Origin of the sequence: Adhaeribacter soli, from assembly GCF_008727925.1 — a bacterium.
Classification (GTDB): Bacteria; Bacteroidota; Bacteroidia; order Cytophagales; family Hymenobacteraceae; genus Adhaeribacter_A; species Adhaeribacter_A soli.
In genome coordinates, this window is sequence record NZ_VTWT01000001.1 from 115344 (window position 1) to 173014 (window position 57671).

The 57671-nt window shown below is 47.2% G+C and carries 49 protein-coding genes (2 of these 49 cut by a window edge); 28 read left to right on the forward strand and 21 right to left on the reverse strand.

What is annotated here, in order from left to right; translation table 11 throughout:
- Positions 1-522, reverse strand: partial view of a cysteine synthase A gene (gene cysK / locus F0P94_RS00430; protein WP_150901731.1) — the 5' portion only. 390 nt of this gene lie to the left of the window's left edge; the window shows 522 of its 912 coding nt (coding positions 1-522); it begins with the start codon at positions 520-522; its stop codon lies off the left edge, out of view.
- A gap of 12 nt (positions 523-534) precedes the next feature.
- On the reverse strand, positions 535-1368 hold the full coding sequence (locus tag F0P94_RS00435) for a serine O-acetyltransferase (RefSeq protein WP_150901732.1): 834 nt from the start codon (positions 1366-1368) through the stop codon (positions 535-537).
- A gap of 361 nt (positions 1369-1729) precedes the next feature.
- On the opposite strand from F0P94_RS00435, the gene F0P94_RS00440 reads away from it, so the two are divergent.
- From F0P94_RS00440 to F0P94_RS00455, 4 genes are all read left to right on the forward strand, one after another.
- A complete protein-coding gene (locus F0P94_RS00440) occupies positions 1730-3157 on the forward strand; it encodes a T9SS type A sorting domain-containing protein (RefSeq protein WP_150901733.1) in 1428 nt (475 codons plus the stop codon).
- A 296-nt stretch (positions 3158-3453) separates the two neighbouring features.
- Positions 3454-4866, forward strand: coding sequence for a T9SS type A sorting domain-containing protein (locus F0P94_RS00445; protein ID WP_150901734.1), 1413 nt, complete (start codon positions 3454-3456; stop codon positions 4864-4866).
- A 679-nt stretch (positions 4867-5545) separates the two neighbouring features.
- Positions 5546-6958, forward strand: a complete 1413-nt coding sequence (locus F0P94_RS00450; protein ID WP_150901735.1) for a T9SS type A sorting domain-containing protein — start codon at positions 5546-5548, stop codon at positions 6956-6958.
- A gap of 467 nt (positions 6959-7425) precedes the next feature.
- Entirely contained in the window at positions 7426-8637 is a 1212-nt protein-coding gene (locus tag F0P94_RS00455) for an NAD(P)/FAD-dependent oxidoreductase (RefSeq protein WP_150901736.1), read from the forward strand.
- A gap of 47 nt (positions 8638-8684) precedes the next feature.
- Here F0P94_RS00455 and F0P94_RS00460 read toward each other — a convergent pair whose 3' ends face one another.
- Positions 8685-9038 carry a hypothetical protein gene (locus F0P94_RS00460; RefSeq protein ID WP_150901737.1) on the reverse strand — a complete coding sequence of 118 codons (354 nt, stop codon included), beginning with the start codon at positions 9036-9038 and terminating at the stop codon, positions 8685-8687.
- A gap of 484 nt (positions 9039-9522) precedes the next feature.
- Here F0P94_RS00460 and F0P94_RS00465 point away from each other — a divergent pair, with 484 nt between their 5' ends.
- Positions 9523-9759: a hypothetical protein gene (locus F0P94_RS00465; protein ID WP_150901738.1), complete on the forward strand. Its 237-nt coding sequence runs from the start codon at positions 9523-9525 to the stop codon at positions 9757-9759.
- 230 nt (positions 9760-9989) lie between these two features.
- Here the strand turns inward: F0P94_RS00465 and F0P94_RS00470 are convergent, their stop codons facing one another.
- A complete protein-coding gene (locus F0P94_RS00470) occupies positions 9990-10421 on the reverse strand; it encodes a hypothetical protein (RefSeq protein WP_150901739.1) in 432 nt (143 codons plus the stop codon).
- A 255-nt stretch (positions 10422-10676) separates the two neighbouring features.
- On the opposite strand from F0P94_RS00470, the gene F0P94_RS00475 reads away from it, so the two are divergent.
- Positions 10677-11063: a methylglyoxal synthase gene (locus tag F0P94_RS00475; RefSeq protein ID WP_150901740.1), complete on the forward strand. Its 387-nt coding sequence runs from the start codon at positions 10677-10679 to the stop codon at positions 11061-11063.
- Between the two features lie 292 nt (positions 11064-11355).
- Here the strand turns inward: F0P94_RS00475 and F0P94_RS00480 are convergent, their stop codons facing one another.
- Complete coding sequence (locus tag F0P94_RS00480) at positions 11356-12909, reverse strand: DUF3943 domain-containing protein (protein WP_150901741.1); 1554 nt, start codon at positions 12907-12909, stop codon at positions 11356-11358.
- Between the two features lie 778 nt (positions 12910-13687).
- On the opposite strand from F0P94_RS00480, the gene F0P94_RS00485 reads away from it, so the two are divergent.
- From F0P94_RS00485 to F0P94_RS00495, 3 genes are all read left to right on the forward strand, one after another.
- Positions 13688-14485, forward strand: coding sequence for a HipA family kinase (locus tag F0P94_RS00485; RefSeq protein ID WP_150901742.1), 798 nt, complete (start codon positions 13688-13690; stop codon positions 14483-14485).
- On the forward strand, positions 14463-14846 hold the full coding sequence (locus tag F0P94_RS00490) for a DUF3037 domain-containing protein (RefSeq protein WP_150901743.1): 384 nt from the start codon (positions 14463-14465) through the stop codon (positions 14844-14846). Before F0P94_RS00485 ends, F0P94_RS00490 begins: the two co-directional genes overlap by 23 nt.
- A gap of 567 nt (positions 14847-15413) precedes the next feature.
- Positions 15414-16106, forward strand: a complete 693-nt coding sequence (locus tag F0P94_RS00495) for an alpha/beta hydrolase (protein ID WP_150901744.1) — start codon at positions 15414-15416, stop codon at positions 16104-16106.
- 184 nt (positions 16107-16290) lie between these two features.
- On the opposite strand, the gene F0P94_RS00500 is transcribed toward F0P94_RS00495, so the two are convergent.
- Positions 16291-16764, reverse strand: a complete 474-nt coding sequence (locus F0P94_RS00500) for a GyrI-like domain-containing protein (RefSeq protein ID WP_150901745.1) — start codon at positions 16762-16764, stop codon at positions 16291-16293.
- 541 nt (positions 16765-17305) lie between these two features.
- On the opposite strand from F0P94_RS00500, the gene F0P94_RS00505 reads away from it, so the two are divergent.
- The 3 genes from F0P94_RS00505 (at position 17306) to F0P94_RS00515 (ending at position 19828) form a co-directional block, all read left to right on the forward strand.
- Positions 17306-18463 carry a zinc-dependent alcohol dehydrogenase gene (locus F0P94_RS00505; protein WP_150901746.1) on the forward strand — a complete coding sequence of 386 codons (1158 nt, stop codon included), beginning with the start codon at positions 17306-17308 and terminating at the stop codon, positions 18461-18463.
- Positions 18464-18476: 13 nt separating this feature from the next.
- Positions 18477-19001 carry a hypothetical protein gene (locus F0P94_RS00510; RefSeq protein ID WP_150901747.1) on the forward strand — a complete coding sequence of 175 codons (525 nt, stop codon included), beginning with the start codon at positions 18477-18479 and terminating at the stop codon, positions 18999-19001.
- Between the two features lie 269 nt (positions 19002-19270).
- Entirely contained in the window at positions 19271-19828 is a 558-nt protein-coding gene (locus F0P94_RS00515) for a DUF4142 domain-containing protein (protein ID WP_191906870.1), read from the forward strand.
- 336 nt (positions 19829-20164) lie between these two features.
- Here F0P94_RS00515 and F0P94_RS00520 read toward each other — a convergent pair whose 3' ends face one another.
- Positions 20165-20557: a response regulator gene (locus F0P94_RS00520; RefSeq protein ID WP_150901749.1), complete on the reverse strand. Its 393-nt coding sequence runs from the start codon at positions 20555-20557 to the stop codon at positions 20165-20167.
- Positions 20558-20565: 8 nt separating this feature from the next.
- Complete coding sequence (locus F0P94_RS00525) at positions 20566-23112, reverse strand: PAS domain-containing sensor histidine kinase (protein WP_150901750.1); 2547 nt, start codon at positions 23110-23112, stop codon at positions 20566-20568.
- Between the two features lie 763 nt (positions 23113-23875).
- On the opposite strand from F0P94_RS00525, the gene F0P94_RS00530 reads away from it, so the two are divergent.
- On the forward strand, positions 23876-24211 hold the full coding sequence (locus tag F0P94_RS00530; protein WP_150901751.1) for a hypothetical protein: 336 nt from the start codon (positions 23876-23878) through the stop codon (positions 24209-24211).
- Between the two features lie 581 nt (positions 24212-24792).
- On the opposite strand, the gene murA is transcribed toward F0P94_RS00530, so the two are convergent.
- Both murA and F0P94_RS00540 read right to left on the reverse strand, forming a co-directional pair.
- The gene (gene murA, locus F0P94_RS00535) at positions 24793-26100 is read right to left on the reverse strand and encodes a UDP-N-acetylglucosamine 1-carboxyvinyltransferase (protein ID WP_150901752.1); all 1308 of its coding nucleotides are present in this window, start codon (positions 26098-26100) and stop codon (positions 24793-24795) included.
- Positions 26101-26736 (reverse strand): DUF4290 domain-containing protein, encoded by a 636-nt coding sequence (locus F0P94_RS00540; RefSeq protein WP_191906871.1) that lies wholly within the window; start codon positions 26734-26736, stop codon positions 26101-26103. It lies immediately after the preceding gene.
- A 362-nt stretch (positions 26737-27098) separates the two neighbouring features.
- Here F0P94_RS00540 and F0P94_RS00545 point away from each other — a divergent pair, with 362 nt between their 5' ends.
- Complete coding sequence (locus tag F0P94_RS00545) at positions 27099-27815, forward strand: endonuclease III domain-containing protein (RefSeq protein WP_150901754.1); 717 nt, start codon at positions 27099-27101, stop codon at positions 27813-27815.
- 489 nt (positions 27816-28304) lie between these two features.
- Here F0P94_RS00545 and F0P94_RS00550 read toward each other — a convergent pair whose 3' ends face one another.
- Complete coding sequence (locus F0P94_RS00550; protein ID WP_150901755.1) at positions 28305-30536, reverse strand: ATP-dependent helicase; 2232 nt, start codon at positions 30534-30536, stop codon at positions 28305-28307.
- 301 nt (positions 30537-30837) lie between these two features.
- Between F0P94_RS00550 and F0P94_RS00555 the strand changes: the two genes are divergently transcribed.
- Both F0P94_RS00555 and F0P94_RS00560 read left to right on the forward strand, forming a co-directional pair.
- The gene (locus F0P94_RS00555; RefSeq protein WP_150901756.1) at positions 30838-31500 is read left to right on the forward strand and encodes a carboxypeptidase-like regulatory domain-containing protein; all 663 of its coding nucleotides are present in this window, start codon (positions 30838-30840) and stop codon (positions 31498-31500) included.
- A 77-nt stretch (positions 31501-31577) separates the two neighbouring features.
- Complete coding sequence (locus F0P94_RS00560; RefSeq protein WP_150901757.1) at positions 31578-32159, forward strand: DUF3109 family protein; 582 nt, start codon at positions 31578-31580, stop codon at positions 32157-32159.
- A gap of 123 nt (positions 32160-32282) precedes the next feature.
- Here F0P94_RS00560 and accC read toward each other — a convergent pair whose 3' ends face one another.
- The 9 genes from accC to F0P94_RS00605 form a co-directional block, all read right to left on the reverse strand.
- The gene (gene accC / locus F0P94_RS00565) at positions 32283-33632 is read right to left on the reverse strand and encodes an acetyl-CoA carboxylase biotin carboxylase subunit (RefSeq protein ID WP_150901758.1); all 1350 of its coding nucleotides are present in this window, start codon (positions 33630-33632) and stop codon (positions 32283-32285) included.
- 100 nt (positions 33633-33732) lie between these two features.
- A complete protein-coding gene (gene accB, locus F0P94_RS00570; protein WP_150902366.1) occupies positions 33733-34221 on the reverse strand; it encodes an acetyl-CoA carboxylase biotin carboxyl carrier protein in 489 nt (162 codons plus the stop codon).
- Between the two features lie 16 nt (positions 34222-34237).
- A complete protein-coding gene (efp, locus tag F0P94_RS00575; RefSeq protein WP_150901759.1) occupies positions 34238-34801 on the reverse strand; it encodes an elongation factor P in 564 nt (187 codons plus the stop codon).
- Between the two features lie 149 nt (positions 34802-34950).
- Positions 34951-35949, reverse strand: a complete 999-nt coding sequence (locus tag F0P94_RS00580; protein ID WP_150901760.1) for a beta-ketoacyl-ACP synthase III — start codon at positions 35947-35949, stop codon at positions 34951-34953.
- 34 nt (positions 35950-35983) lie between these two features.
- Positions 35984-36925 (reverse strand): phosphate acyltransferase PlsX, encoded by a 942-nt coding sequence (gene plsX / locus F0P94_RS00585; RefSeq protein WP_150901761.1) that lies wholly within the window; start codon positions 36923-36925, stop codon positions 35984-35986.
- A 67-nt stretch (positions 36926-36992) separates the two neighbouring features.
- Positions 36993-37187: a 50S ribosomal protein L32 gene (gene rpmF, locus F0P94_RS00590; protein ID WP_150901762.1), complete on the reverse strand. Its 195-nt coding sequence runs from the start codon at positions 37185-37187 to the stop codon at positions 36993-36995.
- Positions 37188-37224: 37 nt separating this feature from the next.
- Positions 37225-37782 (reverse strand): YceD family protein, encoded by a 558-nt coding sequence (locus tag F0P94_RS00595; RefSeq protein ID WP_225307071.1) that lies wholly within the window; start codon positions 37780-37782, stop codon positions 37225-37227.
- A gap of 70 nt (positions 37783-37852) precedes the next feature.
- On the reverse strand, positions 37853-38875 hold the full coding sequence (pdxA, locus tag F0P94_RS00600; protein ID WP_150901764.1) for a 4-hydroxythreonine-4-phosphate dehydrogenase PdxA: 1023 nt from the start codon (positions 38873-38875) through the stop codon (positions 37853-37855).
- A gap of 84 nt (positions 38876-38959) precedes the next feature.
- Positions 38960-40414 (reverse strand): leucyl aminopeptidase family protein, encoded by a 1455-nt coding sequence (locus tag F0P94_RS00605; protein WP_150901765.1) that lies wholly within the window; start codon positions 40412-40414, stop codon positions 38960-38962.
- A 665-nt stretch (positions 40415-41079) separates the two neighbouring features.
- Here F0P94_RS00605 and rsmA point away from each other — a divergent pair.
- The 7 genes from rsmA (at position 41080) to F0P94_RS00640 (ending at position 53227) form a co-directional block, all read left to right on the forward strand.
- Complete coding sequence (gene rsmA, locus F0P94_RS00610; protein ID WP_150901766.1) at positions 41080-41865, forward strand: 16S rRNA (adenine(1518)-N(6)/adenine(1519)-N(6))-dimethyltransferase RsmA; 786 nt, start codon at positions 41080-41082, stop codon at positions 41863-41865.
- A gap of 160 nt (positions 41866-42025) precedes the next feature.
- The gene (locus tag F0P94_RS00615; protein ID WP_150901767.1) at positions 42026-42979 is read left to right on the forward strand and encodes an NAD(P)-dependent oxidoreductase; all 954 of its coding nucleotides are present in this window, start codon (positions 42026-42028) and stop codon (positions 42977-42979) included.
- Between the two features lie 107 nt (positions 42980-43086).
- The gene (locus F0P94_RS00620) at positions 43087-46815 is read left to right on the forward strand and encodes a TonB-dependent receptor (RefSeq protein ID WP_150901768.1); all 3729 of its coding nucleotides are present in this window, start codon (positions 43087-43089) and stop codon (positions 46813-46815) included.
- A 33-nt stretch (positions 46816-46848) separates the two neighbouring features.
- A complete protein-coding gene (locus F0P94_RS00625; protein ID WP_150901769.1) occupies positions 46849-51177 on the forward strand; it encodes a T9SS type A sorting domain-containing protein in 4329 nt (1442 codons plus the stop codon).
- A 23-nt stretch (positions 51178-51200) separates the two neighbouring features.
- Positions 51201-52259 (forward strand): PorV/PorQ family protein, encoded by a 1059-nt coding sequence (locus F0P94_RS00630; RefSeq protein ID WP_150901770.1) that lies wholly within the window; start codon positions 51201-51203, stop codon positions 52257-52259.
- Between the two features lie 95 nt (positions 52260-52354).
- Positions 52355-52828 (forward strand): transcription elongation factor GreA, encoded by a 474-nt coding sequence (gene greA, locus F0P94_RS00635; RefSeq protein WP_150901771.1) that lies wholly within the window; start codon positions 52355-52357, stop codon positions 52826-52828.
- A gap of 6 nt (positions 52829-52834) precedes the next feature.
- Positions 52835-53227 carry an HIT family protein gene (locus tag F0P94_RS00640; protein WP_150901772.1) on the forward strand — a complete coding sequence of 131 codons (393 nt, stop codon included), beginning with the start codon at positions 52835-52837 and terminating at the stop codon, positions 53225-53227.
- Here F0P94_RS00640 and ruvC read toward each other — a convergent pair whose 3' ends face one another.
- Complete coding sequence (gene ruvC / locus F0P94_RS00645) at positions 53228-53803, reverse strand: crossover junction endodeoxyribonuclease RuvC (protein WP_150901773.1); 576 nt, start codon at positions 53801-53803, stop codon at positions 53228-53230. It abuts the gene before it with no gap.
- 27 nt (positions 53804-53830) lie between these two features.
- On the opposite strand from ruvC, the gene F0P94_RS00650 reads away from it, so the two are divergent.
- The 5 genes in view from F0P94_RS00650 to F0P94_RS00670 are tightly spaced (each overlapping or abutting the next) and all read left to right on the forward strand, a layout consistent with a single transcriptional unit that may run on beyond the window.
- A complete protein-coding gene (locus F0P94_RS00650) occupies positions 53831-54799 on the forward strand; it encodes a lysylphosphatidylglycerol synthase transmembrane domain-containing protein (RefSeq protein ID WP_191906872.1) in 969 nt (322 codons plus the stop codon).
- Positions 54796-55929 (forward strand): glycosyltransferase, encoded by a 1134-nt coding sequence (locus tag F0P94_RS00655; protein ID WP_150901775.1) that lies wholly within the window; start codon positions 54796-54798, stop codon positions 55927-55929. The genes F0P94_RS00650 and F0P94_RS00655 overlap by 4 nt, the downstream gene beginning before the upstream one ends.
- Positions 55922-56179, forward strand: coding sequence for a hypothetical protein (locus tag F0P94_RS00660; protein ID WP_150901776.1), 258 nt, complete (start codon positions 55922-55924; stop codon positions 56177-56179). The genes F0P94_RS00655 and F0P94_RS00660 overlap by 8 nt, the downstream gene beginning before the upstream one ends.
- On the forward strand, positions 56179-57354 hold the full coding sequence (locus F0P94_RS00665; protein ID WP_150901777.1) for an ABC transporter permease: 1176 nt from the start codon (positions 56179-56181) through the stop codon (positions 57352-57354). The genes F0P94_RS00660 and F0P94_RS00665 overlap by 1 nt, the downstream gene beginning before the upstream one ends.
- A protein-coding gene (locus F0P94_RS00670; RefSeq protein ID WP_150901778.1) for a PP2C family protein-serine/threonine phosphatase crosses the window boundary here: on the forward strand, positions 57347-57671 show its 5' portion. Its footprint extends 899 nt past the window's final position; 325 of the gene's 1224 nt are visible here — the first part of the coding sequence; its start codon is at positions 57347-57349; its stop codon lies off the right edge, out of view. Before F0P94_RS00665 ends, F0P94_RS00670 begins: the two co-directional genes overlap by 8 nt.

A 57671-nucleotide genomic window follows, 5' to 3' on the forward strand; every position in this document is an offset into this window, starting at 1 on the left:
GCCCGTAATAATGTAGTCGAGCCCTTCCGGAAAATCGTGCAGCACTTCCCGGGCGGTGGTTCTTTTGTGGATCTCCAGGTTGGCCATGTTTTCGAACTGCTGGGCGATCCAGGAATTCGGGGTTTGGGCTGCCAGTTCCTTTGCTTTTTCGATGGCACCTTTCATGCCTTTTTCGCGCGGCGTAAGCACAAATTCCGCTCCGTAAACTGACATTAGTTTGCGGCGTTCCACGCTCATGGATTCGGGCATTACCAAGATGAGTTTGTATTTTTTTACTGCGGCCACCATCGCCATGCCAATGCCGGTATTCCCCGAAGTTGGTTCGATGATCACGCTGTTCTCGTTCAGGAGGCCGCTTCGTTCGGCGTCTTCGATCATGGCCAGGGCAATGCGGTCTTTGATGCTGTTTCCGGGGTTGGCTTTTTCCAGCTTTATCCAGACTTCGTGGCTGCTGCCGAAAAGGTTGTTTATGCGGACGTGGGGCGTATTGCCGATGGTTTCTAATATATTTTGTGCTTTCATGTTGCAGTTATTTTATATGCTGAAATTGATAGGTTCGGGAAAGGGGTTTTTATCGCGGATCTTCACTTCGCTTAACTGGTAAACCACCGAATGCGCCGGTACGCTGTAGGTAAGCCACACGTTCCCCCCGATAATGCTGTTGCTGCCCACTACCGTATCGCCACCCAGGATGGTAGCGCCGGAATAGATAACCACGTGGTCCTGAATGGTGGGGTGCCTTTTTTTGTTTGCATTGCTTTTGGCCACGTTCAAAGCGCCAAGCGTTACGCCCTGGTAAATTTTCACGGAATTTCCGATCACGGTGGTTTCCCCGATCACAATGCCGGTGCCGTGGTCGATGGCAAAGGCTTCGCCGATCTCGGCGCCGGGGTGAATATCGATGCCGGTTTGGCGGTGCGCAAATTCGGTGAAAAGGCGGGGCAATACCGGTACGTTCAGCTCCCAAAGCCAGTGGGCAATGCGGTAAACGGCGGTGGCAAAAAAACCGGGGTAGGTGATCAGGATCTCTTCCAGGGAAAAAGCAGCCGGGTCGAATTGTAAAATGGCTTCGGCATCTTTCAGGCAATGGTGGTAGAGTTCGGGAAGTTTATGGAAGAAGCGGAGCCTTAACTGGTCTCGTTCCTCGTCCGAGGCAATGGTGGCTTCCAGCAGGTGAATGAACTCTATTTCGAGTTTCTCGAAGGCAATTTCTACTTCGTTTTCGTTGGCATAGCAGCCGTGGTAAGGGGTGAAAAGTAAGTGGAACAAACCGTTTATAAATTCTTCGGCCTGCCGCTTGTTCGGAAAACCCGCAAAGCTTTCCCGGTTTTTATCAAAAAGCTGTTTTATCAATACTTTTCTGTCCATTCCGGCTACTGTTTTATGAACTTCCGATAGTATTACCAGATTAAGCAGGATAAGTTTTAGGCTTCCCGGGAAAGATCTAAAATTAACTAGTTTCTATGTTTTGCTTGGTTTTGGACAATATTTAAACAGAATAGTTTAAAATGAAAGTCTTAGGCTTACGGGAGATAAAAACTGACCATAATTACCCGGTTTCGCAAAGGTTTTAGTGCAACTTAATGTATATTAAAACATATAACCAGTAATAGCTTCCGGTAATTGCTTCTCTTTCCAAAAGCAGCAGCTGCTGCAAAATATCCAATCTACAACCGTCCGGGTTTTTCAAGCGAATCAGATACCATTTTTATTAAAAAAAAATATCGTTATGAAGAATTTTACCATTCTTTTGGTATGTTTCGGGCTGTTTTCTTTCCGGGCTCTGGCCCAGTTCAGCTCCGTTACCAGCCTCAATTCCCTTTCCGTAAACGAAAATACCGCTGCTAAACCGCAATCGAAAGTCTGGAAGCACGACGGGAAATTCTGGGCGGTTTTATCGAACAGCAATGGCACCTACATCTGGGTGCTGGACGGCAAAAGCTGGAAAAATAAGCTGAAACTGACCTCCGATAAAGGCCGCGCCGATTGCAAAGTGGTGGGAAAGGTGGTGCACATTTTGCTATTCCAGGGAAGTTCTTCGGAATTGTATTCGGCTGAGTACGATAACGTGGATGAAACCTACAAGCCCTGGTCCAAACGAAAATCGCGGTCCAAAGTATCGCTCGATTCCGGCGTGGAAACCGCTACCATCGATATCGATACCAACGGCAGAATGTGGCTCGCTTCCGATTCCAAAAACAAGATAAATGTGCGCTGGAGCGATTCGCCTTACGAAAAATGGAGTTCTCCGATCACACTGGCAGACAATATTACCGACGATGATATCTCTTCCGTGATTGCTTTCCCTAATTCCGGGCAGATCGGGGTGTTTTGGTCTAATCAGAAAACGGAAGATTTCGGCTTTAAAATGCATACCGATGGGGCCAGCCCTTCTTCCTGGTCGTCGGACGAAAAACCGGGCTCCAAATATGCTAAAAATGTTGGCGACGGGTTTGCCGATGACCACATGAACCTGAAGTTAGGAAGTAACGGTACCTTGTATGTGGCCATGAAAACCAGCTACGATAAATCCGGTTATCCGCGGCTGGGTTTGCTGGTGCGCCGGCCTACCGGCTCCTGGGACAAGCTTTACGAAGTTTCGGAAAAAGGTACGCGGGCTATTCTGGTGCTGAACGAAGCGGCCGATAAAATGCGGGTTATTTACACCGAAGTAGAGGACGGCGGCGACATTCTGTACCGGGAATCCAGGATCTCAAGCATTGATTTTGGTAAATCCCGAACCCTGATAAAAGGAACCTATAATGACGCAACCAGCAGCAAAGATTCTTATGCGGGCAGTACCATTATTATCGCTTCCAGTAATTCCAAAGCCGTAAGCATTTTAGGAACCGATCAGCTGGCAGCGCCGGAACCTGAAATGGTAGCCCCGGTTTTGCAGCCGGAACTGGCTGCTTTCCCGAACCCGTTCTTCGACAATGCCACCCTGAAATTTACCATGCCGGAAACCGGGGAATACACCATTGCTTTATACGATGCGCAGGGAAACCAGAGCCGGATCCTGAAGCATGGTACAGCAGAAGCCGGGGAAGCCGGAATAGTAGAAGTTGACGCGCATGATTTGCCAAGAGGCCTGTACGTGGTCCGGTTACAGACTGCTCATGACGCTGCCACGCTCCGGGTAATGCACGAAAAATAAAACGGAAATCATGAAGTATTTAACCCGGCTTCCGGAAAGGGGCCGGGTTATAGTGCAAATTCCAGGCACCATGCGTTTCAAAAATAGGACATTTTTAAGCCTCCAACATCTGCCCGAACTTTTAGTTTCCGGCCGAAGATCTGATCCATTAAATTACCTTGAAGAAATAATCTCACCCGTTTTCTTACCCATCTACTATTTTTCTGACCGGTACTTTCAGGAGTAACTTATCTATCACTTCCCGCCACTTTTTTATCCGGACCGGATACCATTTTGTACTTAAATTAATTCATCTTATGAAAAAGATTGCCCTGCTTTTAGTTTGCCTGGAGCTGTTTGCTTTCCGGGTTTTTGCGCAATTCAGTACGGTAACGCCTCTGGACCCGGTTGCCGTTACTTCCGACACCAAAGACAAACCGCAATCGAAGGTTTGGATGCACGACGGCCGGTTCTGGACGGTGCTGATTACCGGTAGCGGTACGTTCCTTTACCGGCTCGACGGCGCCGCCTGGAAAAGCATGCTGAAAATTTCAGCCTTTACTTATGGCCGCGCCGATTGCAAAATGAACGGCAACGTTAACCATATTCTGCTGTACCGGGGCGCGGCTTCGCAACTCATTTCGGTGGAATATGAACCGGTTTCCTTCACTTATAAACTCTGGAGCAAAAGAACGGCGCCCGCCAATATTACGCTCGATACCGGGGTAGAAACCGCCACCATCGACCTCGACACCAAAGGCCGGATGTGGCTGGCTTCGGATGGCACTACCAACGTAAACGTGCGTTGGAGCGATGCGCCTTATACTACCTGGAGTGCTCCTGTAAATCTGGCTACGGTTATGGATGACGACATTTGCGCAGTAATTGCTTTGCCTGTGGCCGGAAAGATCGGGGTAATGTGGTCGGACCAGGGTACCAAACGGTTCGGGTTTAAAACCCATACTGATGGTGCGGTTCCGGGAACCTGGTCGGCAGATGAAGTGCCGGCTTCGCAATCGGCCCTTAACGTGGGTTTTGGCATGGCCGACGACCACATAAATATGAAAGCTGCTGCCGATGGTACCTTGTATTGCGCCGTGAAAACCGGTTATAATCATACCAGTTATCCGCGCATTGCTTTGCTCGTCCGTCGCCCGACCGGTGCCTGGGATAATCTCTACGAAGTAGAACGGCAGCTCGGTACCCGGCCCATTGTGCTTTTAAACGAAGATCAGAATAAAATAAAAGTAGTCTATACCGCATCCGAAACCGGAGGGAATATTCTTTACCGGGAATCGGCTATTTCACCTATCGCATTCGGCAATCAGTTTACGCTTATAAACGGCACGTATAACTTTGCCACCAGCTGCAAGCAAACCTATACCGCCAGCACGGTTATTCTTGCTTCTACCAGCACCTGGGCCGTAGGCGTAACCGGAACCGACCAGAAGCCGGTAACGCCCAACCTGAAGCTCGAACTGGATGCTAACCCGAACCCATTTTCTTCCCTGGCCACCATAAATTACCAGTTACCGGAAGCGGGGCAATACAGCGTTTCGCTTTATGACCACCGGGGAAAAAAGACCACTGTGCTGAAACAAGGAAACAACCTGGCCGGAGAAAAAGGCAAAGTTACCATTGATGGTTCCGGCATGAAAAGAGGCATGTACCTGGTACGCTTGCAAACAAACAAAGAAGCCAGATCGCTGAAATTGTTGCACCAGAAGTAAGCTCTGAAGAAAGAAATAAAAAGCTAAGTAAAAATTGATGATTTGTGTTTTTGTCCCCTTTGCAGTGGATTATTTCTGCTAGTGAACCGCTTCATCAGAGGCTAACCTAGTAAGGTAAAAACCCAAGGTAACCAATCCCCCTCACTGGAGCAGGGTTGATTCATTCTAAACTAAAGCAGCTTTTTCGGATATTTTTATCCGAAAACTTCCTGGTGGGGATCTACTGATCCCCGTATTGTGGCCTGAAAATGGTCCACGCGGGTTAATAATCCCGCAACAGGATGCTTCCGGATCGGTAGATCCGAAAGAGCAAACGAGGAGAATCCGCTAGAATGAAACAGTCCTGCTCCGAGGAGGGGAATTATCAGATAGGCTTTTTTTCCTCCTAAGTTAGTTTGCAAAAAGGCGGGTACACCAGCTGATGCTTTTCAGAAAACGTTTAAACACCCCTATGATCCCCTCAAGGGGATAGTCATTAGCCAGCATAAAACCATCCGAAAGGAAAATACATTCCTTGTTGTGAAAGGCCGCTTATAACTTTCATATAGCACTCAATCTTCCAAGATTCCGCCAACAGAAACGCACGCTTGCCGCTGAACTTTTAAGAGCAAACCCTTCTTTAAAGCAGTTTTTATAGTTCTCCAACTACCATTTTTATCACGTTTTTAAATAGCTTTTCATGAAAAAGTTTACAGTTTTACTGGCTTGTTTCGGGTTGCTTTTTCTGCAGGCAAGCGCCCAGTTCAATGCGGTTACGATGCTGAACCCTGTGCCAGTTACCACCGATGTCCGGGATAAGCCACAAGCCAAAGGCTGGACTTATGACGGCAAGCAATGGTCGGTGCTGACCAACAGCAGCGGTACATTTTTATGGCGTTTGAACGGCACTTCCTGGACCAGTGTTTTGAAACTTTCGCCGAACAGCTATGGGCACGCCGATTGCAAACCCGTTGGAAATGTTACCCATATTTTTCTGGAAAGAGGCGTTTCCTCACATCTGGTTTCGGTAGAGTACGTGCCGGCCTCGGGTACCTATAAACTCTGGTCGCAAAGAACTTCCCGGGTAACGGTAACGCTCGATGACAGGGTAGAAACCGCAACCATCGATATCGACAGCAAAGGCAGGATGTGGGTGGCTTCGGATGGCACAAGTAAAATAAATGTCCGGTGGAGCGATCCGCCCTATGCCGTCTGGAGCGCCCCCATAACCCTTGCTGACCAGGTAAACGACGATGATATTGGGGCAGTAATTGCCATTCCGGGAACCGGAAAGATCGGGGTAATGTGGTCGGACCAGAATGCGCGGCGTTTCGGTTTTAAAACCCATAAAGATAGCGATGCGCCCGAAAACTGGTCTGCTGACGAAGTGCCGGCCTCGCAATCGGCGCTCAACGTTGGGGGAGGCATGGCCGACGATCATATCAACATAAAAGCAGCCGGCGATGGTACCTTATATTGTGCCGTAAAAACCAGTTATGATAAAACGAATTATCCTCGCCTGGCATTGCTGATCCGTCGCCCTTCCGGATCTTGGGATAATCTGTACGAAGTATCGCGCACGGGAACCCGGCCTATTGTGCTGCTGAACGAAACGTTGGGAAAACTCCGGATCGTGTACGCTTCCGCCGAAAACGGGGGCGACATTCTTTATCGGGAAACTCCGCTGGCAGGCATTGCTTTCGGACCTCAGCTTACGCTTATACCAGGTACCTATAATTATCCTTCCAGCTATAAAATGCCTTATGCAGAGCGAACCGTGGTGATGGCCTCCAACGGCATCGATGCGGTAAGCATTATGGCTTCGGACCAGGTTTTAAATGGCAGTCCAGGACATGCAAGCCTCACGGTTTTTCCGAACCCATCCTTCAACCATTCCACCATCAGTTTTATGCTGCCGGAAGATGACGACTATGCTGTTGCGCTTTACGATTTTAAAGGAACCTGGATCTCTACCCTAAAACAAGGCAGAGCCCTGGCCGGTAAAGTGAATACGTTTGAGGCGGATGCAACCAGTTTACCAAGCGGGCTTTACGTAGTGAGGATGCAGACTTCCAAAGAAGTAAAATCGGTGCGTCTGATGCATGAGCGGTAAGGAAAGTGTAATGAGCCGTAAGATTGTTACATAATACCGGGATTTCAGCAGCGGAACGACCCTATTCCTTGCCGTCTGCTTTAGCTGACGGTTTTCGGAAGTTAAATTTAAGGTTTTAGCCTAACCATTTCCTGCAAAGCAATAGTGTGGCTAAAGCCTTATAAGAAAATTCCTATTATCCGTCAGCTAAAGCAGACGGCAATGAATACAGGAAGAATATTTGCGATAAGCTTTTTTCCGACCCGAAGCCTGGCGTGGACAAGTTGAAATTCAGCAAATAAAGCAACGGATTATTAGCTCTTAAGATCCTGAATCGAACGAATATTTAACCGGACTTCAACTTCTTTGTAGATTTTACTTTAACGTTGCCGGCTCTGATTTTCCTGTCTTTTACTTACTTCCAATAACTCCCCAATAGGCAAGCCGTTCATTTTAACAGGAGGAATGTGCAATAAAACAGGAATAGGATGGATATTAAACCAGGCTTCCCGTTTTGGTTGGTTAAAAATGGAATATTAGCGGATTTTCCAAAACTCACCCGGAATTTAGAGCAGGAAGAAGTCGTAATTATTGGTTCGGGAATTTCGGGGGCCCTGGCGGCCCATGAGCTTTGTTCAGCCGGTTTCAAATGCACCATCCTCGACAAACGTATGCTTACCAGCGGCACCACCTGGGCCAGTACCGGACAAATGAGTTACGAAATAGACCCAACCATGCTGCAGTTATCGCAACAATACAACGAAGCCTTTGCTGTGGGGGTGTACGATGCCAGCCTGCAGGCGCTCTACGATCTGAAAAGGGCCTTTCAGCAGGCTGCCATTAATCCGGGCGTGGAGTCAAAATCGAGCTTATACCTGGCCAGCGATAAAAAAGGGTTAAAGGAAATTGATGCCGAATACAAACTCCGGACAAAACACGGTTTCCCGGTAAGTTACCTGGATGGCAGGAAACTTGAATCGGAATACGGTCTGCAGCGACGGGCCGCCCTGCACCACGGGCATGCCGCCCAGATGGATACCTACCGCGCCGCCGTGGGGCTGATCCTGCACCACGTGATCCGGCAGAACCTGACGGTTTATACCCGCACGGCGGTAACCAGCATGGAGGTTTCTGCCAATAAAGTAGTGCTGGTTACGGAAGAAGGTTTCCGGATTAAGGCCCGGTACGTGGTATGCGCGCCTGGCAACGAAGCCGGTATGTTTTTGCCGAAAAAAGTGATGTCGCTTTATTCTACGTTCGCCCTGGTTACGCAACCGGTTCCGGCCGACCTGCTCTGGAAAGACCAATGCCTGATCTGGGAAACCTGCCGGCCGTATTTCTACATCCGGGTGGCTCAGGATAACCGGTTAATGATGGGCGGGGAGGATATGAAATTCCGGAAAAGTAAAGGCATGAAAGATACGCTGGTAGCAAGAAAAGCGAAGTCAATCTTAAGTCAGTGCCGGAAATTATTTCCCCGGATCCCGGTAAAGCCGGAGTTTTCCTGGTTCGGGGTTATCGGCGAAACGAAAGACGGTTTGCCGTACATCGGCCAGTTCCCGGGAATGAAGAACGTTTATTTTGCCCTGGGGCACGGCGGAAACGGTACCACTTTCAGCATGATCGCCGCGCAACTAATCCGAAACCAGATTTGCGGGAAAATGGATTACCGCAAAAAGCTTTTCGCTTTCAATCGTTAAAGGCTGCTAACATTTACGCGGTTTTTTTGTACCTGAAGGTACCGTTTTCATGATTTCCTGAACAATTCGGCATGCTCGAAATACGAGTTCAGATGCTCATTCAGGCGGCCGCCTTCTTTTAAAAGTTCTAGGTCCTGGCACAGGTTATGGTGAATGTGCTGCAGGATAAAAGAGTCTTTGGTGCGTTCGGCCAGCAGGCTGCAGATCGTGGAAATGTGATTTACGTAAGGCGAAGGATGGTTAAAATCGAATTTAATGGCAGCAATGGCGGTTTGGACCTTGTCGAAGCCCGCAACCTGATCTTTAAAGCTATCGATGGTGTGGTGCAGCCGGGTTAAAATGGCCCGGTACTTTTTAACGTCTTTCTTCTTAATTCGGGTCTTCCTGTTTTTGCATGCCATAACTAACGTATGTTTTGAATATGATGATTTTCGTTTTCAAAATATACTTATTAATTGGATTTTAGTTATTTTACATATAAATAAAATAAGTGAAAGGTGCGCAATCATTCTTCCGGACGACTTACAAAGGAAGCGATTATAGACAAGGTAGTATGCTTGTTTTGTCTAAACACGATTTCAAAGATTGAAAGGATAGAAAGGATTTTATTTTGGAATTAAATTATTCAGGATTCAGAAGAAAATCGAGCGTGTTTACATCCTTTCATCCTAAGAGTCCTGATTCAGACCAAGGTTCAGGTACGGCGAGCTGACGCTGTCCAAAGGCTAAAATTAGGGGCCGGAAAATTCGCTTACTTAGCTTTATCCAAGATTCAGGAAGTATTCTGGCGCTAAATCCGAAAATGTTTCTATTTACAAGAACCGGTTCCGGGCCGTTGCAGTATAAACTTATTCAACAGATGTAGAACTTAAAAATTATTCAGTTATGGAAGCTACTTGCAATCACTGTAATCACTGGAATCAGGATCAGGCAAAGGTGCCGGTTCAGAGCAATGCGTTTGGCGTTTGCGACGAATTAACCGGCCAGCATGCCATGAATCCGGAATATGTGCTGCCCCTGGTGCACGATAGTAAAGTCGATTCAACGCCGAAGCAATTCGAAATGATAACCGGCGCAAGTTTCGGCTGTAACCACTTCAGCGAGCGAAAAGGCTGGATCTAAGTAAAGACATTGGTATCTGGATATTAGTATCAGGACTTAAAATGCGTAATGGTCTTTAATTCTGTGATATACAAGATGGTGTTATCTTGCATGTTATTCGGTTATTTTAGTCTTGCTACTTAATTCCAGATATAAATAGAAATACAAGGCCCTGATAAAGCAGCAAACTTTATCAGGGCCTTGTATTTTCCGGTAGTTCAGGAACGTTTACCGGCTATACAATCGGATCATTACTTTCTCCCGGATTTCCGGTTTTTGAACGACCTTTCTTTTTCCTTTTCTTTTTTAAGTTCCTCAAAATCTTTAGGCGGCAGGGTAACGGAATAATAAACCGAAGTGAGGATGGTCAGGTCTTCGTCGAAATCGTAAGCGATGGACAAAGAAAGAAATTTATCCGGGTTCAGTACGTATTCCTCGCCTTCCTTGTCGTACACGTTAAATTCGTATTCGTCTTCTTCGGCCGGTTTTCCGGGTTTCAGTGCCAGGCAATCGCCGGTAATTACGAGCGGCGTTTCCAGCGTTTCTTCAAAATCGAACGCCTGAAAATAGCGGCCGTCTTTTTTACTTGTGAGGTATTCGATCTTGTCCACCTCAATTTCAATATCCTGGTTGCGGTCGTCCCGTTTATTTTTGATCCGTTTAATATCGCCTGTTAATTTCATCCTGTTTAATTTCTTAGCAGCTGCAAACTACGCCCTTTATTGTGATTACCGGGCTTCCGTACTTTTAAATTCCGGTACGAAGTTAGGGGTTTCTGTTTTTAGGGCGAAATGGTACCGTTTTTAATTCAGGTTGAAATGAAAAACCTGAAAACGAACTACTACCATTAGCGCCCGTAAGCAAGCTTTTGCCGGCAGTTTTATTTTGCCGGAATTATTTAAGCTGAAGTAAAGCATTACAAAAATCGCCTTTTAACCATGGGAACCAACACGAAGGAAACATTGGCTTTGGTAGCGCACGATCAGAAAAAGAACGAATTGCTGGAATGGGCCAAAGATAACCTCAAACGCCTGAAGCAGTTTCATTTAATTGGAACAGGCAGCACCGCCGAATTGCTGAACAACATCCTGGAGTTGCCGGTGGAGCCTTTCGGCCACGGTCCGCAAGGCGGCGATATTCTACTGGCTGCCCGTATCCTGGAAGACAAGGTGCACCGGGTAATATTTTTCATGGATCCGCACACGCCCCACAGTCACGAGCACGACATTCAAACCCTTATCCGGACGGCAGTGAGCAACAACATTCCCCTGGCCTTAAACAAAGCTACCGCCGATTACCTGTTGCGGGATGAACCGAAAGAATAAAGCAGAATTGTCTGAACACGATTTTAAGAATTGAAAGGATAGACAGGATTTAATTTTATAAAGATTTATCCGGATTCAGGTAAAAGGCGAGGGTGTTCAAAAAAAGATTTTTCATTTGAAAGCCCGTTGAAGGCGCTGAAAACAGTGTTGCGCTTTCAGCTGCCTTTTAAAATGCTTTTAAATAAAAAATTTTCTGCCTTTGCTTCAGGCTGCATTCGTAGTAATACTTTCAGCGGAAAATCCTGTCCATCCTTTCAATTCTTAAAATCGTTTTCAGACAATCCCGCTTCCCTTAATTATACCGGCCGCGGCGTTGCGGGTCTTCCAGGAAAAGCTGCAGGAAAATTTTCTGTTCGGTAATGGAAGAACGCTGGTCCGGAAAATCGCGCAGGTTCCGTTTGGTGGCGTAGCCGAAATGTTCGTAACCCAAACTCAGGTTTTTGAACAGCCTTACCGTTACCCGCGGCCTTAAAATGCCAATGGAATTGCTGCCTTTCAGGCCTTCGAAGGTATGGAGCCAGTAATGGTAATACACGAAAGCGGCCGTGGCATATTTGCCCAAACTTAAGGTAGTTTCCAGTTTTCCCTGAAAGCCGTTGGTGAACACATAATCGCGGAAACCTAGCGAATCGGGGGCGGAGCGGGTGCTGTTGCCGGCCAATGGTACCACGCCCAGGTGCAGGTTGGTGTACAGGTTTATCTGTTTGCTGACAGGCACTTTCGAGAAAATACCCCCGCCGTAGCTTAACGAACCCAGCACAAAGTTCCGGGTATTCCAATAGTCGTAATACTGGAAAATACCGGTAAGCAAACTTACTTTTCCAACCTGGGAATTTTTGCCAAATAAAATGCCGTATCCCGTAATGTTGTTGATCGCCCCGCCAATGGTATCTGCCGAACCGATGCTGAAATCTGCCCGCAACCGGAAAAGGTCGAAGGGTTTGCGTTTACGGGTTTCGAAGGGGTTGCCGTAATCGAGCTGGGCGCTCAGCATGGCATTGTTTCCTCCCGGTCCGAACACATCGTTCTGAAGGTCGTTCAGGCGGTGTACGCCGGCAAATACGGTTATATTCAGCGGTTCTTTTTCATACACTTCCTTGTTGGTTACCTGGCGGGTTTTGCCTTGCAGGAGCCGGTTCACGCCGCGTACCGGGTTCAGGATACCCGCGGCAATTTCCCGGATCGTCCGTTCCGTGCCCCTCGTGCGGTCGTCGAGGATGTTGGAGCTAAGGCGGTAGAGAATTTCCCCCAGGGCCACGCCGTTCAGAGGCGTATAAATCATGTCGTTGTAAGAGGGCAGGGTGTTTTCGCCGAAGTACTCCCAGGTAAGGCTTCCGGCCACTGCAAACGGCAGGCTCTGCCAGTAATTATACCCTTGCGACCGGGCGGCATTAAAATACAGCGTTCCCTGGTAGGGGTGACCAATGAAATTGATCCCGAATTCATCGGTGTCCCATTCCGGGCCTTCCTTTAAATTGCGTTTCCAGGAACTGAAGCTTACGTAGCCGTAATCGGCTTTGGCAATGTAGCGGTTATAGCCCATAAACAGGGCATTTATGCCAATTACCTGGGCGGCCGGTTTCCAAAGGGGCTGCCTTGGGTTGTACTCCGGGTCATCGTTAAGAAGGTCGCCGTACTTATTGAAACGGGTGGTGTCGAGCAATACCGCATTGGCCGGTTCGGGGCCCAGGGAATCGGAAAATAATTTCTCTTTCCGGGCTTTAATGCGTTCGAGTTGTTGTTCGCGATTGCCTTTTCCGGGCTTGATGGAATCGGGGGCGGTAATTACCTGGGCTTGTAACTGAGCTGCTGCTAAAAAGAAGAAAATTGTATAAATAAACTTCATAAGGTGTTCGTTTCACCGGCAGGAAGCGGAAAAAATGCCGGTGGCTGCTGCTTTATTGCTTTCCGCTTTTTTCAGCCTCTTACGGAAAATATTAAAAATGGTATATTTTTAAGGCGATAAACTGCCGGTTAATTATGAAAGGCGTGCTATTGCTTGTTTTTCAGGATCTTACCGAAAACGGTAAGAATGGTAGGAGGAATGACATAAAAACTGAAGGGGGATACTGAATGGTAACTAATAAGTTCTCTCCTTCATGGTCTGATTCTATCCCATAGGATTTCCTGATAGAAAAATTCATTGCCGTCTGCTTTAGCTGACGGATAAGAAGCGATATTTTTAATGGCTTCAGCCTAAACTTTACTTCATTTGATGGTTTATCAACAGGAAAAATTTGGCTAAAGCCGGAAATTAGAACGCCTCTAAACCGTTCCGGTTCCAAACACCGGAACGGCAATGAAATTTTTTTAGTGTTTATCCTATTTAGCTCTGGTTATTGGATAGGATTTGCCTTCAGGGTAGGGGCGTTTCTTGATAGGGGATTCTCCCATTGAGCAAGGAGGAGTGTTTACACTTGCTGATATTTATCCAATAACATGTTTACAACCCGATGTATGCTCAAGGGTATGGTCATTAGCCAGGATAATACACCCTGAAAGTGAAAAGCTCCAAATCGGAAATATAGCTGCAAAGCCGAATTCTCAGAAAAATGGGCTAACTTTCCTGCCGGTTTTCACCCGGACGTTCCGGGAAGAAAGCAGCAAAATTCTAAACGGTTAACATGAAGGTAAACCCGCCCGAAATCAGGTCCGTGGAAGTGATCCGGTACGTTACGCCCTTGCGGGAAGGCGGGTCATTGCCGGCCATTGTGGAAGCAGACGATGAGTTTTTCTACGTGCTCAAATTCCGCGGTGCCGGGCAAGGCGTGAAAGCGCTTATTGCCGAACTGATTGCCGGTGAACTGGCCCGGTTGTTGGGTTTCCACATTCCGGAGATCGTATTTGCCAGCCTCGATGAAGCCTTCGGCCGCGCCGAACCCGACGAGGAAATCCAGGACCTGCTCCGGGCCAGCGAAGGCCTGAACCTGGGCGTGCATTACCTTTCCGGGGCCATTACCTTCGATGCCCTGATCACGAAAGTGGAGCCTTTGCTCGCTTCCCAGCTCGTGTGGTTCGATTGCCTGATCACGAACGTAGACCGCACCGCCCGCAATACCAACATGCTGATGTGGCACAAGGAATTATGGCTGATCGACCACGGGGCGGCGTTTTATTTTCACCACAATTGGCAGAACTGGGAAGAACAGGCCAAACGGCCCTTTATCCAGGTACGGGACCACGTGCTGCTGCCCCAAGCTTCCGAACTCGATGCTGTAGATTCAGCTTTCCGGGAGATCTTAACGCCGGAAGTTATTCACGCCATAGTAAGTTTAATTCCAGACGCATGGCTTACCGGCGATTTCCCATTTGAGACACCGGAAGAAAACCGGAAGGTTTACGAACAATTTTTAAATACCCGGCTGGCGAATGCAGCAGTTTTTGTAAAAGGAGCGAAGGATGCAAGAGAAGCACTTATTTGAGTACGCCGTTATTCGGGTGGTGCCCTGTGTGGAAAGAGAAGAATTTCTGAATGTGGGCGTAATTCTGTACTGTGCGGCACAAGGCTTTTTACAAACCCGGTACACGCTGAACGAAAACCGCTTATGCGCCTTTTCCGGAAAAGTAGATGTGCAGGAATTGCAGGAACGGCTGCAGGCGTTCGAACGGATCTGTGCCGGCCGCAAAGAAGGCGGAACGATCGGACAATTGCCGGTTGCTTCCCGGTTCCGGTGGCTTACAGCAGCCCGGAGCACGGTAGTGCAAACCTCTGCCGTACACCCCGGCCTGTGCACCAACGCCGAGGTAACGCTTGACCGTCTTTTTGAGCAACTGGTGCAGTAGGGATTACTTTTTTAGCTGATTCTGATACAGTTTCGGCTGCTTTTAGGTGGTCAGAAATATTTTATGCAGTAGTCTTACCAGTTTTTAAACAATAGTTTCAACTGCATCGCACATATAATAACCTCGATAATACGGAGATTTCTTTCCAGCTTTAGCTGGCGCAAGTGTTAAGTGTCACTTAGGCTTGAAAGACAAAAGTCAGTCTCCAGACTAACTTATACTGAAATCAATATCCCATCTTCATAAAAAGCCCTCCCCTAATTCAGGGGAGGGTTGGGTGGGGTCACGGAAGTCTGAAGACTTCCCCTTGTTCTTAGGTCCAAGTGACGCTTACGCTTAACACTTGCGCCCGAAAAATACACTGCCTTTTTCGGGCTTGTTGACTATTATATTGCCACTCCGGAGACTTTCTGAAGTTTTTAGTTACTTGCAGCAGGCACAGATCGACTGCCGGCATGCCTATTCTTCGAAAATCTGTAAACCGCGCCAATTCATTCCATTTTCCGTAAAACAACTTATGGATCCTTCCGGAACCGGAGGGAAGAATTAAGCGGAAAGGGTAGGCAAATGGAGGCAAAAAGTAATGTTTATAAGATCGGTCGTTTAACGGCCAGACCCGCAAAAAAGCCGGAAACGACGGAAGTAAAAAAAGGGCTGCAAAAGTTGACACTGCAGACGGATAATAAAGTGCTGCTCTACATTCCGGAAACTTATGATGCCAACCATCCTGCCGCCCTGGCCCTAATGCTCCACGGCTCGGGTGCGCCGGCGGAACAGGGTTTGTCGCTGCTCCGCAACTATGCCGATTCTCGAAACATTATTTTACTTGCTCCGGTAGCCCGGGAATACACCTGGGATATTATTGCCGGCCATGCCTTCGGTCCGGACGTGCTGACGATCGATCAGGCGCTTGAGCAGGTATTTTTCCAATATACCATAGATCCAGCCCATATTGCCGTAGGCGGTTTCTCCGACGGCGCTTCCTACGCCCTGAGCTTAGGCCTTACCAACGGCGATCTGTTTACCCACATTCTTGCTTTTTCCCCCGGCTTTGCCTACACCCTTTCTACGAACGGAAAGCCCGCGGTATTTATTTCGCACGGTATAGACGATCCGGTTTTGCCCATAGACCCATGCGGCCGGCGAATTGTACCGCAACTGGAAGATAAAGGCCTGAAAGTAGACTATCACGAATTTAAAGGCATGCACGAAATACCGGCAAATATCTCCGAAAACGCCGCAAAATGGTTTCTGAAATGATCATTACGGGCACTGATGCAACATGTAAGAAGATACAATTCTGCCTTTAATCTGAAGCGAAATGCCTTCAGAGATCAGTAATAATAAGGTGTTTTTATTCCGGAAACGCTGCCATTTTAGCACAAAAAGTAGCCAGCCTACATTTTACACCACCGCCTGAATTTTCTGCAAGATCCAGCGGGTTTTAGTTTTTTTCGGCTGGAAGCCTACGGACAATATCGGTTTGCCAATGGGCAGGATCAGGCTTTATGGCTGGATCGGTAGGGTAAAATTCGATGCATGGATTCAGTAGTTGTATATTGTTTTGCCGGGCCCAGGTTCCCAGCGCCATGTGAGCTTCCGGAATCTGCGTGTAATTGCCCATGTGGGTGTAAACGGCATAGCGGCCGGCGGGAAATGTTCCGGCAGAAACCCGTGCATCGCCTGCATGCAAAACCTCAACCGGTACCCCGACTTCTGCCGTCATTATGCCGTTATCCATATCCAGGTAATTAAAGAAAACAGGGCCGGCAGGCTGAATTTTATGAGTTTCCAGCCATTCATAAATTTCCGGGATCAGCGGGGGCAGTTTAGTGGGAATCTCAGCCATTTGCACCTTTGTGCGGATAGCCAGATAAGGCTGTTCGGGCCGGTTTTCGATTTTAGGTTCCATATTCATTTACAGAAATTTTGGTAGTTATCTTTTACAAAGGACGTTGCAGGTACACCTTCAAAATTAAGGAACATCGTGTAACTCCGGAAATTAAGGAGGCAGTTTGAAATAATAAATTTGAATTGTTTGAAATGGAAAGAGAGTTAATATGCCTTAAAGTATAAATGCTGAAAAACTGTCAAAGTTCGTACTTAAAGCCACCTTGTCCGGTTTCTGGAAGGGAGACGGCCTAAAAGTGTTGCGGCAAGTATTATTTTCAAAACCAGTTGAGGATTTGTGAATTGGTTTTCAGAATAATTTTATTTCTAATGTTTTATCAAAAGGTAACCTGTTTTCTGCAATTGGGTTTCACCTCTACCCAAATTACCCCTTTATTTTTTTGATCCTTCCCTATCATTTTTCCGTAGTTCGGGCCGGTAATGAAACTTTAAAACCCAAGGTAAGTATTTATACCCTCGGAATTAAATGGCTGGATGCTAATTACCAGGCTTCAGTTCTTTAAGGGTTTTGTTCGAGTACATGTCTCACTTTAACTAAAAGAAGATTTATGTTAGCAACCAATTACAGGGGAATCCGCCGCATTCGCGTCAGTGAGAAACCCATGCCGGAGATCAAGCATCCGGAAGATGCCATTGTACGGATAGTGCGTTCCTGCATTTGCGGGTCCGACCTGCATTTATATAATGGCAATGTGCCCGATACCCGGGTAGGCATGACCTTCGGCCACGAATTTGTCGGCGAAGTAGTGGAGATCGGCTCCGAAGTTACCAAGCTGAAGGTAGGCGATATGGTAATGGTGCCTTTCAATATAGCCTGCGGCCGCTGCCATTACTGCAAGCAGGGTTTGTTCGGTAACTGCCATGAAGCAAACTCGGAAGCTACGGCGGTGGGAGGGTTTTTCGGCTATGCGCATGTAGGTGGCGGTTACGACGGCGGCCAGGCAGAGTATGCAAGGGTCCCTTACGCTAACGTAAGTCCGACTGTAATTCCGCCGGGCATGCATGTGGAAGATGCGGTGTTGCTAACCGACGTCGTGCCGACTGGTTACCAGGCTGCCGAAATGGGTGGTATTCAGAAAGGCGATACCGTGGTTGTTTTCGGGGCTGGCCCGGTAGGTATTATGGCTGCCAGATGCTCCTGGCTGTTTGGAGCGGGCCGGGTTATTGTGCTCGACGATATCGACTACCGCCTGGAATTTGTGAAGAACTATGCCAAGTGCGAAGCCTACAACTTTAAGAAAGATATGGATGATCCGGTGGTTTTCCTGAAAAAACAAACGGATTGGATGGGGGCCGATGTGGTGATTGATGCCGTAGGCGCTGAAGCAACAGGCAGTGCCCTGCAAACCATTACCGGCCGGAAAATGCTGCTTCAGGCAGGTTCAGCAACTGCCTTGCATTGGGCTATCAACTCAGTTAAAAAAGGCGGTATCGTATCTATTGTGGGGGTTTACGGGCCTACAGATAACCTCGTGCCGATCGGTAATGCCATGAACAAAGGCCTTACCATCAGGGGCAATCAGACTGCCGTAAAACGCCACCTGCCTCGCCTCATTGAGCACGTGCAAAATGGTATTCTGGAACCAAGAAAAATTATTACCCACCGCGTGCCATTGGAAGAAGCCGCCGACGCTTACCGGATCTTCTCCGATAAACTGGATAATTGTATAAAACCGGTACTTATTCCACCATCAGCCAGAGTGTAAAAATACCTTAACCATGGAAAAAACAATGAAAGATTATTCGCATATTAAAGGGTGGGGCATCGATTACGACCCGGAGAACGACCCGACTTACCCAATGAAACCGCACCGGACAGATGCAGAACAAACAGGTTACAGTTGGGAAAGGCCAACCCAGCAAGTACAAGATATGGAAATTCTGAAATCTATTGAACGTCCGAACATAACTGCCGTTTTTGGCACCTCGACCCCGCCCAAGTATTTGAGTGGCATGATCCGGCGTTACGCCTACAAATACAGTGAATCGAGCTGGGCCCATTGGTTTCCATTAGTACTGGCAGACAGGGTAAGCATGGTAGAAGGCATTGTGGAGGATCTTGCTCACGGCCATGTTCCTAATATATTAGGTGAAAAAGGTTACAAAGGCAAATTCAAGCACGACAAAGTAGGCACTATTTCCCGCTTAGCAGTAGGTACCCTTTTGATCGGCGGGGCCATTATGCTGCTGAACGGAAACGGTAAAAAGAAGAAGAAAGACAAGCTCAAACGCTATTCTTCGTAAAAAAAAGTATCGCTTCCTGAAACAGTACTGCAAACAAGCTAAAAAGTGCCGGGATTTAAATGCCCGGCACTTTTTTATTTCAGAAGGATTGAAAATTAATTAAGGGAAATAAAGATTATGTTGCGCTGCCCATAGCTTTTGAAAATGCCTTGCCATTTGGTAGCGGGAGGGAGGCGAACTCTGGGATAGCCGTCACGTATTGCTTAAGTATAGGCAAATTGGATTTTCGTATGAAGTTTTTTAAGGCATTTCTTTTCTGTTCAGGAGCTTTGGCCTGGAGTTTAGCAGGCTGCAGCACTACCAATCCGGAAGCTACCTCCACTGCGCCTGGCCCTCGCGATGCCGCTCCCCGTACGGTAGCTGTAATCGACAGCGGTGCGATTTCGTCGGAAGTCCCTGTCGACACTACCAGTTTCCCGGTGGTAGCTGCCAGCAACGACCTTTTCGAATTTCTGAGCTGTAACTTGGCGCAAAACAAGGCGAAGCATCCGGACGTCAAAACCTTTGCCGGGCAAATGATCTCGGAGCACACCAAAACCTTGAACCAGTTAAAAAGCTTTGGCAGAGACAAGAATCTTTCCCTTGCAACCTCGCCTATTCCGATGCACCAGCGCATGATTGCCCGGCTGGAGCGCGAAAATGCCAACGACTTCGACGAAACGTTTATGGAAATGCAGGTTTCGGCTCACGAGCAGGCAATTACGCTTTTCGAAACAGCTGCCAAAACTGACACCGATCCGGATCTTCGGGCCTTCGCGGCCAAAACCCTACCTGTATTAAGAATGCACCTCGATATGGCGCGTAAAACAAAAGCTAAGGTAGATTAAATCTTTTTCTAAGTAAGAGGACGTTGGTATCGGGATTGAAAATGTGTAAAATCCTGTAATTCAAATAGGTTGTGTAATTTGTTTGTCTTTCAGGTTAAGTAGTTACTTGGTTCCTGCTACTTATTTACTATGACTTGTTTCCATGCCGTACTTTTTTGCCTGAATGGGTGCTTACGCGAACGTAAAACAAGGTAAGTTTAGGAATCAGCTCCCTTTTAGATTTGCCGCTGGCATTAGCCTGGTGCTCCCTACAGTTATAAGGATATAAATTCAGTGAACAGGTATTGATTGCCTTTAATGATAATATTCCTCACCGTCTGCTTTAGCTGGGATTAACTAATTATAAATGCCCGTATGAAAGCGGATGAGCTGAATATCTTCCGACTTTATAGGTTTATGAATAAAAGCCGCCACCAGGTCGTAATCTTTCGACCGCATTTCATCATTCAGGTCGAGGGAAGAGGTTAAAATGTAGATCTGGGTCCGGCTTTTTAACCTTGCGGCCTGGGGGGAAAGCGCATCCAGAAATTCCCAGCCGCTCATTACCGGCATGTTCAGGTCCAGGAAGATTACCTGCGGCAGTAAATAATCCGGGCATTGCTCTAATGAGGTTAATGCTTCTTCGGCTGAAATAAAGGTCTGCACTTCTTCACAAAGCCCTTCCCGTACAAGCCAATGCCTGGTCAGAAAAGTGCTTAATTCATCGTCATCTATTAGAAATACATTCATGTTCTTGCTTATTTCAGTTGAATTAAAAAAGTGGTGCCATTGTCCACTTGGCTGCTTACTTCAATCTGACCGCCCATGGCTTCGATGTGGGTTTTCACCAGAAACAAACCAATACCCCGGCCTTCGGTGTGGTGGTGGAACCGTTTGTAAAGTTTAAAGACCTGGTCCCCGGCTTTTTGCAGATCGAATCCCGAACCATTATCCGAGAAGGAAATAGTAGTGCCCTTAAAGCCCTGCTCCGTGGTTGCGATGGTAATTTGCAGGCGGCGCTCCGGCGAACGGTATTTAATGGCATTGGAAAGCAGGTTGTAAAACACGCTGTGCAGGTAGGTTTTATTGCCGTGCACGAGCGTGCCTTCCTTAATGTCCAGCTTTACCTCAGCCTGGCAGCTTTCCAAAGACTCCTGCAGGCTGGCTACAGCCTTGCGGCAATTGGCGGCCAGGTCTACTTTTTCCAGGCCAATGTTGTCTTTATTGTCCCGGATGGATAGGATCTGGTTCAGGTCTTTTAAAACGCCATCCAGGCGGAAAACACTCGTCTTCAGGTTGGCCAGCATTTCCCGGAAAACCGGCGTGTCGGGGTTGGTTTCGGTCAGTACCTGGGCGTAGCCCATGGCGTTTGCCACCGGGCCCCGGAGATTGTGCGATACAATGTAGGTGAACTGCTGCATATCGCGGTTTTGCCGGTAGAGGTCTTTGGTTAGCTGTAACTGGGCGGCTTCGGCTTCTTTGCGGTAGGTAATATCGGTTTGGATAACAATGTAGCGGCTCAGCTTGCCTTCGTTGTTCAGCACCGGCGAAAAATCGAGGGCGAACCAAAGCTTTTCGCCGGTCTTTTTGTAATTCAGGATCTCTTCCCGGAAAGGTTTGTGAAATTGCAGGTTATTTTTTATCCGGGCAGATACGGCCTGATCGGTATCCGGGCCGTGCAGCAAATGCCCTGCATTCTGGCCGATGGCTTCGGCTGCCGTATAGCCCGTCAGGTTGGTAAAGCCTTCGTTCACCCATTCAATTATCTTTCCGGCATCTATAAAAATTACCCCGTTTATAGTTTTATTGGCCACCAGCGAAAGTTTTTCCAGTTCCTGCCGGGCTTTTACCTTTTCGGTTACGTCGGTAAAATAAACTGAAAGGCCTTCTTCGGAAGGAAAAACCCGGACTTCAAGCCAGATAAGTTTATGGTTCAGGAAGATCTCGAAATGAATTGATTCCCCGGTTTCGGCGGCCTGTTTTAATTGCTTAAAGTATTTTTTATAGGCTTTGCCCAGGTTTAGAACCGATAATTTCTGTCCGATCAGGTCGTTGCGGTCTACGCCCAGCACCCGGGCAAATTCGCTGTTTATGGAAGTGAAATGCCAGTTGCGGTCCAGCGTAAAAAAGGCATCCGTTATGCTTTCGAAAATGGTATTCAGTTTCTGGGCCTGCCGCTGTACCGTTTTATAGTAGGTGGTTACCTGGGTAATGTCTTTGGCAATGGTGTAAACGGCAGCTATTTCGGAACCGATCTTTACCGGTATTTTATTTACTTCCAGTATGCGGTTTTCCTGCCCGCAAACGGGTAATTCGAGCTCGAACTTTAATTTGTTGCCTGCAAGCACCCGTTGGATCATTTCTTTGCATACGGGTACTAAATCGGCCGGCAGGAAAGAGTAAATGGAATGGTTTACCACATCGGCTTTCTGCACGCCGAACTTATGCAGCAGGGCCGGGTTTACGTCCAGCACCATGCCGTTGCGATCTTCCAGCAGAATGGTGCTGGGGTTGTTCTCGAAAAGCGCTTTGAAACGTTGTTCGCTTTCCTGCAGCTGCTGCCTGGTTTGGATGCGCTCGGTAATATCGTGGGAGGTAACGATCAGGGCATTGATCTTCGGGTTATACAACTGGTTAATTACGGTTACTTCCACCCAATGCCAGTTTCCGGTTGCATCCCTGAACCGTAATTCCGGGATCTGAATCGGCTGGGTAGCTGCCAGGGTTTCAGCTAAAAGCGCCTGTAATTTTGCCAGATCTTCCGGGTGGGTGAATTCCAGAAAGCTCCGCCCCAACAGGTTTTCCGGACGATAACCCAGGGAAGTTAAAGCATTTGATGAACCGCCGATGTAAATATATTCCCCTTTTTCATTAATCAAAGCGGCCATGTCGGTGCCGTGGGCAACCAGGATCCGGTACAAGGCTTCATGCCGAAATTCCCCGGTTTGCACAATATTTTTTGCCGGCAACTCTCTGCCGATTGCCACCAGAGCGCCTTCTTCCCCCGAAGGGGAAAGGGACCACTGAATTCTTTTCCATTCTCCGGTTCTGTGTTGCAGTTGCGTTTCAAACAAGGGTGCTGCCAATCCCTGGGTTAGCCGGTCGAAGCCCTGCCGCATCGTTTCCCACCCGGAAGCGGAGCAAAGTGTTTTAATTGACCGGCCCGTAAGCTCTTCCGGCAGGAAGCCGGTTAAGGGGTAAACCCCGCCGCCAGAGAAAAGGAATTCCCCATCCTGATTTAAAACGCATATCAGATCGTTCGCGCATGAACATACGCTTGCCAAAAAATCATAATTCTGATTCATTTACCCAGTAACTGGTATTTAATCTGTTAAATATATTTAATTGGATTATTTGAGCTTTAGTAAATTTTGTTATTTTTAATTTTTCTTAGTAGGTGAGGAAGTCGGGCGTTATGAGTGGATGGGGTGAGATTATATCTATTTGCGTACGTTTTATTAAAACCAGGGGTAAAACTAGGAATAATATGAAAGATTACATAATGTTCTTGTCCGGTTTTTTTTCTTTTCAGGAAATGTAAAAAATATAACGTTCGAAAATATCAGAACCGGAAGCTTTTTGTAAATAAATCCAGTTTTGTATTAAAAGGAAGAACATGAAGATGGCATGAAAAAACAAGCCGGTTTACCTGGCTGTAAATTTAGAGCTGTCTTTGTAAGCCAGTTTAGTTGAACACGATTTTAAAGATTGAGAAGATAGACAGGATTCCATGTCATAGGAATTAATTAAAATTCAGCAGAAAGGCGAGGGATACTTAGAAGATAGAAAATTGCTGGTACTCCATAAGGGTTAAAGTGCCGGGTACTAGCCAATGCCGTTGTTGCGTGTTTTCACCATAGCAATTTGCTTGACGGGATTTGTAATTACTACTGTACGAAAAGCAGATTATCCTATTGATAATCAGTAATATATAAACAGTTTGTATTTGTAAATATTTGTTTAAGCCATAATAATTGAGCTAATGCATTGCGAATGAGTGTTGTAGGCTTATGCCTAAATCCAGAAACGACAAGCCCAGAAAGCAATAACCTGTAAAAAAAGCAGAAAATGACGGTAGATAAGCTTTTGTCCTACTTGCCGGACTCCGTGATAGCAGCATACCGGTATGTTTCAGGGCAGCTTTTTGATAAGTACTTTATGGGTGATAAGTACTTTATGGGCAGCCAGGATAAAAAGAGCCTGACCATTAAAAGCTTCGACTCTACGATGGTAGCAGCCTCGGCAGTACTTTTGAAAGAAGGAATGCCAGTGGGCAGGAAGCTTAAAGAAGGCTTAGGAAAAAAGCAGGTAAAATTCAGCATCAGCCTTAGCAATGGTTTTCCGGTGGAGGCCGCTTTAGCCGGGAAACAAGCTTATCTGAGTGAAGATGTTGCCTTGGGGTAATTTGTGTTAAAGACCAGTAACTTAAAGAGCAGCAGGTGCTTGTTTTTGACCGGGGCATCAGCAGCCGTGATTTTGGTGTAAAGGAAAGAAAACAAGATCTCAAGTTATAAGATTGCTAAAGAGAAATTTACAGATGAGTTAGAAATGTAAATGATAAAATTCCTGGTAGTTCAATACAATGGAGATCCTAATAAAGTAAGACAACTTATTGGCTATCATAAGCTTTGGTGACTTTTCGTGCAATAGTGATTTGTAATCCCGTCAAGCAAATTCTAATTATTAATTTGGTCGAGTGCTAGCAGTACGCCGGTCTGTGCGCCACAGACCGGGATGGAAAGTTCTGCTAATTTTAAGATCTGTCATGGGTAGCCTGGCCGAGGAAACTTATGGGACTGCATAGTGGGAATTAATTGTAAGACAAATCTCGGTACGCTTGCTTTATCATAGAAGTATGTATAAGTTTCCTCAACTTCGTTCGTGATGACCAAATAAATTGGAAATCAAAGACCTGAGTGCGTACAAAACAAAAAGTCCGCAACTTCTACAAATTGCGGACTTTTTTAGCTTACGAATATATCCTTTTAAATCCGGGTAATTTGCGCGCCCAAGGCATTCAGGCGCTGGTCTATTTTCTGATAACCTCTATCAATTTGTTCCACGTTGTCGATCACGCTTTTGCCGTCAGCAGATAGGGCGGCAATTAGAAGTGCAACCCCGGCGCGGATATCCGGCGAGGTCATGCGGATGCCGCGTAAACTTACCTGTTTGTTGTGGCCGATAACGGTAGCACGGTGCGGATCGCAAAGGATGATCTGAGCACCCATATCGATCAGTTTATCGACGAAGAACAGGCGGCTTTCGAACATTTTCTGGTGGATGAGTACCGTTCCTTTAGCTTGCGTCGCTACTACAAGTGCAATACTGAGTAAGTCAGGGGTGAAGCCCGGCCAGATCTGATCGGCAATGGTTAAAATGCTGCCGTCGATGTAGGTTTCGATGGTGTAGTTTTCCTGGGTTGGGATGTAAATATCGTCGCCGCGGAATTCCATTTTAATACCCAATTGGCGGAACGTATCCGGAATTAAACCAAGCTCCTGGATCTGGCAGTTTTTGATCGTGATTTCCGATCCGGTCATAGCGGCCATGCCGATGAAGGAACCGATCTCGATCATGTCCGGCAGCAGCTTATGCGTAGTGCCGCCCAGTTTCTCCACGCCTTCAATGGTTAGCAGATTCGAGCCGATGCCGGAAATTTTGGCGCCCATGCGGTTCAGCATTCTGCAAAGCTGTTGCACGTAAGGCTCACAGGCGGCATTGTAGATCGTGGTCAGGCCTTCGGCCATTACCGCGCCCATCACAATGTTGGCAGTACCGGTAACCGAAGCCTCGTCCAGCAGCATGTAGGTGCCTTTCAGGCGGCCGTTGGCATTGATGTGGAAGAACTCGTCGGAGGAATCGTATTTGAATTTTGCGCCCAGTTTTTCCAACCCGATAAAATGCGTATCCATCCGGCGACGGCCGATCTTATCGCCCCCCGGTTTCGGGAGTTTGCACATGCCGAAACGTGCCAGCATCGGGCCCATGATCATCACGGAACCGCGGATTGCCCGGCCCAAATTGACAAACTGCTTGCTTTCCAGGTATTCGAGGTTGATGTTCCGGGCCTCAAACGTATAGGTTTCCTCGTCTTCGCGGGTAACGGTAACGCCCATTTCGCTGAGCAGCTGGATGAGCTTTTGTACGTCGACGATGTCGGGGATATTGGTAATGGTAACGGGTTCTTCGGTTAAAAGTACGGCGCAAATAACCTGTAGCGCCTCGTTCTTAGCGCCCTGCGGGGTTATTTCGCCGCTTAATTTCCGGCCCCCGATTACTTCAAAAGATGCCATTTATTGATTTTTGTGTTTTGGACGGTGCTGCTGGTGCTGACCGTGTTTTTTATGCTTGTGTTGCTGCTGCTGCGGTTCTTTCTGCGAATAGGTTTTTTGCTGCTGAATTCCCGGGCTCACATCGAACAAGGTGCTGGTTTCGCCGCCCGTTAACTCAATGTTCAGTTTCCCCTGGCTTAAGATCTTCATTTCAGAAAGGATCACTTCGTCGGAAACGGTGTCTTTGTTGTAGGCTTTGTAAAGCGCTTTCATCAGTTTGCCCAAAGCAATAATGCCGGCGCGGCGTTCGTCTTCGTTTTCGATCTCGCTTACTTTCTGCACCAAGGCTTCAACGTTCTTACCATAATGCTTGAATTTCGGAACCTTGGTTGGGATCTCAACGCGTTGTGGTTTGTCGTTCAGATATTCCATCGCGCTCAGCTCAAATGGAGCATCCACATCCAGCTGCCCGTCGGCCATTACAAAAAGGTGGTTCCAGAGCTTTTGCTGGGCATCCTGCACGCTCCCGATGCTTGGGTTCAGGCGGGCCATCAGGTTCACGAGCAGTTGCGCCGCGCGCGTACGGTGGGCCCGATCGTCGAGGGTAAGGATGTATTTTACAAGGTTGTGCACGTTTATTCCGTATTCGCGCAGCAATAATTCTTGCTTAAAGGTTGAACTGGCTACCATTTTAGGGATTTTAGAAGCTCAAAGTTAGAAATTTTTTCGATGTTCATAGGTTCGATATTCGATTGTTCGATTCCCTTACGAATAAAATTGATTTTGTTTGCTGTAAGTTTAGACCCCACCTAAATCCTCCCCTAAAAACAGGGGAGGACTTTTGACGCAATAACGTGTTTAACTACCCCCGAACCCCTCCTTGAAAAGGAGGGGCAGGGGGTGGTTCTTTCAAGTTATCTGATCCAAGTCTTCCCCTATATCAGCTATTTAAGTAGGGGCAAAACAGCATTTACCTCCTTCAAAGAACAACTCCGCCGCTTATTTTCGTACTAACCATTATGGCTGAAAATTCAGAACAATTGCAGCAGAAAGCGTTGCTGGCGCACGAGCGTTTTTGCGGCGTTTATGGCTGTCCGGTGAAATTTTTCCATACCCTTGATCCGATCAGTGAGCTGGTGAGTTCTTTGCTTTCACACCGGACCAAAAACGCCGATAGCAGTCGCGCTTTCCGGAATTTGCGGCAGCAATTTCCTACGTGGGAGCAAGTATTGCAAGCACCGCTTGCGGAGGTAGAAAATGCCATCACGGCGGCTACCTGGCCTGAGCAGAAAGTACCCCGCCTGCAGGCTGTACTCAAAGAGGTTTTGGCTCGGAATAGCGGCTCCTTCGATTTATCCTTTCTGCAGGAATTAACGGTTCCCGAAGCCCAGTCCTGGCTGGAGCAACTCCCCGGTGTAGAGCCCAAGACCAGTGCAGCAGTCTTGTTATTCAGTAATTTGCGGATGCCGGCCATGCCCGTAGACAGCCATCACCACCGGGTGGCGCAGCGGTTGGGTTTGCTTCCGGACAAAATTGGCCCCGGCCCGGCGCACGCTATTTTACAAGCATTGCTGCCCACCGATTGGGATGTCCAGCAAGTTTACGACCACCACGAGGTTTTTATGTTTCACGGGCAGCGGTGCTGTTTTTTCCAAAACCCCGACTGCCACCGATGCGTGGTACTGGATATTTGCCCTTATGGCCAGCAGCGGATGGCGAAATTAAAGCGACTGTAAGTTGGACAGTTCACTTGACATTAGCGCCAGGTGAGCCTTAGGGATTCCATTTAAAACAGGACCCTTTAAATTACCTAATAAACTTCATAGTTAGACAAACTCCTATAAATGTTACCAAGCCTAAGGCAAACAGACTTAAAACTGAATATTTATTTTTTATTTTAAACTTCTTACTCCCTTCTCTAAAAATTTCTTGATGAATTTTCTTAGTTTTTAGAAAGTTAAAAAGCCATAATAAAAAGTAAAAGCTTAATGTTCCAAAGTAGAATAGTCTTGGTTGAATGTTAAATAATGTAAAAATTATAAATAGCAGAGGTAAAATAAATAATGAAACCAAATAAGTGAATAATAAAAGACTCATACCATAATTATAATTAGGTAAGGAGTTTCGGGACATTAAAAACAAAATTCTATAGAAAATCCCTAAGTAAATATTATTCATTAATCAGTTTCATTATAATCAATTTTTACAAATATTGAATTACTTTCCTAACTATGGATCCGCAACTTCGCGAAGCTTAGCAGCAACGTTTTCTCTCCGGCTTCTTCGAAATTGATGATGGCTTTGGTGCTGTTTCCTTGGGTGTCCATTTTGGCTACCGTGCCGAAACCGAATTTCGGGTGTTCCACGCGCATGCCTTCGGCTAAATTAGAAGTATCTGAGGCTACGAAATCGGCGGGTGGGGTGTAGTTTGTGGCTTTGCGAACCGGGGCAGCGGCGGTGGCTACTAACGGGCTCTTACGCTTCAGCACTTTCTCGAAAGCGCCCTGGCCGTCGGAGAATTTGAAGTTCAGGAATGCAGGTTCGATCTCTTCCAGGAAGCGGCTTTTTTCGCAGGCGCGCAGGTTACCCCACTGGTAACGGCTGGTGGCGTAGGAGAGGGTTAGTTTCTTTTCGGCGCGGGTAATGGCTACGTAAAATAAACGGCGCTCTTCTTCCAGGTCGGCGCGGCTCTGGATCATCATCTGGCTCGGGAACAGGTTTTCCTCCAAGCCCACAATGTACACGTTCCGGAATTCCAGACCCTTGGAAGAGTGGATCGTCATCATGGTAACGTATTCCCCGTCGTCATCTTTTTTGGTGTCAGCATCGGTAATCAGGGCAATGTCCTGCAGGAACGCGGCGAGGCTTTTATCTTCCTTCTCCGGGTCGTCTACATATTCCTTGATACCATTCAGCAACTCCTGGATGTTCTCGTAACGCGCCAGACCTTCAATCGATTTATCGGCGTACAGGTCTTCGATTACCCCGGAAGCTTTGGCAATGTGCTTGGCTACTTCGAAGGCGTCCTGTTGTTCAGCTAATACTGCGAAACTCTTGATCTTGGTGGCAAAATCGTCTATGGCACCGGCGGAACGGCCAAATCCGAAGGAGTGTATGTTGCTGGTTACTTCCCAGATGCTGTGGTTCGATTCGCTTGCCGAAACAATAATCTTCTCGATGGTCGTATCGCCGATGCCGCGTTTCGGATAGTTAATTACCCGGCGCAGTGCCTGCTCATCGTTCGGGTTTACCGTTAGGCGCAAATAAGCAATTAAGTCCTTGATCTCTTTGCGCTGGTAGAAACTTAAACCGCCTACGATCTTATACTTGATGTTCATTTTCCGTAACGCTTCCTCCATGGCCCGGCTCTGGGCGTTGGTGCGGTACAGAATGGCAAAATCGTTGTAGGAGAGGTGGTTGTTCATCTTCTCTTCGAAAATGGAATGCGCCACCAGTTTACCTTCTTCGTTATCGGAATTGGCTTTTATTACTTCAATCAGGTTGCCTTCTTCGTTGTCGGAGAAAACGGATTTACGGAGCTGCTCTTTGTTGTTTTTAATTACCGAATTGGCGGCATTTACAATGTTCTGGGTAGAACGGTAATTCTGCTCCAGTTTCACCACTTCCAGTTCCGGATAATCGCGCTCAAAGTTGAGGATGTTGGAGATATCGGCTCCCCGGAAGGCGTAAATACTCTGAGCATCGTCACCTACCACGCAGATGTTGCGGTCCTTGGCAGCCAGCTTGCGGGTGATCAGGTACTGGGAGTAGTTCGTATCCTGGTACTCATCTACCATCACGTACTTGAACATATGCTGGTATTTGTTCAGCACGTCCACGTGGTCGCGGAAAAGCACGTTGGTGTTGAAAAGCAAATCATCGAAATCCATCGCGCCGGACCTTTTCAGGCGGTCCTGGTACTGGTGGTAAATTTCGCCGATCTTCGGACGCATCGCGGCTTCGTCGTCGGCCTGAACGGTGCGGTCCTGGCGGTACTGGCCTACGGAAATAAGTTTGTTTTTGGCCGCCGAAATTCTCCCCAACACCAGACCCGGCTTGTAGAGCTTATCGTCCAGGTTCATCTCCTTGCAGATGTTCTTGATCAGGGTTTTGCTGTCGTCGGAATCGTAAATGGTAAAGGAGTTCGGGTAACCAATCTTCGGGGCTTCGGCGCGCAAAATCTTGGCAAAAACCGAGTGGAAAGTACCCATCCAGATGTTGCGGGCATCTTTGCCTACTACCTTCTCGATCCGGTGCCGCATTTCCTTGGCGGCCTTGTTGGTAAAGGTTAAGGTTAATATGTTGAACGGATCTACGCCTTTTTCCAAAAGGTAAGCGATCCGGTACGTTAATACGCGGGTTTTTCCGGATCCGGCTCCGGCGATGATCATCAGCGGGCCGTCGGTATGCATTACGGCGCGGCGCTGTGGTTCATTGAGTAAATTCAGGTAATCCATCGCGACAAAAATCTTTCTTAAAAACCCTGCAAGTTACGAAGATTGGAAGACCCCTCCTAAATCCTCCCCTAAATTAGGGGAGGACTTTTTCGTTAGCTCCAGGCAGGTGACTTTTTAGAACGATTTGCCTACTGTTTTCAGTTCCTTTATGCTGTAGCCCGGTCAATTGAGATTCTTCTCCGAAAAGTAAGGGTTAAGCTGCTGGTTATTGTCTGAAGAATTAGCCAAAGAAAAGCGAAAGTTTATCTGATTTTAAGGGTAACCCTAAATAACGGTACATTTGTAACCTAAAATACTGAAAATGAAAAATTACTGGTTTGCTTTGCTCTGCTTTTTCTGGCTGGCGGGCTGCAAGGAAGTGGAAGAAATAACCGAAATTAAACTAACCGGACAAGTGCTGGATGCCACCACCAAAGCACCGTTAGACAGCGTGGTTGTTGAATTGTACGAAGATAACGACGGACCTTTTATGGGCACGCATTTGCTTCAGACCTTTACCACCGATAATTCCAGTAATTTCAGCTTTAATTTTACTTACAAGGAAGGTCCATACCGGGTTTATGTGCGCCGGAATGGCTATAGGTACCAGCGGTTAATAAAGGATAAAATTCTGAATCAGGAAAATATTTTTGATTTTCAGAATGTAGAAGCCCTGAAAAATGAGCAGCACCTGGTTTTTGAAATGGACCCGATAGCCTTGTTTTCAGTGAAAGTAACCAATGTGGCTCCCGCCCAACCAGACGATCAGGTAAAGCTGGAAATTGGCAAAGGTATAAACAACAAGCCTTTATTTACCCGCACGTTCGAGGGCCTGGCAAATACCGAATTTCAGGTGGGGAGTATTCCGGCTAACCGATATATCCCGATCCGGTACGAAGTCCGGGAAAATGGCAGCTGGCGCAGCTTAAAAGATTCTGTTTTCCTGAAACCATCCGAACCCAAAACCTACTACTTGCATTATTAATTTACCTGCCAGGCAAAAATGAACCGTAAGACAAACTATTTTCTGGCTAACTTTGTCTTTTAGAAAATTTCCTGATTATGATTGTTTTGCAGAATACCGTCATCAGCGATGATGTACGCGATAAATTTTTTGTTTGTAACCTCGAGAAATGCAAGGGTGCCTGTTGCGTGGAAGGTGACCTGGGTGCACCTTTAGAAGAAGGGGAATTGCAGATCCTGCAGGATAATTACGAACAGATAAAGCCCTACCTGAGCCGCAAAGGCCGCGAAGCCATCGAAGAGCAGGGGCTTTACATTAAAGACTGGGAAGGCGATTTTTCTACCCCAACAATCAAAGACCGCGAATGTGCCTACGCCATCTACGACGAAAGCCTGACTTTGAAATGCGGCATCGAACAAGCTTATCTAGACGGCAAGATCTCCTGGAAGAAACCGATCTCCTGCCACCTGTACCCGATCAGAATTTCAAAGTACGATGGCTTCGAAGCGCTGAACTACGATAAATGGGGCATTTGCAGTGCTGCCTGCAGCTTTGGCGAAGAATTAGGGGTTCCGGTCTACAAATTCCTGAAAGAGCCGCTGGTGCGCAAATACGGCGAAAATTGGTATAATGAACTGGAAGCGTTGGTAGAAGAAGAATCGAAATCTAAAACCGTATAGTTTTCATCATACAAAGTAATTAAAAAAGTAGCGCAGGGTTTAAACCCTACGCTACTTTTTAGCCAAAAACGAAAAACCCCGGCCAACTGGCCGGGGTTTTTCGTTTTAAACGGTATCGTTTTTTTAAGCTTTCACCTGGCTGAAATCCCAGGTGTCGAGGTAGCTGGTGGTGAAGTTACCGGCTTTAAAGTTCTCGTCGTCCATCATGGCCAGGTGGAAAGGAATAGTGGTTTTTACTCCTTCTACCACGAATTCACTTAAAGCACGCTTCATTTTCACGATCGCTTCTTCGCGGGTTTGCGCCACGGAAATAAGCTTCGCGATCATCGAATCGTAGTTAGGCGGAATCGTATAACCGGCATAAACGTGCGTATCTACCCGGATGCCGTGGCCGCCCGGAATGTGCAGCGTGGTAATCTTGCCTGGGCTAGGACGGAATCCGTTGGTCGGATCTTCCGCGTTAATGCGGCACTCAATAGCGTGCATATCCGGGTAATAGTTCTTGCCCGAAATTGGAATACCGGCCGCTACTTTGATCTGTTCTTTGATCAGGTCGTAGTTAATTACTTCTTCCGTAACCGGGTGTTCTACCTGAATACGGGTATTCATTTCCATGAAGTAGAAATCCTTGTTCTTATCTACCAGGAATTCGATGGTTCCTACGCCTTCGTAACCGATGGATTTCGCACCGGCTACAGCCGCTTTCCCCATGGCTTCGCGCAGTTTATCGGTAATGAACGGAGAAGGCGCTTCTTCGATCAGTTTCTGGTGACGGCGCTGAATGGAGCAATCGCGTTCCGATAAGTGGCATGCCCGGCCATCCTGGTCACCAACTAACTGGATCTCAATGTGGCGCGGTTCTTCCACGAATTTCTCCAGGTATAAACCATCGTTGCCGAAAGCCGCTTTCGATTCGGCTTTGGCATCGTTCCAGGCTTTCTGGAATTCGTCGTCGTTCCGTACAATGCGCATGCCGCGGCCACCGCCACCGGCAGTAGCTTTCAGAATAACCGGATATTTTACTTTATTGGCTAGTTTAATGCCTTGCTCTACCGAATCCAACAAACCGTCCGAACCCGGAATGGTAGGCACACCGGCTTTTTTCATGGTCGCTTTCGCCGAAGCTTTATCGCCCATGGCGTTGATCATTGCCGGGGAAGCACCAATGAATTTAATGCCGTTTTCGTGGCAAATGCGGCTGAATTCAGCGTTTTCAGAAAGGAAACCATAACCCGGGTGGATCGCATCGGCATTGGTAATTTCAGCGGCCGCGATCAGGTTCGGAATATTCAGGTAAGACTGAGCGCTTGGCGCCGGACCGATACAAACCGCTTCGTCGGCAAAGCGCACGTGCAGGCTTTCTTTATCGGCAGTAGAGTAAACGGCAACCGTTTTAATGCCCATTTCCTTGCAGGTCCGGATGATGCGCAACGCAATTTCCCCCCGGTTCGCAATAAGTATTTTTTTAAACATTTTTGTTAATGTGCTAATGTGAAAATGTGCTAATGTATTAATGGTTAATTATTTTCTAATTAGCACATTAACGCATTAGCACATTAAAGAATTAAACTTATTAGCTCGGGTCGATCATGAACAGGGGCTGGTCGTACTCTACCGGGCTGGCGTTGTCTACCATTACTTTCACGATTTTGCCGGATACTTCCGCCTCGATTTCGTTAAACAGCTTCATGGCTTCGATGATGCAGATCACCTGGCCTTTTTTCACCTCGTCGCCAACGTTCACGAACGGTGGGTTTTCCGGGCTGGAAGAACGGTAGAAGGTACCGATCATAGGCGCTTTAATAGTCTGGTAGTTGCCATTAGCCGCAGCTGGGGCCGCCGCCGAAGGGGCTGCTTGAGGAGCGGCAGCCGGCGCCGGAGCAGCCTGTGGTGCCGGGGCGGAAGCAACTGCAGGTGATGCAGCTGGAGCGGCCACGTAGCTTACTTTCTGGCTGGCATCGCGGGTAATGTTCAGTTTGAACTCTTCGGTCTCGATGTTTACTTTATTCAGCCCGGATTTGGCGATAAAGTCGATTAATTCCTGTAATTCTTTCGCTTTCATAGGCTGTTTCTTATCGTTATTTAACTCGTTCGGCATAGCTGTAAGTCCGGGTGTCTACTTTAATTCTTTCGTCCTGCTCAATGAACAGCGGCACGTTAATGGTAGCGCCGGTTTCTACAATGGCTTTTTTGGAAGCGTTGGTAGCTGTATCGCCTTTAATGCCTGGTTCGGTATAGGTTACCGTCAGCTCCACAAATGGCGGGATCTCGCAGGTAAGGGGCTGCTCGGTTTCGGCGTGGAAAAGGATCGTTACTTCCTGACCGTCTTTCATCAGGTCGTGGAACGGTACCAATCTCTCCTCTAAAACTACCTGCTCGAACGTGTTGTTGTCCATGAACGTGTAGCCCATATCGTCTTTGTAAAGGAACTGGTGCGGGCGTTGCTCCACGCGCGCGGTGGTAACTTTTACCCCGGCGTTAAAGGTGTTGTCAATCGTTTTACCGGTTTTAATGTTGCGCAGTTTGGTGCGTACGAACGCCGGACCCTTACCAGGTTTTACGTGCTGGAATTCGGTGATCACATAGAGCTCGCCGTTGAATTCCAGGCACAATCCGTTTTTGAAATCAGCTGTAGTTGCCATTGGTTTCTAATTAAAAATCAGGCTTTTGAGACCTGATCTGGAAAATCTAGTTTCTAATAAATGGTATTGTTCTGCCTTTAGAAATCATAAATCCGAAAAAGCAGCCCAAAATTAGCAGATTTTCCGGATTTATGATTTTTCAGGATAAATTATTTAGGGTCGTACGCCCATTTTACGTAAAGTGCACCCCAGGTAAAACCGCCGCCAAAAGCTGAGATAATCAGGTTATCGCCTTTGTGCAACTGGTTTTCATAATCCCACAAACAAAGTGGAATGGTGCCGCTGGTAGTATTGCCGTACTTCTGAATGTTGAGCATAACCTTTTCCGGACCAACGTTCATGCGCGCAGCCGTAGCATCGATAATGCGCTTGTTGGCCTGGTGCGGAACGAGCCAGGCTACATCGTCGGCTGTCAGGTTATTACGTTCCATGATTTCGGCTGAAACATCGGCCATGCCTTTTACCGCGAATTTGAATACCGTAGTGCCTTCCTGATACACGTAATGCTCTCTGGCCTGAACAGTTTCGATAGTAGCTGGTTTACGGCTTCCGCCGGCTTTCTGGTGAAGATAAGCCGCTCCGGTACCATCTGCCTTCAGAATGGAATCCAGCACGCCGTAGCCTTCGGTATTGGGTTCCAGCATCACCGCGCCGGCGCCATCACCAAAAATAATGCAGGTCGCCCGATCGGTATAGTCGATAATGGAAGACATTTTATCGCCGCCTACCACTACTACTTTTTTGTATTTGCCGGTTTCAATGAACTGGGCGCCGGTGGCAAGGGCAAAAATAAAGCCTGAGCAGGCCGCCTGAATGTCGTAGCCAAAGGAATTAACCGCGCCGATTTCAGCCGTAATAAGGTTTGCCGTGGCCGGAAAAACCATGTCCGGCGTAGTGGTAGCGCAGATCAGCAGGTCTATTTCTTCGGCTTTGGTATTGGTTTTTTTCAGCAGGTCCTGTACGGCTTTCACGGCCATGTAGGAGGTGCCCAGACCTTCGCCTTTCAGGATGTGGCGCTCTTTGATACCGGTGCGCGTGGTGATCCACTCATCGTTGGTATCTACCATCGTTTCCAGTTCCTTATTGGTCAGGATGTAGTCTGGAACGTAACCGCTAACACCGGTAATGGCAGCCGTAATCTTTGTCATAGTTTTTTAGGGGTACTATGTAAAAAAAGCGCCGTTAGGCGCTGTATGTTTTTTTGAATTTTTCTGATACGTCGGAGGTGGCCATCTGGTACGCTTGCTGTACCATGTTGCAGATCGCGCCCGGCGAAGAGGCTCCGTGACCGATTATGGCGTTGCCGTTGATACCCAAAATAGGAGTGCCGCCAACTGCTTCATAATCAAGCCGGTCAATAAAAGAATCGGAGATGTTTTTCTCCTTGAGAATGTCGTAGAAAGACTCGGCCATTTTCAGGATAACGTTTCCGGTATAACCGTCGCAGACGATCACGTCCGCTTTGTCGTTGAAAAGGTCGCGGCCTTCAATGTTTCCAACAAAATTAATGCTGGTGTTGGCTTTCAGAAGCTGGTGGGCGGCCTGGGTGGCCATGTTTCCTTTGCCTTCTTCTTCGCCTAAGCTCATTAAACCCACTTTCGGGTTCGGAATTTTAAGCACTTCTTCGGCATAGATTGAACCGATCTCGCCAAATTGCTCCAGTACTTCCGGTTTGCAGTCTGCATTTGCGCCTACGTCTACAATTACCCCGATGCCGCCGTTCAGTTTGGGGGCAAAGCTGGCAATGCAGGGGCGTAAAAAGCCTTCTACCGCCTTAACGCTGAACAAAGCGCCTACCAGCATGGCTCCGGTATTTCCGGCGCTGGCAAAAGCATCTACTTCGCGCGCTTTTAAAAGGGCATAACCTTTGGCAATACTGGAATCAGGTTTTTGGGTGAGCGCCTTGGTGGGGTGCTCACCCATTGCTATAACCTGGGTGGTATGAATAACAGAAATCCTGGGAGAAGTGTATCCGTGTTTTTGCAATTCGGCCTTTATCAGGCCCTCGTCGCCAATAAGCAGGATTTCAGCTTTCCCGGCCAGCTTTTCGGCTGCCAGTATGGCTCCTTCTACCGTCGCGCCAGGGGCAAAATCGCCTCCCATTGCATCCAGGGCTATCTTCATGTATTCAGATAATAAGATTATTTACACATTCATTTAAAACAGCAAGGCAAACTTTGCGCGGCTGTGCTTAGGCAACGGATGTATAATTCTCGATCACCATTTTACCGTGACGGTATAAGTTACCTTCGTGCACGTAGGCATGGTGGTACAGGTGGATCTCTCCAGTAGTAGCGCAGGTAACAACTGCTTTTGGAGTCAGTTTGTCATGCGTTCTTCTTTTGTCACGACGGGTTTTGGAGATTTTACGTTTAGGATGTGCCATTTTATTTTACTTACTATTTATTTAAAGGTATTTATTACTATTTAATTTTCTTCAAAGCGTCCCACCGCGGGTCAACCGGGCCTTCATCATCGTCGTCCTCGTCGGTTTCCGGTGCGGTAGAAGAGGAGTAGATCAGGATGTTTTCGTCTTCGTCGGTTACAGCATTTTCATCTTCCTCCAGAAATTGTGGACACAATTTCTTTATTGGAACCGAAAGGCCGATGTAGTCGAATAAATGCTGGGCGATGTTTATTTTCTGCGCTCCGTGCAGGATCTGCAGCACATTTTCGTCCAGTTCAACTTCCTCGTTGCCGAAACGCACGTGCAGCTTCTGGGTCGTGTCGATCGGATAATCGAACTCTTCCAGGCTGCGGTCGCAGGTCAGGCGCAGGGTACCGGCAATGTGAAAGGTAAAATTGAGCAGCAACTCCGATTTGTCCAGCGTAACGTGGGCTTTTAAATGCCCGCCGTTCACCAGCGTCTGGTCGAAAAGGCCGAAAAAGCGGTCATCTAGCTCGTAATCAAATTCGTGCTGTTTGTTGCTTAATTGTACCAGTTCTATATCGTAGGGATGCAGCGCTTTCACGGTTTTCACTTATTGCAAGGTGCAAAATTAGGGAGATTATTTCGATTTTAAAAATATATTCCTGCTTTTTAATGCAAGCTTATTGCCGGGCAGTGGCCTTGAATTGTCTTTTTTTAATGACGTCGCAGGCCAGGAACAGGGCTTCGCGGAACGAAGACTCGTTTGCTACGTTCTGACCTGCAATATTATAGGCCGTGCCATGGTCCGGAGAAGTGCGCACTGCGCTCAGACCTGCTGTGAAATTCACGCCGCTGTCAAAAGCCAGGGTTTTGAACGGAATCAAGCCCTGGTCGTGGTACATAGCCAGTACGGCGTCTACCTGTTTGTAATGCCCGGTGCCAAAGAACCCGTCGGCCGGAAAAGGACCGAAAATCAGGTTGCCTTTGTCCTTCAATTGCTTAATGGCCGGGGCAATAATTTCGTTTTCTTCAGCGCCCAGCAAACCGTTTTCGCCGGCGTGCGGGTTCAGGCCAAGAACGGCAATGCGGGGTTTATTTACCTGGAAATCAGTTTTTAAGGAATCCAGTAATATGGTTAATTTCCTGATCAAAAGTTCAGTGGTAATTCTGGCCGAAACTTCTTTCAGGGGCAGGTGTCCGGTGGCTGTTGCTACCCGCAAATCGCCGCCTACCAAAAACATCAGGCTGTCGGCTGCTCCCAGAAACTGGGTGAAAAATTCGGTGTGGCCTGGAAATTTAAAATTTTCTGACTGAATGTTTTCTTTGTCGATCGGGGCGGTTACCACGCCGTCCAGCAGGCCGGCTTTCAGGTCTTCGGCAGCACGCTGAATCGATTTTAAAGCGCACTGGCCGGATTCTGGCGTAGGTTTTCCCGGATTGTAATCAAAGTCTTCTTCCCAGCAATTCAGAAGGTTTATTTTGCGGTTATCGGCGCTGTCAGGGTTCGGGATGGTGTGCAGGTGAAAGTTTTCCAGCTGAAGCTGTTTCCTTACCTTGCTCATAAGCGCCTGATTGGCGTAAATTACTGGTGTGCAGAAATTCAGGATCCGGTTGTCGGCCAGCGTTTTCAGGATCACCTCCGGGCCAATACCGTTAAAATCGCCGAGCGTAATACCGAGCCGCGGTTTTGTTCTATATTCCATTTTATTGAATGCGGTTTTTTTACGGCAAAACAGTACCGTTTTAGTTTTTCAGGACTAAGTGATACTGTTTTGCCGTTTAGTTTTTTAGCCGAAAATGCTACCGTTCAGGCTTTTTACCTGGCTCGAAAGGAAATCGTAGATCAGGCGCACCGGCGAACCGGTAGCATGTTTGCCGCGGTACGAATCCGGCGCCGTTAAGAAAGCCGTACCGGCAATGTCGAGGTGAATCCACGGGTAATCAACGAAATGCTCCAGGAATTTACCGGCCGAAATCTGCCCGGCTTCGGCCATGCCAATATTTTTGATATCGGCAATGTCCGACTCGATATGCTTGCCATATTCATCCCAAAGCGGGAACTCTACCAGGCGCTCATAAACGTGTTCACCGGAAATTTTCAGCTGCATTTTTACTTCTTCCGGAGCCGTTCCCATCATGGCAATGGCTTCTTTTCCGATGGCCCGTACAGCCGCGCCGGTTAAGGTAGCCATGTCAATTACCAATTCCGGATCGTATTTCTTGGCAAAGCTCAGCGCATCGGCCAGAATCAAACGGCCTTCGGCATCGGTGTTTAGCACTTCCACGGTTTTGCCGCTGTGCATGGTAATTACATCGCCGGGAGCATACGCGCGGCCACCCGGACGGTTATCAGTTGCCGGCACCAACCCGATAATGTGAAGCGGAAGGTTGTTTTTAGCAGCCGCGTACATAATGCCGGCTACTGCCGCCGCGCCGCTCATGTCCGACTTCATCAGATCCATCGAGTTCGGCGTCGGTTTCAGGCTCAGTCCGCCGGTATCATATACCACACCCTTGCCTACTAAAATAATCGGTTTAGCATTCTGGGCATTTTCCGGCGCCCATTCCATAATCGTGAAGGTAGGCGGATCGATGCTACCCTGGTTTACGCTGATCAGGCCGCCCATCTTAAGCGACTGGATCTGAACCAGTTCCAGCACTTCCGTCTGAAAACCGGCTTCTTCGCCAATTTGCACGAACTGCTGGGCCAGCATCTCGGCCGACTGGAAATTGTGCGGTTCATTTACCAGGTCTCGGGCCAGACAAACGGCCGATTGCACGTTGTGCAGGTTGCGCACTTCCGTTTCATCGAACTCCGGGCCGGTCAGGTAAATGGTTTCGAGTGAGGCCGGCGTGCTTTTGGTTTTGTATTTCAGGAATTTGTAATTGCTCAGGAATAAGCCAACAGCCAAGAAGCGGGCTGCATTTGTTTCCGTGAGGTCTGAAATGTACAGTTCCTTAATTTTATCGGCTTCCAGCACTTTTTGCAGGCCATTTCCGGCTTTGCGAATTTCTTCCTGGTAGCCGGCCAGGGTTTTCTTTTTCGGCACCATTACCAGGTAAAGTTTGTAGTCGTAGCGGTTAATATAAATAAGGGTGCCTTTTTGTTCGATCTGGCTTTGCGCAAAGCGGAGCTCCGGTTCAGTAAGGCCGGGAACGCTGTTTAAAGCATCGGGCTGAACAATATAAGCCACATTAACATTCTCCGGGAGGGAGGCGGTATATAAAAGTTGCGTTGGCATCGGATTAAAACGGTTAGGTTTGGCGCGCAATATAGCAAATTGGTTTTTTCAACCATAAATCTTACGCTAAAAGTCCTGGAAGTTTTATTTCTGACGCTAGATCGAATCCCAGGGAAATACTTCATCTTCCATCTTTTTATTTGTTTGTGGTATCAAGTGGTATAATTATGTAAAGTAGTCTTGGGCTGCCAATAGACTGCACTTAATTTAAAGAGCGTTCAGCAGAAGGATTGTCTGAACATGATTTTTGGGATTGATGAGATTAACAGGATTTTATATTGGGAGGGAATTGATTTAACTAGGAAAGAAATGCGGGATATGGTCAAGGAAAAAAATGCTGAAAAAAGGAGGCTAAAAGATGGGAGCCAGATTTACACTTAATCAGCAGGATTGGCTATCTGGTAAATTCCCTTTTTTCCCTTCCGTTTCCGGGATCGTAGTCATTGTTTGAATGAAAAATCATGTACATCATTAAAATCCCTTAAATCGTGTTCAGACAAACAAACTTGCGTTTTTCTCAGGCAGGGGTTTTAGAGGAGTGTAGTTTGAAAATTATGTTTAATAAGAGAGGCTTTTATACCTGGCAGTAAGATTGCGGGGAAGTATTGAAAAATTTGAGTAGTTTTGGCGCAATAAGTAAGTTTCAGCTTAAAACGATACCGTTTTTGGATAAAAAAGTAAGCCCTAAAAAGCATCTTGGTCAGCATTTCTTAACCGACCTCAACATTGCCTCTAAAATAGTGGAGCAACTTACGCTTCCCAGCGGCCTCACCGAAGTACTCGAAGTAGGTCCGGGCATGGGCGTGCTAACCCAATTTCTGCTGAAACACCCGGAATACCGCACCACGATAATCGATATCGATAAAGAATCGATCGTTTATTTACAGCAGCATTTTCCGGAACTCGGCGACCGCATTATTTCTGCCGATTTCCTGAAGCTCGATCTGAGCACTTTATATACCGGTAAGTTCGCCATTATCGGTAATTTTCCTTATAATATTTCCAGCCAGATTTTCTTCAAAGTTTTAGCGCACCGCAACCAGGTGATGGAAGTGGTAGGGATGCTGCAAAAAGAAGTGGCCGAACGCATTGCGGCGCCTCCCGGCTCTAAAACCTACGGCATTTTAAGCGTGCTGCTGCAGGCTTTTTATAATATTAAATACAATTTTACGGTACACGAACACGTCTTTAACCCACCCCCAAAGGTTAAATCGGCCGTGATCAGTTTGGTACGGAATAATATTGATAAACTTCCGTGCAACGAATCCCTCTTTTTTGAAGTCGTTAAATTAAGTTTCGGTACACGGCGCAAAACCTTGCGCAATTGCCTGAAAACCTATAACCTGCCCGCCGATATCAGCGCCATGCCAATATTCGACAAGCGGGCGGAACAATTAGCGGTAGAAGACTTTGTCGGGCTTACCCAATTAATAGAAGCAGCCCGCCAATAATTATAAAAACGCTAAGCTTAGCAGCAAAAAAAGTCCGGAATTTTAATAAACATTTTAGGTTACGGACGGTTACGGGTTTACTATATATATAATAGAGTAAATATTCGGCCCTTATAGTTGTTGCTGGTTCAGTTTTAATAAAAAAGGGAGCGCTTTACGCATGAAACCATTCTGCCTTATAATCGATCAGATGCACCCCGGCATTCTACCCATGCTCGAAAAAATAGGCGTGGAAGTAAGTTATCGGCCGGATATTAAGCCGGACGAAGTAAAAGCTGCCTTAGCTGGTGTAACGATATTAATGGTGCGCAGCAAGCTTCAAATTACCGAAGACCTCCTTTCAAAGGCAGATTCCCTTAAAGTAATTGCCAGGGCCGGAGCCGGTATCGATAATATAGACGAAGCTGTCCTTGCTGCCCGGAATATTGAACTGATAAATGCCCCGGAAGGTAACCGCACAGCAGTAGGGGAGTTTACGCTTGGTTTACTACTCGCCCTGTTCCGAAATATTGTAAAAGCCGATAGAGAAGTCCGAAATTTAAAATGGCTCCGGGAACCGAATAGGGGCGAAGAAATTGCCGGAAAAACGATCGGGATTATCGGCTATGGCAATATGGGAAAATCCTTTGCCCGCTGCCTGGCCGGTTTCGATTGCCGCGTACTGGCCTACGATACCAACCCCGATTGCGAATACGATGCTTTTGGCCAAAAAGCCACTTTGAACGAGGTATTCGAAGCTGCCGAAGTTTTAAGCCTGCATATTCCTTACATTCCCGCCAACTATCACTTCGTAAACGAGCAGTTTCTGCAGCATTTTCAAAAACCGATCTGGCTCCTCAATACGGCCCGGGGGGAAGTTATGGATTACAGAGCGTTAGTAAAAGGGCTTAAATCCGGAAAAATTAAAGGAGCGGCCCTTGATGTGCTGGAAAATGAAAAACTTGCCGCTTTAACCCCTGAGCAACAGGAGAACTTTGCCTGGCTTTCAGGGGCAGAGAATGTTATTCTAACGCCGCATATTGCCGGGTGGACGCATCAGTCTTACCGGAAGATAAATGAAGTACTGGTACAAAAACTGCAAACCGTTCTTACTCAGATAAGTGCCCTACGGTAACAGCTAAAAATAAGTTTAAATTTTTGCTAATTATTTTTTATCTGTCTATCTTTAAAGCTTTGAATTATACCCACTACCACCTTAATAAATTCTTTTACTAACCACGTATGATGCGAAAACTTTTACTACTCTTCGCTTTTCTGGGTTTCACGTATGGGGCGGCACTCGCCCAAACGGGTAAACTGGCTGGAAAAGTGCTTGACAAAACCAACAAGGAGCCAATAGCATTTGGTGCCGTTGTGTTGAAGCTGAACGGTGCGCAGAAGGCCCATGGCACTACTGACATCGACGGCGCGTACTCCATTACCGGTCTTACGCCGGGGTCTTATTCTGTTGAAATTACTTATTTAGGATACAACCGGCAGGTGATCAATGGTGTAGTTGTTTCAGTTGATAAAACGACGGCCCTCAATATTGATCTTTCACCTTCCGATAAAGTGCTGGATGAATTGGTCGTAACCACCTGGCGCGAACCGATCATCGGCCCTGAAAAAGTAGGCCAGACACTAACCTCCGACCAGATTAAGAAAATCGCTTCCGTAGATGTTGGAACGCTTGCCTCTACTGCAGCAGGTGCAACATCTGCAGATGCCGGTCGTGGAATTAGCCTTCGTGGTTCGCGTACTGCCGGTACCGTTTATTATGTAAACGGCGTTAAGCAGTTGGTAACTCCAACCCTGTCTCCAAACTCAATCGCGCAGATGACGGTTATCAGTGGCGGCCAGCCTGCTCAGTATGGTGATGCTGCAGGTGGGGTAATCAATATTACTACTTCAAGCCCTTCTGCAAATTTCCAGGGTGGCATTGAAGGAGAGACTTCTACCTTTTTAGACAAATACAATAATAACCGCATTAACTTCAGCCTTACCGGCCCGATCTGGACCAAGCGCGATGCCTCTGACTCTACAAAGAACCGTTCTATTTTAGGTTTCTTTTTATCCGGTCAGTACCAGAACTCAAAAGACGACAGCCCGTCGGCCCAGGGAGTATATAGTTTAAAAGATGCTTCCAGAAAACGGATCAGCGATCAGCCCTTCCTCAATGACCCGCAAGGTGGTTACAGTGTAGCTGCTCAGCAGATCACGATGGCCGATATGGAAAAAGGCAAAGTACGTGAAAACGTAGGGAGCCAGCGTTTCAACATTAACACTTCTTTCGATTTCCAGCCGAAAGAAAATATCATGATCACGTTCGGTGGTTTATTCAACCGTTCCGATCGTAATATGTACGTAAATTCCTACTCCTTATTTAATGCTGAGAATAATCCGCAGCAAATCATCAATAACTGGAATGCTTATATCCGATTCCAGCAATTCTTCCGCGATGCTCCGGGCGATTCTTCCAGCAGCGCGTTTAAAAATGCTTACTATCAGATTCAGGCCGACTATTCTAAGTACGACCGTGTAATTCAGAACGAGCGTTTGAAAGATAACGTTTGGCGGTATGGCTATATCGGTAAATTCAATACCCAGAATCAGACCTTCTATCAACCCGTTTCTATGCGGGTGCCGGATCCGAATAAGCCGGGCGACTCCATTACCAGCAATGTATTGGTAGATATGGGTGATTACAGCACCAACCTGACGTTTGAGAATTCCGGCGACAATCCTTACCTGGCGCGCTACACCGAACAAGTGCTGGCCGAAAGAAACAGATTAGAAGATCCGGTTTCAAACATTTTTGATCTGGCTTTAAGCCAGGGCGTACTGAACGGGGGCGATCCGAACTCTGTTTATTCGATGTATGCCAACCGTGGTTCCGTTTATCCATTATACGCACTTTTAAATAACGATCAGTTCCGGCTTTCAGCCTTAGGTTCAGCCGAATTAGGCAAACATACCTTTAAGCTAGGTTTTGAATTTGAGCAACGCGTAGAGACAAACTATTCCATTGACGGTACATCGCTGTGGACCTACGGTCGTGCCTTCACTTTTTCCGATACCGAATTAGACCTGAACAATGCTACGCCAACCTACGATGAAACAGGAAAACTGATCCGCCTCGATTATGGAACAAAAGCAATTGCCAACCAGAGTACATTTGGTAAAAACCTGCGTAATAAATTAGGTCTGCAACCAGGCCAGCCAATTAATATCGACGCGATAAGCCCGGAAGATCTGTCGGTTAGCATGTTCTCGGCCGATGAACTGATTAACCCGGATATTGTAAATTATCAGGGATATACTTACGATGGAAAACGCACCACCAAGCGGGTAAGCTTTGAAGACTTCTTCAGCGATCCGATCAACCGTCCGCAGGATGCAGTGCGTCCAATTTATGCCGCCGCTTTTATTGAAGATAAATTCCAGATCGAGGACCTGACCCTGCGGGCCGGCCTTCGTGTTGACCGCTACGATGCCAACCAGAAAGTATTGAAAGATCCTTATTCCCTGGTTGACCTGATGCATGCCAAAGATCTTCGTAACCTGACCTTCGCGAACGGATACAATATCCCTTCAAATATTGGCGATGACTATGTAGTTTATGTAGATAAGAACTCCCAGGATTTCTCCCGGAATTCTTCCACTAACTTTGCAGTAACCGGTTACCGTAAAGGCGATACCTTCTACGATGTAGATGGTACAGCAACAGAAAACACAAACAAGATCACTGAAAACGGTGCGGCTTATCCGCTCTTCGATCCGGCGCTTCAGGGTAACCCGGATACCGATTACCTGAAATCACGTGGTTTATCCGTAAAAGCATTTAAAGACTACGAGCCGCAGATCTATGTAATGCCTCGTTTATCTTTCTCCTTCCCGATTTCGGAAGATGCGTTATTCTTTGCGCACTACGATATTTTAACCCAGCGCCCGGAAAGAAACGGTACTTTGCCAAGCGATTATTACTTCCTGTATGGTAGCATTGGTTCCCGGAACGAGATCAACAACCCGGATCTGAAACTGCAGAAAACCATCGATTATGAAGTTGGCTTTGAGCAGCGTTTAACCCAATCTTCTGGTTTAACGATCTCCGCTTTCTACAAGGAAATGCGGGATCAGGTATCTTACCGCAGATACGTAGCTGCTTATCCGCAGGATTATGTAACCTTCAGCAACCTGGATTTTGGTACTGTAAAAGGGATGACCATGGAATTTGACCTGAGAAGAACCGGCAATATCGCCCTGACAGCCAGCTATACCCTTCAGTTTGCCAAAGGAACTGGTTCCAGTGCAACCTCCGGCTATAACCTTGCCAGCCAGGGTATTCCAAACCTGAGAACGCCTATTCCGTTGGATTTCGATCAGCGCCACGGCTTTAAAGTAAACCTGGATTACCGCTTCTTCGATGGGGAAGGCCCACTGTTATTCGACAAAACGATCTTCCAGAACACAGGTATCAACTTTACTGTATTTGCCGGCTCCGGAACGCCATATTCCCGTCAGGCAAATATCACCAACTACATCAACGCTATTGGCCGTCCGGTACTGGAAGGAACTATGAATGGATCCCGTTTACCAGCTAACTACCGCGCGGACCTTCGGATCGATAAAGATTTCAAAATTGGTAAAACAGTTGTTAATGTAGTAGATGGCCAGACTCAGGAAAAATTTATTTCATCGCGCTACGTAAAATCGCTGAACGTATTTTTCCGGGTTGAAAACGTGTTCAACCGGATGAACGTGCTGAATGTTTATCGTTATACCGGATCTGCGGAAGACGATGGTTATCTGGCTTCCTACCAGGAAAAATTTGGTGAAGCAGCAAACCAGTCGCTCATGGATATTTATATGGTTCGGATGCTGAATGGCACCGGAGGCGAGGGCTTAGGCTCGAACCCTACAAACTACTCCCTGCCGCGCCGCGCTGTTCTGGGTGTTAGCCTGACCTTCTAATTTATATATGTAACTTTTTTTACTAGAAATAAAATGCTAAACAAAAATCTATCTAGAACCCTTCTGGTGGCTTTGGGGCTTAGCTGCTCTCTGAGCGTTTCCGCCCGGGAAAACCTGGATAAAGGATCCCAGGCCGGCGGTAACAAACCAGGAAAGGGGAATAAAGTGGCTGCGGGTTGCTTAAACAGCTCCTCGCAAGCCGTGCTGGATATTAACAACGTTCGGACAACCGTTCTGAACGGTGGCGATATGTGGTGGAACCTCTTCGATGCAAGATATGAGGTGCCGAAAGTAAATGACCCTGCCTTGCCGAAGAAGCATTCTATCTTCGCCGGTTCGGTATGGCTTGGTGGCAGAGACGCACAGGATAACTTATACGTGGCTGCCCAGACCTACCGCCAGAGACAGCAGGTAGGTTACTGGCCAGGTCCGCTGGATTTGGCTGCAGGAGGAACGATCAGTAAAGAAGATTGTGCTACTTGGAACTATCATGCCAAAATCGATCAGGCGGTAATTGAAAAATTCAAAACTGATTTCAGAAACGGCGTATTCCAGGGCAAGATCGAATTAATGCCGAAAGCTATTAAAGAATGGCCGGCGAAGAATAACCAGCACATGCCTGTTCGTACGAACATGAATTTTGACTTGGCGCCATTCGAGGACATTAATGGCGACGGAGATTATAATCCGTTGGATGGCGATTACCCTAAGTTTACCGGCGACCAGGGAATCTGGTGGGTAATGAACGATGCGGGTAACGTAAAAGAGCCTTTCACCAAGCCAATCGGTCTGGAGCTGCAGGTACTTGCATTTGCTTTCCAAACCAACGACCTGATCAACAACATGACCTTTTACAAGCAGAAGCTTACAAATAAAGGTTCTGTGGAATTGAAGGATACTTACATGGGCCAATGGGTAGACCCTGATCTGGGCTTCTACAACGATGACTTTGTAGGTTGCGACGTAGGACGTGGATTAGGTATTTGCTATAACGGTGATAACGACGATGAAGGAGCCAATGGTTATGGCCTGAATCCGCCTGCTGTTGGCGTAGACTTCTTCCAGGGACCAATTGCCGACCCAGGCGATGGTATTGACAATGACCGTGACGGTACTATTGACGAAGCGGGTGAGACAATTATTATGTCGAGCTTTATCTATTACAACAACGATGCTAACGCTACGAACGGTAACCCTGATAAAGCAAGCGATTATTACAACTACCTGCAGGCGATCTGGCGCGATGGTAAAATTATTACCCATGGCGGAGATGGAACAGACCAGGGAGGAACCCCTTACAAATTTATGTTCTCTGGAAGTACCGACCCGAAAGGATATGGTTTCAGTACTCCTGCTAACCCAATCCCGAACACACCTCCTTCCTTTGCCTGGACTGAAACGAATACAGTTGCCGGGACTAAGAAATCGAATACGCCGGCAGACCGCCGCTTCCTGCAATCGGCAGGTCCGTTTACGCTGGGTAAAGGTGCTGTAAATGAATTGACCATCGGGGTTGTTTGGGCGCGTTCCAATGGCGGCGGCGCAACCGGTTCTTTTGGTTTGCTTACCTATGCCGACGACAGAGCACAAAAATTATTCGACAACGATTTTGTTTTACCGCAAGGTCCTGATGCTCCTGAGCTTGCTATTACTGAGTTAGATCAGCAATTGATCTTAACCTTAATTCCTAAAAAGATCATCCTTGCTAACGGTAATACGGTTAGTTCAGAGCAGTACGTGGAAGAAGACAAATCTCTGGCTTCAAATCCTCACGTTGCTGATCCCTTCTACAGATTTGAAGGTTATAAAGTTTACCAGCTGAAAGATGCAACAGTATCGGCATCTGAAGTAGATGATATCGACCGTGCCCGTTTAGTGGCGCAGGCAGACATTAAAAATGGCGTTACCAACATTGTGAATTTTGTTTACGATGCGGATCTTGACAGAACGGTACCAAAATTAAGAGTAAGAGGCGAAGACAAAGGTCTGTCTCATACTATTAATGTAACTACTGACTTGTTTGCAACCGGAAACGACCGGATCATCAACTTTAAATCTTACCACTACCTGGTAGTAGCGTACGCTTACAACGGCGACCCTGCCAATACAGATGACAAGTACCTGGAAGGAAGAAGAGTTTCTCTCGGAACCGGAATTCCGCATAAAACGCAGCCTGAAAATTCAGGCACGGTTCTGACTGCAGCCTACGGCGCAAGCCCTGAAATAATCCGGATCTTTGGTACCGGTAACGGTGGTAATATTCTCGAAATTTCTTCGCAGGATGAGCAGGATATCCTTGCTTCGAATCAGAAGCAATTGCTTCATTACCAGCCGGGAAATTCCCCTTTCAAGGTTAAAGTTTACGATCCGAAGATCATTACCGGTGGCGAGTTCACGGTAAAGCTATCCAGCCGGATTTCTTACAAGGCCTCCACTGTAACGAGTACCTCCAGGAAGCTTAAAAAAGGCGATCTGATTGAGAGCACAGGTGATTTTACCAAACCAGCTCCTTACAACACAGCCGAATTCAAGAAAGCGGTTTCTGCGCCTACGCAGATCCCAGGTAAGGCAATTGTAAGGAGGGTTCTGCCTCCGGTAATTCTCCGGGATACTGCCAATGGTGGTAGTGTAGATACCCTGTTTACCGTGGATGTTGAAATGCTGAACGACCACCTTAACGGCAGGTTCACTGCTGAAGTGGATCTTACTAAATTAGGTCCACTGACAGGTACCCCTCCAAGACCATCGGAAGATCCGATTGGTTATGATGAGGAGCCAAGAACCTTTAGAGTTGCTTCCGGTTCTGGAAATGACTTTGCCGCAACTGCCAATCTTTACGTACCGAATGATTTCTGGGCCATTACCTTGCCTGGTTTGAACGCGCCTGTTTATGGAGAACGTCCGATTTCAGAATTCAATGAGCAGATCCTTGTTAATCCGGAAACAAATAAGCCAATGGGGCTGGCGCTTGAATTTAGCCAGGCAAACAACCCGGGCTATCATATCCTGAACTCTCCGCTGAACGGAAGCCTTCCTTCCAGCGTGGTTTATTCGGGCAACAAATGGTTTGAAGGCGTTAAAGAGGTTCCAAACCCGGCTGACCCCCAAAAGCCTTACCAGTGGTTACTTCCAAAATCAACCTTTGGTTTTACAAGTGAAGTAGATGAAGTTGATCCGAACTATAACTATTACGAAGTAAATAATGGATCCTGGGCGCCGCTTGCAGTTACACAGATTGTATCTAAAGGCGGTCCAAATTTCAACCTTATTAACGTTACCCAACGGAAAATATTCAACCTGCCAAACGTGGATGTGGTGATTACCAGCGATAAATCCAAATGGACCCGGGTAGCAGTACTTCAGGGAACGGCAAGCAAATCTAACTTTGCTTTATCTAAGGATGATACCGAAGTTTATTCTGTTGACAAAGATGGGAATGAAGATAATACCATGTCGGATTATGACCCAAGCAAGCGTTCGGTTGGTATGGGCTGGTTCCCTGGTTATGCAATCGATCTGGACAGAGGGGTTCGTCTGAATATGATGTTCGCTGAGTTTGGTCTGGTTGCAGGAGATAAGACCAATAAGCAGGATCCAGGACGAAACCTGAAATGGGATCCGACTGCTGATGCCGCTAAATCGTATGGTAAAGAATTTATTTATGTTACCAATACAGTTTACGACGAAGGTAAGCAATTAGGTTATTTACTGGATTCCTTAAAAGCGACCGTAACCAGAGATGCTTTTTATCAGAATTTCCTGGCGAACAATATCTTTAATAAGGTTACCTGGGTGGGTTATCCGCGGTTAGCCAAAGGCCAGCAACTGCTTTCCGGCGATGTTCGGGTGAAACTGCGCGTAAGCCGCCAGTTTACTTCCTTCAACATGGATGGTAAGTATAACGTTAATCCGGTTTACAATGCTTCCGGAGTGCTTACAGGATCTACTCTTGTGCCATACACCGGCGTAAATACGAACCCGGAATATTTGTTCAATACCAATGGCCTGCTGCCACGGGTTGCCCAACAAAACACGGCTAAGGATGCGCTTGCCATGATCCGCGTAGTGCCTAACCCATATTATGCTTCGTCGCAATACGAACAGCGTCAGCTGGACAATATTGTAAAGATTACCAACCTGCCGAGAAAATGTAAGGTCAGCATTTACACCATAAATGGAACCCTGATCAGAACATTTAACAAAGATGATTCTAAGACATTCCTTGACTGGAACCTGAAGAATGAATTCAATCTGCCAATTTCTTCCGGAGTTTACATAGTACACGTAGATGCCGGAAATATTGGAAGCAAAGTGGTGAAATGGTTTGGTATCATGAGACCTGCTGACTTAGAGTCGTTTTAACAATTTTGGTTTTGTATAAGAAAATGAAGAAATCTATAGTATGTATGTTTTTTGCATCGTTACTGGCCGGCGCTTCTGCGCAGGCCGGTAACGATCAGAAAAAGGGGCAGGTAGGGGCGACGGAGCTTCAGATCAATCCCTGGGCCCGGAGTTCCGGTATGGCGAACGCCAATACTTCCCGCATAAGGGGAGTAGAATCCATGAACCAGAATATTGGTGGCTTATCTTTCGTAAAAGGAACAGAAATTCTTTTCTCCAGCACTAAATGGCTGAGTGGCTCGGATATCAATATCAATTCGTTTGGTATTGGTCAGCAACTTGGTGAAAGTGGCGGGGTAATGGGGCTTTCTGTAATGGCCATGGATATGGGCGATTTTAAGCAAACAACGGAAGATGCTCCTGATCAGGATATCAACTTCGGGGTGTCGATGATCAACTTAGGCTTATCCTATTCCAAAACGTTCTCCAACGCTATTCACGGCGGTATTACCGTTCGTGTAATTTCCGAATCTATTCCGGATGCTTCGGCTGTTGGCGTAGCTTTTGATGGCGGGGTGCAGTACACTACTTCTTTAGGAAAGGATTCTCTTGCTAAAGATAACCTGCATATTGGCGTAAGCTTACGCAATGTTGGCCCAGAAATGCAGTTTTCAGGAGATGGTCTGGCAGGACGTGGTACTATGAATGGTCAGACGGTAAACCGTTCGATTAACGAGCGTTCAGAGTCTTTCGAATTGCCTGCCTTGCTTAATATCGGGGTGGCGTATGACATTAACCTGAGTGCTTTAAACAGATTAACGGTTGCCGCTAACTTTGTGTCTAATACCGCTTCTGACGACCAGATCCAGCTTGGTGCAGAATATGCTTTCAACGAAAAGTTCATGGTCCGTGGCGGTTTCGATTACCATAAAGGTATTTTCGGCGATGAGCGGGAAATGGCGCATACCGGCCCGACAGCAGGCGCTACCGTGCAGTTGCCTTTCGGGGAAGACAATACCCGGATTTTCGGTCTCGATTATTCATACCGGGCTTCTAACCCATGGGGTGGCTCACACAGCGTGGGAATTAAACTAGGCTTTTAGACTAAATTTTACTATCTTTACACAAGAGAACGGTTAGCGCATAACCGTTCTCTTTGTTTTTTATTCATGATAACTCAGTAAACTTTTTAATGATAATGGCAAATATTTCTTATTACACCGCGGAGGGTTTAGCAAAACTTAAAGAAGAGTTAGCTGAACTTAAGACAAAAGGAAGGTCTGAAGTTGCCAGGCAATTGGCGGAGGCCCGTGACAAAGGTGACTTAAGTGAAAATGCGGAATACGATGCGGCCAAAGATGCGCAGGGGCACCTGGAACTTAAAATTTCGAAGCTGGAAGAAATTGTGGGCAATGCGCGCCTGATCGATGATTCTAACCTGGACCTGAACAAGGCGCTTATTCTTTCTAAGGTGAAGATTAAGAACCTGAATAATAATATGGTGCTGGATTATACCCTGGTTTCGGAAGAAGAAGCAAACCTGGCGGCCGGAAAGATATCTGTGAAATCGCCGATCGGGAAGGGATTGCTGGGCAAGGAAGTAGGCGATATTGCCGAGATCAGCGTGCCGGCGGGTAAGTTAAAATTTGAGATCCTGGAAATTTCACGGTAACTGCTTATGGCTTCGGTATTCACGAAAATTATTGACGGCATTATTCCCTCTTATAAAATTGCGGAGGATGATCGTTTCTATGCCTTTCTTGATATTAATCCCTTAACGGTAGGTCATACGCTGGTAATTCCCAAACAGGAAACCGACTATATTTTTGACCTGGAAGAAGATCTGTACGCGGATCTTCACCGGTTTTCCCATAAGATAGCGCAGGCTATTAAAAAGGTTACGAACTGCAAAAGGGTAGGAGTAGCGGTTATTGGTTTTGAAGTGCCGCACGCGCACGTGCACCTGATCCCGATGAACCATATGGCGGAAATGAATTTTGCCAACCCGAAACTGAAACTGAAGCCGGAAGAATTCGAAGCTATTGCCGAAAAGATCCGGCAGGCGCTTTAATTACTTTTTAACGATCCGGCTCGGGTTGTCGGTAAGGAAGTTTTTCCAGGATTTGGTACCGGCCTGTCCGTTATTGCCTTTCTGATAGTGGTGGCACAAAGCTACCGCCAGGGCATCCGAAGCATCGAAAAGTTTCGGCATTTCCCCTAATTTCAGAATTTGAGCCAGCATATTGGATACCTGCTCTTTGGACGCGTTCCCGTTGCCGGTAATAGATTGCTTTACTTTCTTGGGAGCATATTCTACGTAAGGAATATCGCGCGATAAGGCAGCCGCAATGGCAACGCCCTGGGCGCGGCCGAGCTTCAGCATCGATTGAACGTTGCTGCCGTAGAAAGGGGCTTCGATGGCCATTTCATCCGGGAGGTATTCGGTTATGAGTTCCTGCATCCGGTCGAAGATGTTTTTTAGCTTTACGGCGTGGTTGGTGTGATTTTTCAGGTTGATGACGTCGAATTCAAGCACCTGGGTTTTGGAGCCTTTTACCACCAGGATGGCATAGCCCATAATGTTGGTGCCGGGGTCGATGCCCAGAATTATTTTTTCCGCAAGAACGAGGGGAGAAGGTTTTATCATAAGATTTACAAAATTACAAACAAAAATTTGAATGTAGTTTTAAAAAGTAAAGGCTGGCTGGCGCTTAAATTTCTGATTTTTGCGCTGACCAGCTTTTATTTATATAAAGCGGTGCAAGGCCGTACCGATTTCTTTAACCTGCTTCAGGGCCAGACTGGTTCCGGAACGTGGATCTTTGTGGGTCTGGCAGCCGGATTAATTCTGGTTAACTGGGCGCTGGAAGCCTGGAAATGGTGGCTGCTGGCGCAAAAGATCGAACCTGTTTCCTATGCACGGGCTTTCCGTTCGGTAATGGTGGGGCTTACGTTAGGCTTTATTACCCCGAACCGGGTGGGCGATTATGCCGGTCGGATCCTGGAACTACGGAGCAAGAAACGGGTAAATGCCATAGGTGCTATTTTTCTGGGAAGGTTTGCTCAGTTGGTCATAACCCTGGTGGCGGGTAGCGCCGGTGGATTTTACCTGTTCTGGCATTTTTACCTGCCCGATTTCCCCTGGACCAAGATCGGGATCGGCTTGTTCCTGCTTTCCTGCAATTTATTCGGCCTGCTGTTTTTCTTCCGGGCTTCTTTAATTCTGGCCTTGCTGGCTTCTTTCCGGCCGGCCAGGCGCATAATCCCGTACCTGCGGGTACTTTCCCAATATACTTTTTCGGACCTGGGCTATACCCTTTTGCTAGCCTTTGCCAGGTATCTGGTTTTTGCCCTGCAGTTTGGGCTTCTTTTGCAGGCTTTCGGCATTCGGGTTCCTTTCTTTGATTTTTTCAGCTGTATTGCCAGTACTTTTTTGTTGAAGTCCATTGTGCCTTCGCTGAGCGCCATTACCGATATTGGCATGCGGGAAATTTCTGCCATGCATTTTTTCAGCCTTTTTGGCCAGCCGGAAATTAACGTATTAGGCGCGAGCCTGAGCCTTTGGTTTATGAACATTGTGTTGCCAAGCGCCATCGGGCTGATCTTTGTAGCGCGGCTTAAACGCAGAAAGGAAACCCGATGATCTGGCTGCTGACTTTTTTAGTGCTGGGGTATAGCCTTTTAATTATCGGCTTTTTAATTGGCTGGAACCGCCTGCCTGTAACTGTTTTGCCAACCGATCATAAACCGCGTACCCGGATCTCAGTAATAATCCCGATCCGGAATGAAGCAGCGAATATTCTTTCGTTACTGCAAGACCTGGAAAGGCAAACTTATCCCGCAGTACTTTTTGAGGTATTGGTGGTGGACGATTTTTCGGAGGATGGCTCTAGGGAGCTCGTCAGGAATTTTGGTTTAAATGCTAACATGCAGCTTCGGTTGCTTTCTTTGGAAAGCAGTACCGGAACGGGTAAAAAAAGTGCCGTTGCCTTTGGTCTGAGCCAGGCTGCCGGCGACTTTATTGTGCAAACCGATGGCGATTGCCGGGTGCAGCCTGACTGGCTGAAATTGCTCCAGTTTCAATACGTAAGTACGGAGGCAAAATTCATTAGCGGACCGGTTTGCCTGCAGGCTGGGAAGGCGCTGTTTGAAAAAATGCAGGTGGTGGAGTTTGCTTCTCTGATTGGTTCCGGTGCGGCGGCGATCGGTTTAAAAAAGCCGAACATGTGCAACGGCGCAAACCTGGCCTTTGAGAAAAAAGCATTTTACGAAGTTGGCGGTTATAGTGGTAACGAGGGAATTGCTTCCGGCGACGATGAATTTCTGATGCATAAAATACAAAAGCAGTTCCCGGGCAAAGTAGCTTTCCTGAAGACTCCGGACGCTGTTGTTTTTACTTCGGCCAAAAAGCAGTTACCCGATTTTATTGCCCAGCGGGTGCGCTGGGCAAGCAAGTGGCGCTTTTACCGCAACGTTCCGGCGCAGGTGGTGGGCTTGCTGGTATTCGGGGCCAATCTGGCCTTGCTGCTGGCGTTGATACTTTTACTTACGGGGCAGTTGGCGGCAATGGATTTCATGCTGATTTATATAGGAAAGTTAACTGCAGATACCGTATTTTTAGGGGTGATTTTGCGGTTTATACGCAGAATAAAATATTTATTTTATACCTTACCTTTACAGATAGTGTACGTGCCATATGTTTTGTATTGCGCGCTTGCCGGGTTAACGGGCCGCTATTCCTGGAAAGGTAGAATGCTGAATAACCGTGACTGAAATTGAATTAGACATTCTTGACGAGCTTTACTTTGTTACTTCCTTTGCCGAGGTCACCACCAACTTAAAAGTGGAGGATAAGACCTTGTGCCGGGAACTTGGCCGCTTAATTAACCGGGGGTATGTGAAATGCTTTTTCCCGGATCCGGATTCGGAAGTAGATTACCTGGCGGAGCGGTTTGAAGACGATTGTCATAAATATTTTTACCTGGCTACCAAAGAAGGTTTACTAGCCCATAATTCCCGGTAATGGCAACCCTCACCAAAAAGCAGGTAGTGCATTCTCCAGGCTATTATATCCGCCAAAGGCTGCTTCGCAACGGGCCGGCCATGCTGGGTTTGGCGCTGGTAATGCTGGCGGTATTGGTAGCGCTTGCCGGGCACCTGATTCTGCCGGATCCTACGCCCAATGCCAACGATGGCATTGTTGCCCTGCAGAAAAAGCCGGCCGGGTTTACCGTGAAGATCCTGAACCTGCCAAAAGCAGATAAACAACCCGAGGTAAATTTCCTGGAGCGTTGGTTATTTGGTGCCCCTTCAGCCTTTGAAAGTGTGCCCATAGAAAGTTATAAGCTGGAAAACGGCTTTTTGGTGGCAAGACCATACCGTTCCGGGCTGGAAGAAAATACTGCCCTACTGAAATTCCCTTTGCAACGGTTCTTTAAGGAAGAAAATGCCTCGGCCGGAGATCAGCACATTTCAGAGGCTGAAGTAGAAGAATTTATAGAAACCCGGACTTACTGGTTAGGCACCGACAAGGCCGGACGCGATGTATTGAGCCGCTTGCTTTTAGGAACGCGTATTTCGTTGGGTATCGGTTTCCTGGCGGTGCTGATCTCGGTAACGATCGGCTTGTTTGCCGGGGCACTGGCCGGTTACCTGGGCGGCCGTACCGATAAGGCCATTATGTTCATCATGACGGTAGTCTGGTCGGTGCCCGGAATCATGCTGGTAATTGCCATTAGCCTGGCCTTGGGAAGCAAAAGTGTATGGGTTTCTTTCGTAGCGGTAGGCCTTACTATGTGGGTAGATGTAGCCCGGGTAGTACGCGGACAGATTTTAAGTTTGAAAGAAAAAACGTATATTGAAGCAGCGAAGGTTACCGGTTTGCCGGAATTACGCATTATAGTAAAACATTTGTTACCGAACCTGCTTGGTCCGTTAATTGTAACGGCCACTGCCAATTTTGCTTCGGCAATTCTGATGGAAGCCGGTTTAAGCTTTCTTGGATTAGGCGTTCAGCCGCCGGCTCCTTCGTGGGGTATGATGGTGAATGAAGGATTTCAACTAATAGGTTCGAAGAACAGCCTGTTTTTAGTGCTATTGCCTAGTATCTGCATCAGTTTACTGGTGCTTGCATTTAATTTGCTCGGAAACGGGCTACGCGACGCTTATGACCCTAAAATTATCGTTACCAATGCCTGAGATTGTGGATAGAAACATTCAGCAGGAGTTAAATCTGAAGCAGCTGGAGTTAACGGCTTTACTGGAGATTACGCAGGCTATAAACAAAAACCTGCCTGAAAAGGCTTTGTACAAAATATACCACTTTACCTTACTGGCCCAGTTAAAAATAAACCGCCTTACCTTGTTTGTGCGCGACGAAGCCTGGGAGTGTAAAGTTTGCTTTGGGACCCAGACCGATTTTGTAAAGGAAGAATTACCGAAAGAGATCCGGCAGTTGCGGGAAATCACGAAACTCAGCACACTGGAGGTAAACAAGAAATGGCAGGATTTTGAAA

Bases quoted from the DNA above. Each gene is read 5' to 3' on its own strand.
- F0P94_RS00455 (WP_150901736.1), top strand. From the start codon at position 7,426: ATGGATATTAAACCAGGCTTCCCGTTTTGGTTGGTTAAAAATGGAATA.
- F0P94_RS00450 (WP_150901735.1), top strand. From the start codon at position 5,546: ATGAAAAAGTTTACAGTTTTACTGGCTTGTTTCGGGTTGCTTTTTCTG.
- F0P94_RS00630 (WP_150901770.1), top strand. From the start codon at position 51,201: ATGAAGAAATCTATAGTATGTATGTTTTTTGCATCGTTACTGGCCGGC.
- F0P94_RS00525 (WP_150901750.1), bottom strand. From the start codon at position 23,112: ATGAATCAGAATTATGATTTTTTGGCAAGCGTATGTTCATGCGCGAAC.
- F0P94_RS00620 (WP_150901768.1), top strand. From the start codon at position 43,087: ATGATGCGAAAACTTTTACTACTCTTCGCTTTTCTGGGTTTCACGTAT.
- F0P94_RS00640 (WP_150901772.1), top strand. From the start codon at position 52,835: ATGGCTTCGGTATTCACGAAAATTATTGACGGCATTATTCCCTCTTAT.
- ruvC (WP_150901773.1), bottom strand. From the start codon at position 53,803: ATGATAAAACCTTCTCCCCTCGTTCTTGCGGAAAAAATAATTCTGGGC.
- F0P94_RS00470 (WP_150901739.1), bottom strand. From the start codon at position 10,421: ATGAAATTAACAGGCGATATTAAACGGATCAAAAATAAACGGGACGAC.
- F0P94_RS00485 (WP_150901742.1), top strand. From the start codon at position 13,688: ATGAAGGTAAACCCGCCCGAAATCAGGTCCGTGGAAGTGATCCGGTAC.
- F0P94_RS00665 (WP_150901777.1), top strand. From the start codon at position 56,179: ATGGCAACCCTCACCAAAAAGCAGGTAGTGCATTCTCCAGGCTATTAT.
- efp (WP_150901759.1), bottom strand. From the start codon at position 34,801: ATGGCAACTACAGCTGATTTCAAAAACGGATTGTGCCTGGAATTCAAC.
- F0P94_RS00460 (WP_150901737.1), bottom strand. From the start codon at position 9,038: ATGGCATGCAAAAACAGGAAGACCCGAATTAAGAAGAAAGACGTTAAA.
- F0P94_RS00505 (WP_150901746.1), top strand. From the start codon at position 17,306: ATGTTAGCAACCAATTACAGGGGAATCCGCCGCATTCGCGTCAGTGAG.
- pdxA (WP_150901764.1), bottom strand. From the start codon at position 38,875: ATGGAATATAGAACAAAACCGCGGCTCGGTATTACGCTCGGCGATTTT.
- F0P94_RS00555 (WP_150901756.1), top strand. From the start codon at position 30,838: ATGAAAAATTACTGGTTTGCTTTGCTCTGCTTTTTCTGGCTGGCGGGC.
- rpmF (WP_150901762.1), bottom strand. From the start codon at position 37,187: ATGGCACATCCTAAACGTAAAATCTCCAAAACCCGTCGTGACAAAAGA.
- F0P94_RS00480 (WP_150901741.1), bottom strand. From the start codon at position 12,909: ATGAAGTTTATTTATACAATTTTCTTCTTTTTAGCAGCAGCTCAGTTA.
- F0P94_RS00625 (WP_150901769.1), top strand. From the start codon at position 46,849: ATGCTAAACAAAAATCTATCTAGAACCCTTCTGGTGGCTTTGGGGCTT.
- F0P94_RS00495 (WP_150901744.1), top strand. From the start codon at position 15,414: ATGGAGGCAAAAAGTAATGTTTATAAGATCGGTCGTTTAACGGCCAGA.
- F0P94_RS00560 (WP_150901757.1), top strand. From the start codon at position 31,578: ATGATTGTTTTGCAGAATACCGTCATCAGCGATGATGTACGCGATAAA.
- F0P94_RS00445 (WP_150901734.1), top strand. From the start codon at position 3,454: ATGAAAAAGATTGCCCTGCTTTTAGTTTGCCTGGAGCTGTTTGCTTTC.
- plsX (WP_150901761.1), bottom strand. From the start codon at position 36,925: ATGAAGATAGCCCTGGATGCAATGGGAGGCGATTTTGCCCCTGGCGCG.
- F0P94_RS00500 (WP_150901745.1), bottom strand. From the start codon at position 16,764: ATGAATATGGAACCTAAAATCGAAAACCGGCCCGAACAGCCTTATCTG.
- F0P94_RS00530 (WP_150901751.1), top strand. From the start codon at position 23,876: ATGACGGTAGATAAGCTTTTGTCCTACTTGCCGGACTCCGTGATAGCA.
- F0P94_RS00550 (WP_150901755.1), bottom strand. From the start codon at position 30,536: ATGGATTACCTGAATTTACTCAATGAACCACAGCGCCGCGCCGTAATG.
- accB (WP_150902366.1), bottom strand. From the start codon at position 34,221: ATGAAAGCGAAAGAATTACAGGAATTAATCGACTTTATCGCCAAATCC.
- F0P94_RS00490 (WP_150901743.1), top strand. From the start codon at position 14,463: ATGCAAGAGAAGCACTTATTTGAGTACGCCGTTATTCGGGTGGTGCCC.
- greA (WP_150901771.1), top strand. From the start codon at position 52,355: ATGGCAAATATTTCTTATTACACCGCGGAGGGTTTAGCAAAACTTAAA.
- F0P94_RS00580 (WP_150901760.1), bottom strand. From the start codon at position 35,949: ATGACAAAGATTACGGCTGCCATTACCGGTGTTAGCGGTTACGTTCCA.
- F0P94_RS00475 (WP_150901740.1), top strand. From the start codon at position 10,677: ATGGGAACCAACACGAAGGAAACATTGGCTTTGGTAGCGCACGATCAG.
- F0P94_RS00465 (WP_150901738.1), top strand. From the start codon at position 9,523: ATGGAAGCTACTTGCAATCACTGTAATCACTGGAATCAGGATCAGGCA.
- F0P94_RS00545 (WP_150901754.1), top strand. From the start codon at position 27,099: ATGGCTGAAAATTCAGAACAATTGCAGCAGAAAGCGTTGCTGGCGCAC.
- F0P94_RS00615 (WP_150901767.1), top strand. From the start codon at position 42,026: ATGAAACCATTCTGCCTTATAATCGATCAGATGCACCCCGGCATTCTA.
- F0P94_RS00440 (WP_150901733.1), top strand. From the start codon at position 1,730: ATGAAGAATTTTACCATTCTTTTGGTATGTTTCGGGCTGTTTTCTTTC.
- murA (WP_150901752.1), bottom strand. From the start codon at position 26,100: ATGGCATCTTTTGAAGTAATCGGGGGCCGGAAATTAAGCGGCGAAATA.
- F0P94_RS00510 (WP_150901747.1), top strand. From the start codon at position 18,477: ATGGAAAAAACAATGAAAGATTATTCGCATATTAAAGGGTGGGGCATC.
- F0P94_RS00435 (WP_150901732.1), bottom strand. From the start codon at position 1,368: ATGGACAGAAAAGTATTGATAAAACAGCTTTTTGATAAAAACCGGGAA.
- F0P94_RS00605 (WP_150901765.1), bottom strand. From the start codon at position 40,414: ATGCCAACGCAACTTTTATATACCGCCTCCCTCCCGGAGAATGTTAAT.
- F0P94_RS00655 (WP_150901775.1), top strand. From the start codon at position 54,796: ATGATCTGGCTGCTGACTTTTTTAGTGCTGGGGTATAGCCTTTTAATT.
- accC (WP_150901758.1), bottom strand. From the start codon at position 33,632: ATGTTTAAAAAAATACTTATTGCGAACCGGGGGGAAATTGCGTTGCGC.
- F0P94_RS00520 (WP_150901749.1), bottom strand. From the start codon at position 20,557: ATGAATGTATTTCTAATAGATGACGATGAATTAAGCACTTTTCTGACC.